The following is a 57,671-nucleotide window of genomic DNA, read 5'->3' as shown; positions in this document are numbered from 1 at the left end:
AGCTGGCGCCGTGACCCTGCAGGAATTGGAAAAAGTCATAGCTGATCTGTAGGAGAGGTGGTTTATTTGGATCAAAACGTAACCATGGTTACGGCATTTCTGGCTGGAATGATTTCATTTCTGTCACCATGCGTTTTGCCGATGCTGCCGACCTATAGCGCCATGCTGGCCGGCAGCGGCGGCAAAGGGGAGAAAAGCCGGTTTTGGGTCAATGCGATTTCTTTTTTACTGGGATTCACACTGGTTTTTGTGTTCATGGGGGCTACCGCTTCCTATTTCGGCGCCTTGCTTTTAGAAAATCAGCAAATAGTCCGGAAAGTTGCCGGCATCTTCATGACTGCTATGGGGATCCATTTGGCCGGATTTATCAAAATCCGTTTCTTGGCGCGAGAGTATCGACCGTTTTTGGAGCAGGCATTTAGCGGCCCTTTTGGCGCTTTTCTGCTGGGCATGGCGTTTACGGCAGGGTGGACGCCTTGCACCGGGCCAATCCTGGCTACCATTCTGATGTATGCGGGGGCACTTCCCACTTTAAGTCAGGGAGCCTTACTTTTATTTGTTTATGCCATGGGCTTTAGTCTGCCCTTTTTGCTGCTGGCTGCCGCTCTGCAGTATTGTGTGTTTTCATTAGCGGGCTTGTATCATGCATTGCCCTTGATCCAGCGGCTTGCGGGAATTGTTTTGATATTGGCAGGCTTGGCCGTCTGTTTTGATATAATGCCGGCAGAACTGAACAGTCTTTGGTATTAATCAGGGTAAAATGAAGCCACCTGTGTGCAGTAGATGCAGCAGGTGGCTTTTGGTTTTTGGCAATTAAGGCCCTGGCATTATCGAGGCTACTTTAAAAAAGTAATGAGTTGTTTTACAATCTGCTCCACTTTTTGTTTGTCTTCCGGCTTGGCTTGAATATCTGAGCACAAACATTCCACAGCATTGTTTTCTAAAATATGCAGGCCGGTTTTTTCGATAGAAGCGCGAATGGCAGAAAGCTGGACCATGATGCTGCCGCAGGATTGTTCTTCTTCGACCATGCGTTCAATACCGGTAATGTGGCCCTTTATATTTTTGAGTCGGTTTAAGACTTCCGCTTGGATTTCTGGCTTGATCATATTTCCACTCCTTTACCCCCTGGGGTAGGGTCTGGTTGTATTATAAAAGATTTTTCCGTAAACTGCAATCCTGGCAGGAGTACAATGAAAAAATAAGCTGGTGCCGCTTAATGAACCGGGACGGAGCTCCCCTACTGTTCTTGTGGAAACCATTGACTTTTTGACTTGTTTTCTATAAAATAAAATCATAGCCCCCAGGGATGGGGGCGGGGTAATTATTTTGCGGCAAACAACACATACTATAAAAAAGGATCTGGAGGGATTCTCATGGGTATAACCAGCATTACCAATGCGAATGAATTTACCGAAAAAGTGCTTAACTCAGATAGACCGGCTCTTGTGGATTTTTGGGCGCCCTGGTGCGGACCGTGCAAAATGGTCGGGCCGGAAGTGGAGGCGATTGCGCAGGAATACGCCGATAGGGCGGTGATCTGCAAGGTCAATATAGATGAACAAGCCCAGTTAGCCGGTCAGTATAATGTGATGAGCATTCCCACCCTGGTTATTTTTAAAGACGGCAGGGAAGTTAAACGGATTGTCGGCTATCGCCCACGCAAAGAGTTAGGCGCCGCCCTGGCCGAAACAATGGCATAATTCCATGCAGAAGAAAGAGCTCCCGGCGGACCGGGAGCCTTTTTTTGAGTAAGTGCTGTTTTCACAATTAATTCACAATCCAACACTGAAATTTTCGGACGGGTTGTGGTATGCTGTAACTGAGCGATATTGAAGGATTAGGGAAGTGATGACAGTGTCGGGTCAAATTATTCTCATTGCTGATGATGAACCGCAGATTCGGGAACTATTATCTCTGTACTTTCAGAAGGAAGGATTTTCCGTCACAGAGGCTGCTGACGGAGCCGATGCTATTTTAAAAGTGCAGCAGCTGAAACCGGCGATGGTGATCCTGGACATCATGATGCCGGTGCTGGACGGTCTTGAGGCCTGCAAACAGATACGCCGGATATCGAAAGTCCCCATTATTATGCTGACTGCCAGGGCGGAGGATGAAGACCGGATTATGGGATTGGAACTGGGCGCTGACGATTACATCCCCAAACCGTTTAATCCGCGGGAAGTCGTGGCCAGAGTGAAGGCCGTCCTGCGGCGTATGCCAGACATCGCTTTTACCCAGGCCGATATTTTGCGGTTTCCTCACCTGGATATTAATATTGCTGAATATACGGTCACAACATACGGTTCGAGTGTCAACCTTACCGCTAAAGAAATGGAGCTATTGTGGCATTTGGCCACTCATCCCGGCCGGGTGTTTTCCCGGGATCAACTGCTGGAAAATGTATGGGGCTACACGTACTGCGGCGATACCCGGACGGTGGATACCCATATCAAACGAATCCGGCAAAAAATCGGCGCACGGGAAGATACTCCCTGGGATATCAAGACAGTGTGGGGGGTAGGTTATAAATTTGAGGTGAGACCGTGAAACATTCCCTGCAGCGTAAACTTCTATACAGTTATATGGCGGTTATCATCATCATGCTGATCATGGTATCTATCGGCGTTTCCTATTTGATCAGGGATTATTTTATTTTCTCCAAAAAACGGGAGCTGATGAATAAAGCCTATGAATTGTCGCGGGTTGTCGACGACTATTACCAGGGAACAATCAATCTGCATCAACTGGGGATTTTTATCAATAGTGTAGACAGTTTTCTCGATGCCCGCATTTGGGTGGTGGATGGATCACGGAGGGTGATCGCTATGTCCACTCCCCAACGGCGGTACGGGCCCGGCGGCCCCTGGCACAGACCCGGCATGAGGCCGGGCGGAATGGGAATACCGCTGGAGGCCAATGCCCGAGGCATGATCCGGAAATGTTTGGAGGAATTAAATCAGGTCTTTGAAGGCCGGGAATGGTCTACTACGCTGCGACATCCTTTTTATGACGAGGAAATGCTGATGGTGTCCATTCCGGTGATCCAGGCCAATGGCGGCATGAATGGCATCATTCTGTTAAATTCACCGGTCCGTTCCATCAACGAGTATATGCAGCGGATCTATTACTATATTGCCGCCATCGGACTAGTGGCCGTGCTGCTGACCATCGTGATCGTGAATTGGCTGTCCCGGGGTATCGTGCGTCCACTGCGGGAAATGCAGCTGGCTGCTCAGGCTATGGCTTGCGGCGATTATAATCGTCGGACCGGAATTCGTACAGACGACGAGGTCGGTGAACTTGGCAAATCTCTTAATTCCCTGGCCCAGGATCTGGAGCGTTTTGTCAGTGAAACAGAAAAAGTCGACAAACTGCGCCGGGATTTTGTCGCCAATGTATCTCATGAATTGCGCACTCCTCTGACGATTATCCGGGGATACACCGAAGCATTGACAGACGGTACGGCGGCTGATCCGGCGCTGCAGGCAAAGTATCTCGGCATGATGCGGGATGAAACCGAGAGACTGGAACGGTTAATTAAGGATTTATTAGATTTAAGCCGGCTGCAATCCCAAAATACTAATGCGGAAATGGAGCCGATTCCCTTAGCCGCAGTGGCTGAGGGCGTAGTTTCTATTTTTCGGCGCGGGGCCGAGCAAAAAGGTGTGCAGCTGCAAGCCGAAAAGCTGGAGGAAAATACGGTTATCAGCGGCAATGGCGACCGTTTAACGCAATTGCTGTTGATTTTATTGGATAACGCCCTGAAATTTACTCCTGCCGGCGGCAAAATCACCGTGGGGGTTGAGCGGGATAAAAATCTGATTCTGCTAGCTGTTTCCGACACTGGCAGCGGTATTGCATCGGAAGATCTGCCGTTTATCTGGGAGAGGTTTTATAAAGCGGACAAAGCCCACTCCCGGCTCTCAGTAGGAACCGGACTGGGCTTGGCTATCGCCAGAGAAATCATCGAACTGCACGGAGGAACGGTGGAAGTGGCCAGCGCCCCGGCGAAGGGGACCAAGTTTATCATCCGTTTCCCCAGCTTAGAGAAAGAATTGAAACCCGTCTAGAGGTTGCCATGTTCCGGCGGCCGGAAGTCATTCAAGATCAAATCAAAGGCAGTGTGAAAATATGTCGGGTATTGTTTTTATCGCTCCCAATGCGGAAATCGGGAGAATAGCGGAAAATCTGAAAGTGGATCCCGATGAGTATAATGTCATATACGCCCGGCTGGAAGAAGGCGTCAAAGCCGCCGGCCGGGCGCTGCAAAAAGGCGCCCGGGTTTTGATAAGCCGGGGATTTACTTGCCACCTCATTGAAGAGGCGTTTCCGGATGCATCAGTCATTGATGTGCGATATACTGCCTTCGATTTATTGCGGGCCTATCTGCAGGCTGCCACCTGTTCCCAGTCGATCGCCATTGTGGACATTCAGCCGGTGATCGACGGAATGAACAGCGTGGAGGCAATCCTGAACCTGAATGTGGGAACTAAAACTGTCAAGCTGGTGATCCCCGATTATCACAGTTACATGGACGGCATTGACCAGGCAGTGGCAAAGGGGTATGACTGTGTCATCGGCAATCAGGCGATAGTCAACGCGGCTGCTGCCCGGGGCCTGACAGGAGTGTTGCTGCGTTCTGGACGCGAAGGGATTGAACTGGCGGTAGCCGCTGCCCGTCAGATTTTAGCGATTCACCGCATTCGGGATGCTAACGCCTTACAAACCGAAATTATTATCAATTCCGTGGATTATGGCATCATAGCCATTGACAGTGATGGTTCTCTCATTGCCTTCAACCGGCAGGCCAGATATCTGCTGCGCTTGGATATATCCAACTCCCGCCTGGACGCTTTTCTTGTTGTCATGCGCAAACTCATGCTGGAACAGGAAAAAGTGATTGGTCGGGTTGAAAAAGTGGACGGTCATGGAGAAGTAGTTGTCAACTATTTACCGATTATTGTTGACGGGGAACCAACCGGTATGGTGGCAACGATCCAGGCTTTGCAGCAGTTACAGGATATTGAGCAAAAAACCCGTGAGGAATTGGCCCGCCGGGGCAGGGTGGCGCGTTACAGCTTCGCTGATATTGAGTCGAAATCGCCGGTTATGCGCCGGGTCATTCAGGATGCCAAACGCTTTGCGGCGTATGATGCCACCGTTTTGATTCTGGGAGAAACAGGCGTAGGCAAGGAATACTTTGCGCATGCGATTCACCAGGCGAGCCCCAGGCAAAGGGGCCCTTTTGTCGTCGTGAATTGTGCGGCGATCCCGGAAAATATTTTAGAAAGCGAACTGTTCGGTTATGTGGAAGGGGCGTTTACCGGCGCTAAAAAGGGCGGCAAGGTGGGGCTGTTTGAACAGGCCCACAAGGGCACTATCTTTCTGGATGAGATCGGAGAAATTTCGGAAAATTTACAGGTGCGGCTGCTGCGGGTATTGCAGGAACATGAAGTGTACCGGCTGGGGGATGACCGGATTATGCCGGTGGATATCCGGGTCATTGCCGCTACCAATCGTGATTTATCGGCATTGGTCCATGAAAAGAAGTTTCGTGAGGATTTGTATTACCGGCTGGATGTGCTGACGCTGGAGATTCCTCCGATCCGGGAACGGAAAGAGGACCTGGAGCAATTGATTCACCACTTTATCCTGGAGTATAATGAGAAATATCATTCTCACGTGGAATCAATCGAGCCTGGGGGCCTGGAAATTCTACTGAACCACGACTGGCCCGGCAATATTCGTGAATTGCATAACTTTCTTGGCCGGGTAACGGCTTTGACACAGGGAAAGGTTATTCAGGAAAAAGAGGTCCTGCATTGTTTGCGACGGCGTTATCAGCCTCAGAGAGAAGGCGCGGCCGGGTTAAAAGAGATAGAGAAGACGGCGATTCTGGAAGCCTTGAGAAAATCCGGCGGCAGTAAGCAAATGGCGGCTGACATGTTGGGAATTGGGCGGGCTACTTTGTGGCGGCGGTTAAAAGAGCTTGCCGATCCAATAGAATGAGTTTCAATAAGAGACGAGAGTGTTTCATTATGAAACACTCTCGTCTCTTATTTGTTTTAAGTTGGGTTGATTTAACAACTCTGCCGGTCTTGGCATAGAACTTGCTATATATAATCGTTGAACGTTCGCGAAATCACATTTGGAGGGTAGAACATGAACTCAACACAACTGGGAAAATTGAGAAAGATTGCAGGTCACGATCGTATCCACACCGAGGAGTCAGCTTTGCTTTGCTATGCCTATGATTCTTCCCTTGAATCCCAAATCCGGAGTTACATGCCGGAAGCGGTTTTTGTGCCGCAGGCGGCGGCGGAAATTCCGGAGGTTATTCAATATTGCGCCGCGGAACGTATTCCCATCATCCCGCGGGGAGCAGGCACCGGTCAGGCAGGAGGCTCTCTGGCGGTCAAGGGCGGCTTGGTCATTGACCTGTCAAGGCTGAACCGCATCCTGGAGATTGATACCGATAACCTGCAGGTTATTGTAGAACCAGGTGTCGTCCATGCTGAGCTCAATCAGGCACTGGCTCCTTTGGGCTTTTCCTTTCCGCCTGATCCGGGCAGCACCAAAATGGCGACTGTTGGCGGGATGATTTCCTACAATGCCAGCGGTATGCGCGCCATGAAATACGGTACGACCCGGGAGTATGTCCTGGGACTGGAGGTCATAATGGCCAGTGGTCAGGTCATAACCACGGGGGGAGTGGAATGTCGTTCGCTCAAAACCGTTTCAGGCTATGACCTAACCAAACTATTTGTCGGAACTGAAGGAACCTTGGGTATCATCACCAAGGCGAGGTTGAAGATTATGCCGCTTCCTGAGAAAAAAGGACTTGCCGTAGCTTCTTTTGCCCAGCTGGGCGACGCAGGAAAGGCAGTAGGCGAGGTGTTCCGCAATAAGATTGTCCCGGCTGCCATCGAAGTATTAGATAAGTCCGCCATCAAAGCGGCGTGCATGTATAAGCCGAGTATTAAGCTGCCGGAGGATGCGGCAGCGGTATTATTCTTTGAGGTGGACGGTCCGCCGCCGGGAGTTGTGTATCAGGCGCAGAAAATCGCCGAGGTCTGCAAATCCATTGCAACGCATGTGGATTGGACCGATGATCCTGACAAGGTGAAGCAATTGTGGGAAGCCCGCAGTGTTGTCGGCGCCGCCAGCGGCCGGGTGCGTCCGGGCGCTACCCGGGTTTATATCGGGGAGGATATCTGCGTTCCCATTATGAATGTGGGCGCCGCCCTGGAAGGCATCCAGAAAATCGGCCAAAAGTACGGTACCGTCATTGTGACCTACGGACATGTAGCTGACGGCAATTTCCACTCGGCGCCGGTGATTGACATGGAAAGCGAAGAAGAATTGAGAAAAGTGCAATTGGTTGCCGATGAGATCCAGGAATTGGCTCTTGACCTGAAAGGGACCGTAACCGGCGAACATGGGATCGGAGTGGTCCGGGCCAAGTACATGGACCGGGAGCATGGACCGGCGGTTGAGGTCATGCGCGTAATAAAATCGGCGCTGGACCCCTTGAATATTATGAATCCTGGAAAGATGGGTCTAGATAGGTCAGGTGAGAAATAATGGAAAAGACGAAAAATGTAAATGAATTGATTCGCAAAGTGAATCAATGCGTCCGCTGTGGTCAGTGCCGTTCCGTCTGTCCGATCTTTCGCGAACTGGGCGTTGAGTCTTCCGTTGCCAGGGGAAAACTGGCTTTATTGCGAGACTATCTGAGCGGGAAAGACGTTTCTGCCGGCGCTGTGAATGAACTGCTGTCCAAATGCCTATTGTGCAAGACCTGCGGCGCTCAGTGCCCCAGCGGCGTCCACGCCGACGAACTTGTGCTGGCCGGACGCGAGGTGATGGTGGAGCGTCAGGGACTGCCGCTGATCAAAAAAGCGGTTTTTGCGGTGCTAAAAAGACGTGCCTTGTTTGATCTTGGTTTGACTATGGCTGCACTGGGCCAGGATATCGGCTTGAAACGGAATCCAGGAAGCCGCCTGGGCGCAGTGTCCCGTTTTCCCATGCCCGGTCTTGCCAAAAGGCGGGTTATCGCCCCTTTTGCCGCCAAGCCTCTTCGCAAGCAGTTTCCGGAAACGGTCAGAGTCACAGCTCCCCAAGCGAGAGTCGCTTTGTTCGCAGGCTGCATGGCCAACTATATCTATGCTGACGCCGGTAAGGCAGCCATTGAAGTATTAACGGCCCACAACATTGAGGTTGTATTGCCTAAATGGCAGCATTGCTGCGGTTTCCCCCTCATCACCTCCGGCGATGCTGAAAGCGGCCGCCTGATGGGCCGCCACAATATCCAGGTTTTTTCCGAGTTACAGGTAGATGCGGTCATTACCCTGTGCGGTTCCTGCGGCAGTGCCTGGCGTCACGAGTATCCCAGACTTTTTGCGGCCGAGCCTGAGTATTTGGCAAAGGCGGAAGCTATAGCAGAAAAGACCTATGATATTTTGGAATATCTGGCCGATATATTCCCGCTGAATCAAGACCTGCTCGGCCCTGTGAATATGAAGATCACCATTCATGATCCCTGCCATCTGGTGCGGGGGATGGGAGTGGCCAGGCAGGTCCGCAAGGTCGTCAAGGTCATCCCGGGCGTGCAGCTGGTGGAAATGAAGGAAGCGGACCGCTGCTGCGGCTCCGGGGGCAGTTTCAATCTGTCCTATTATGAATTATCGCGGGAAATTAATGACCGCAAGATCGATAACATTGCGGCGACTAAGGCCGACACGGTTGTTGCCGGCTGCGGTTCCTGCCGCATGCATCTGATTGACGGCTTGTGTCAAAAAGGGCAGCTCCAAAATGTGATCCATACCATCCAGTTGGTTGCCCAATCCATTGAGGCCAAACGGGCTGCTCTCTTGTCACATTTGCCCAGTCTAGATAAAACATTATAGGAGGTTTTGTTTATGAGCGTCGCAGTACTTTCCTTGATCGCCCTAATCATCGCTATTGTTATCAGCTGCATCTCTCCAAAAAACATCGGCATTCTGGCGATCGGACTGTCCTTTATTGTCGGCGGAATTATCGGCAATGTGAAAGTCAGTCAGATTATCGGCGGTTTTCCTCTCAGCCTGTTTCTGATGCTGGCCGGAGTTACCTATCTTTTCGGCATTGCCCAAGTGAACGGCACCATTGAAAAAATCACCCAATATGCGGTTAAAGCGGTTCGTGGCAATGTGGCGCTGCTGCCCATTGTGTTGTTCTTCGTCGCCTTTGCCCTGTCGGCCATCGGCCCGGGTCATATTTCCATTATTGCCCTGATGGCTCCGGCCGCGATGATTCTGGCGGAGAAAGTGGGCATTCCTCCGCTTCTAATGGCCCTTATGGTTGGCAACGGCGGTCAGGCCGGCGCTGTTTCGCCGATTGCGCCTACCGGCGTTATTGCCAATAGCCTTGCTGCTAAATTAGGTTATACCGGGCTGGAGTTCCCGTTCTTTTTTAACACCTTTATCGGCCACTTGGCGGTATCAGTGCTGGCCTATGTACTCTTTGGCGGCCTGAAGCTGTGGAAACAGCAAAAAGAAGGAACTGCGTCAGCGATTGCCTCCATCCTGAACGTAAAAGTAGAGCCCTTCAACCGGCAGCAGTCTATGACTGTTGCCGGCATAGTGGTGCTCATCATTTTAGCCCTTGGCTTTAAACTTGACGTAGGACTGACCGCCTTTACCATCGGCGCTATCCTTACCCTGCTCAATGCCGCCGATGAAAACCAGGCCATCAAAAGCATGCCCTGGGGCACCATTATGATGGTCTGCGGCGTAACCGTCCTGGTCGGCCTGATGAAAAATGTAGGCGGAATGGACCTCTTCTCCGGGATTATCGCCCAATTCTCCACTCCCTATACAGCTACCTTGGTTGTTGGTTTTATCGCCGCCATCATTTCGGCATACGCCAGCACCTCCGGCGTTATTTTGCCCGCCTTCATGCCTCTGGTGCCTGATTTAATCGCGAAAATGGGCGGCGGTGACCCGCTGGCCCTGATGTATACCATTTTAGTAGCCGGTCACCTGGTTGATGTCAGCCCGCTTTCTACTACCGGCGCTTTGATGATTGGCGCAGCCGGCCCTAAGTCAGACAAATCGAAACTATTCCGCGACATGCTTTTATGGGGATTTGCCATGTCGGTGGTAGGGGCAGGCCTCAGCTGGCTGTTTTTTACCGTGCTGAAATTCTAAGCCGGATTTTAAAATCAGAGCAAGCCGCAGGCTTGCTCTGATGCATGAAAACTCCGATTTATTAAAAATGGGGGGAGACGAAATGAAGCTTATCATCAGTTCGGTTCTCTGGGAAAAACAGCTAAAAGAGGGGCTCCATCAGATAAAGTTACTGGAAAAAATCCCGGAAACCCGCTGTGCGGGTATAGAATTCCGGCCTTTTTGGCATAATCTGGATCAGGAAGTAGCCGAAATAAAACCAATTTTAGCGAGTAAGAAATATGCATGCGTATATGCCTGCAATGACGGGGTTTTAGCCGATACCCGGGAAAATACCATTCAGGCGATTGCTGCTCTTATGACCAGCATTCATCTGGCCGATCAGCTGGGAGCGAAAATCTTGCGGCTGAATGTAGCTGTGGACAGCTACAGCCCGGAGTTTATCAAGGCTACCTGGTGGAAAGCCGAAATGGAAAAAGCTATCGCTCTGGCGGCAAAATATCAGATCATCCTGGCGGTGGAAAATGGACCCAATAAGGAAAAAGGCGATGCCCGGATTCTGCATGAAATGCTGTCAACCATGAATTCTCTCTGGTTCAGGCTTACCTTTGATACGGCCAACTGGATTTACGCCGGCTATCAGCCGGAGGAAGCCTTTGAACTGTTGAGCTCATACATCGGTTATGTTCACTTGAAAGACTTGGTCGCTGACGGAACAGGGTATAAGCACAGCTATCCGGGGAGCGGCAATGTGGATGTAAAAGGACTGGCAGCGCGTCTGAAACTCCGGGGCTACAACGGACTGGCGGCCTTAGAGTTCCCGGGCGGCGAGGACCCTATGAGGAGGATTCAGGACAGTCTGTGCTATCTAGGAGACCGTTGAACAGCATACGGACCTTTTTGCACGTTCTTGGTTGCTGGGAATAAGGTGAGTTATAGATTTTATTTTATTAAGTATGCCTTTGCCCTCTAGACAAAATATAAAAGTATGGTATAGTATACCTATAAACAATTGAAATATTATTCGAGTCAATGACGACTCTCCGGTTATATCCGGGGAGTTGTATCTTTTTTAGACAGTTTAACATTGATCCGGGTAATATTCCACATTCTACGGCAACACACTATATTAAAATACTGAAGAAAAGAGGGTGCGGTTCATGACAAGTGATTTATTGTATGTGGTTCCCGCGGGAAAGTACACGCCGGAGGCCATAGTGGCTTTGCTGGAGAATCATCCTGAAATCAAGTTTGTGTCTCTGGTCGGCATTGACTTGGCCGGCAACGATACAGATGAAAAAATCCCGGTCGAATTGTTCAAGAAAGATGTAATGGATTTTTACAGCGGTGCCGCTGTTCAGACAGACGGCTCCTCGGTGGTCTTAACCGGTCTTGTCACCCTCAATAACGCCAAGGTTGATATGTTGGCAGACCCAGATGTAAACTGGTTTGTTGACTACAATTTTGAGTATCTGGATGAAGAAACCGGCAAACCTGTCGGCACCCTGCGGATTCCTTCCTTTCTGGTGCACGACGGACAGCGGGTTGACTCCCGTTCTATTTTGGCTCAGAGCATGGAATATATCACTGATGAACTGAAAGCTCTGTTCAAGAAATATCCCAAAGTGGCCGGACTGGAACATGTCAATGGCGAGGAAATTGAGGATATCCTCTTTACTGCCGGCACTGAACTGGAATTTTGGGTAAAAACTCCGGCGGAGCAAGCTCAGTTGGAAGAACTGTCCACTACCCAGACCATGCAGGAAAACTATTGGGCCCGCACCCGGGGCGCCGCCCGCACTGCTTTGGAACAGGCTGTGATGATGCTCGCGAATTATGGATTGGAGCCGGAAATGGGTCACAAGGAAGTGGGCGGTTTAAAAGCTCAGATCGACGAATCCGGCGCCTTGTCACATGTTCTGGAACAAATGGAGATCGACTGGCGTTTCACCACCAATGCGCTCCAGACCGCGGACAATGAGCTGCAGGCCAGAATCGTCGTTAAAGAAGTATTCCGGGAAAACGGCCTGGAAGTCTCATTTAAAGCCAAACCCATCATCGGTGTTGCCGGCAACGGCGAGCACGTCCACGTGGGTATTGCCGCCAGGCTGAAATCCGGTAAGACCGTGAACCTGTTCTCGCCATCGGATATGAAAAAAGATTTTCTGAGCGCGGTGGGCTACGGTGCGATCATGGGTCTCTTAAAAAATTACGAGGTTATTAACCCCTTCATTTCTGCCACTAATGACTCCCTCAACCGGCTGAAACCCGGTTTTGAAGCTCCGGTATGCATCGTAACCTCTCTGGGACATACACCGGAAGTGCCTTCCCGCAACCGGACCATCCTGGCCGGCTTAGTCCGGGATGTGAATAACTCTCGGGCCACTCGCTTCGAGGTACGGTCCCCGAATCCCTTTACCAATACCTACATTGCCCTCAGCGCTTTCTATTTGTCCATGCTGGACGGAATCAAAGCAGCGGTATCTGCCGGCAGAACAACCAAAGAATTGGATGCCGAACTTTCCAAAGACGCAGGAACTCCGGGATTCTATCTGGAAAAAGACCGGGCATATCGCAGCGAGCATGATGTGTTTGATGACTACGGCGCCGAGGAGCGGGACCGTCTGTTCGGTAAACCGCCGGCTACTGTATGGCAAAACATGCAGGCGATTGGGACTTATCCCGAAAAGGTCAAAGTTCTTATTGCCGGTAACGCTTTCCGCAAGGAATTAATCGACGCTTTTGTAGCTGGCGCCTTATTGCGTTGGAAAATTGAACTGAATAACCGCATCATCGGTGAAAACCTGGACGTTGTCCGGGCGTGTCAGTGCCTGCACAGCAGCGCCAGCGCCTCAGATATCGATGAAGAAATCTGGGCAAGAATCAATGACCTCCGTTTCTATCTGGCGAAAGACAAAAAGGATCAGAGGTGCCTTTTCAGCCGCATTAAAGCCGCTTTGGCCGCTGGTGAATTTGAGCAGGCATCCGACATGCAGATAGAAATGGCGGAAAAAGTCGGTCAGTTAAAAGTGCTTTATGCCGAGTACAAAAAGAATATCATTGACGATTGCTGCTGCCTCGAATAATCTGACCGATAACAGCCGTAAGTCTTCCAATATCACTTCACCGCCCGGAATCGGGCGGTGTTTTTGTGTATTCACTGCAAAAGTTTGCCGGGTTATAAAAATAGGTACTGTTGGGCACTGTCAATAAAAAAGGAATTCAATATTTTGGCGATAATAAGTAAAGGAGAGAGGAAAAGGAGACAGGAATGAACAAACAATCGCGGGAACTGCTGTGGGAATTTATGACGCGGTATTGGCGGCAATATTTAGTCGGTATGGCGATGCTGATCGTAGTGGACGTTCTGCAAACCTTTGTCCCCCGCTTTGTCGGCAGGGCAGTGGACCGAATCGCCGGACAGCAAGGACATATCTGGACCGAGATAGGCTGGATATTGGGCATTGCCGTAGCAGTCGCCATATTGCGCTACTTCTACCGCATTTTTATTATGGGTACTACCCGGCACCTGGAGTACTATTTGCGCCGGCAAATCTTTGCCCATGCCCTGCGCCTGCCCCTGTCATACTATGAGCAGGCAGGGCCAGGAGGGGTCATGGCCCTGATGACCAATGACGTGACAGCCATCCGCGTGGCCTTTGGCCTGGGCGCTATTCTGCTGATTGACGCAGTGGTTATGGGTTTTGCCGCCTTCTTTTTAATGGCCCGTACTATCGACCTTGAGCTGACCTGCTGGTCGCTTTTGCCATTGCCGTTTATTATGCTGGGCGTCATGGGAATGGGGGAAAAGGTCCATATAGCATTCCGCCAGGTGCAGGAAAAGTTCAGCCGGCTTACTGAATTTTCGCAGCAGACTTTTGCCGGATTGCGGGTGGTCAAAGGGTTTGCTGCCGAACACACCATGCTGGAACGTTTTGAAAAGATTAGCCGGCAGAGTGTGGAGGCCAGCATGAAATTGGCCGGAATCCAGGCTGTTTATCTTCCGGTTACTCATTCTCTGCCTTTTTTGACGTATGCTATTGCTTTGTATCTGGGCGGGCGAAAAATGATGGATGGACAGATGACGGCAGGTGATTTGACCGCATTGATCGGCTATTTGGGTGTCATTATCTGGCCGCTGATGGGGCTGGGTTACCTTTGGAATGTACTGGAGAAGGGGGCAGCCTCCCTGCAGCGGATTGTACAGGTACTGGCCGAGCCGGTACAGGAGCCGCAAATCGAAACGAAAGACAAACCGGACCCTTTACCGGGGCATCATCTTGAATTTCGCGATTTGACATTTTACTATCCCGGTTCCGGGCAGCCTGCCCTTCAGTCAGTTTCCTTCCAGGTCCCTCCCGGGGCAATGGTGGGGATTGTTGGCCGGACAGGCGCCGGCAAATCCACACTTTTGAAACTGGTGCTGCGCTTATATCATCCGCCGGCGGCCGCTATCTTCATCGGCGGGCAGGATATACATGAACTGAATGTTGAAAGCCTGCGGCATCATATTGGTTATGTGCCTCAGGAAACCCTTCTGTTTTCCCGGACCATCGCCGAGAATATCGCCTTTGACCGTTTCTATCCGGAGGATTCGGTAAAAGAGGCAGCCAGGCTGGCGGCGGTCACTGAAGATATTCATGCCAAAACCCAGGGAATGGAAACCGTATTAGGGGAAAAAGGCAAGAAACTTTCCGGCGGTCAGCAGCAGAGGGTGGCTATTGCCAGGGCTCTGGTGAAAGAACCTTCCATTCTGCTCTTAGACGACGTGTTTTCAGCTCTGGACTATCGCACGCAGCAGGTGCTGCTGTCGAATATGCGAAAATTTCTGGAAGGTAAGACCTCGGTTATTGTGTCCCAGCGAGTGGCGGCGGTGAAACAAGCGGACATGATTTATGTCATGGACCGGGGCAGAATCGTCGAGCAGGGAAATCACCGGGAGCTTGTCACCGGGCGAGGACTGTATTATCAGCTGTATGAACAGCAGCTGGCCGGTGAGGTAAAAGAGACGTTCTGCGTCTCGGAACAGTGAAGAATTTAAGCGATTTTTCGGCCTTAGCACATTAGCTGGTACTGCTGCTATCTGCCGAAAAGTCGTAAATTCTGATATGGAGGACTAATGGCGCGTTATTTTGGAGTAAAACGGTATGATGATCAAACCGGCCTGTTAACTGACCGGCATATGCTGGTGCGATTGTGGGGATTTGCCAGGCCTTTTCGGATGAAGCTGTTTTTTGTCTTGCTGATCATGCTGGCAGCGGCCGGAGTTGAACTGCTGCGGCCGTATCTCATGAAGCTGACGATTGACGTATTGGTTGCAGCCGGGGATGTGGCAGGACTGGGCCGTATTACTGTCATCTATGGGTTGAGCGTCCTCTTGTCAGGGGTGTTGTCTTACTGGCAGGCTATCCAGCTGCAATATATCGGTCAACAGATCATTCATCAGGTGCGGCGGCAGGTGTTCCGCCATATTTTGTTTCAACCATACCGGGAGCTGGAGGGTCAGCCGGTGGGCCGCCTGGTTACCAGGGTAACCAATGATACCGACGCGGTGAAAGATCTGTATACCGATGTTCTGGTGGCTTTGGCCAGCGACTTTTTTATGCTGGCCGGCATTATCGCGGTGATGCTTGCGATCCATTGGCAGCTGGCGCTGGTATCCTTTACCGTGCTGCCTGTCATGATCCTGGTGGCAGCCCTGTATCAAAAGTATGCCCGTCGTGCCTTCCGGCTGGTGCGGGAAAAGACAGCCGGTCTAAATACGTATGTCCAGGAAAGTTTGAACGGCATTCTTACCGTCAAGGCTTTCGCCCGCTTTGATCGCAGTGAAGGAGAATTCCGCTCGGTCAGCGACGAATATTTGGCAGCTGGGTTGCAGGAAATGCGTACCTATGCTATTTTTCGTCCTTTAGTAGATTTTATCTATGTGATGGCTGTATTGCTTTTGTTGTGGTACAGTGATGCCACCAGCCGCATTGGCGGGCTGGAGATCGGTATCGTGGCAGCATTTTTGCGCTATGTAGAAAAGTTTTTCTGGCCGATTAAAGACCTGGCGGAAAAATATAACCTGCTGCAGTCGGCCTTGGCCGCCGCCGAGCGCCTTTATGATCTGCTGGCGGCATCCGGACAAAGTGAAGAACCTGAGACTAAGATGGTTGACCGTCATTTCGCCGGTAAAATCATCTTTGACAATGTCTGGTTTGCTTATCAGGAGCCGGATTGGGTTCTGCAGGGCGTGACTTTTGAAATACAGCCCGGACAATTTATCGGTGTGGCAGGATTGTCAGGGTCGGGAAAAACCACCCTCATTGCCCTGCTGCTGCGATTTTATGAGCCGCAGCAAGGCCGGATATTGCTGGATGACATCGATATTCGCCAGATTCCCCCGGCTATTCTGCGCCGGCGTATTGGCGTGGTTTTTCAGGACGTGCACCTGTTCCCCGGGACTGTGGCGGAAAATATCAGTATGTTTGACCCGGCGGTTCCCGGAGCTTTAGTTCAAGACGCAGCCCGGACAGCCAATCTTTCAGCCTTTATACAGGCTATGCCGGATGGATACGATACTCCGGTGGGTTACCAGGGAGCCTGGTTGTCGGTAGGGCAGAGGCAGCTCTTGTCTTTGGCGCGGGTATTAGCCGTTCAGGCCGATGTACTCGTGCTGGATGAGGCCACCTCCAACATCGACAGCGAGACGGAAGGATTGATTCAGCAGGCTTTAGAAAACGCATCCGCCAAGCGGACCACCCTGGTGGTGGCCCATCGTCTGTCCACTGTGCAAACTGCTGACCGGATTATCGTACTGTCTCGCGGGCAGCTTGTCGAAGCAGGAACTCATGAGGAACTGCTGGCGTTGCGGGGAGTCTATCATCATCTATATATCAGCCAGTAAAGCTGATTGAATTTTGCATTAAATAACAGCAGGAAGTAATTGTCTGGTTAGAGAAAGAATAGTCAGGAATTGTAATACCTTTATTTACGAGGGGAGGACTTCATATGGCCAAAGGAATGGGGAAACGCTCCTATCATAAGCAGGAAACAGCTGCAGTTAACCGCTGGGCGTTGTTAATCGCCGGAGGTGCGGCAGCCGTTATCCTGCTGGTTATGGCAGTCTCTTTTCTCTGGTAGTGTTGACTAAAATCCGGCGATCCGGTAAACAATGAAACCATGGAACCCGACCAATAAGCTTTGGGAGGTCACATGGCGGATAGAGAAGAGCAGGGGTTGACGGAAACTTCAGCAAAAAAAAATGATCAAACTGCTGACCGACGAGTTAGACTGATGACGACGACTACTATGGTATTAGCGGTTTGCAGTACATTGGCATCGTTTAGAGCGGCAAATTGCGGGCACAACATGCTGATGGCCCAAAGCCAGTTAGCCAATCAGTGGGCCTATTATCAGGCAAAAAGCATTAAAGAAACAGCCTATCAGGCGCAGAAACAGGCCCTGGAGATCTGGCTGCGGCATTCCGAGCGGCCGGAATATTATCAGGAGACCATCACACAGTTTGCCGCTGAGACCGAGCGCTATGCCAGAGAAAAGCAAGAAATAGCCGAGAAAGCCGCGCGTTGGGAGGAAATGCGGGCAGACGCGGAGAATTTTTTTGCTGTATACGGGAAGGCGCTGATTTTTTTACAAATGGGCGTTCTCCTGTCCTCGTTGGCTTCCGTCAACAAAGCGGCTTATTTTAGCTACACCGCTTTTATTTGCGGCGGCATTGGCGTCATTATCTTTTTGTACGGATTGGTAAAGTCAGGCTGATCCGTTTATAGATGGAGGAGGCAGAAAATGGACAGTAAATGGATTATGGACACAATTGAAGCTATTGCGCAGTACGGCAAAGGGCAACAGGGAATGGACCGCCAGGCTTTTACCGAAGCTGACCGGCAGGCGCGTCAGTATGTGACGGATCTTATGGGGGAAATTGGCCTGACAGTACGGGAGGATGCTTTTGGCAATCTGATCGGCCGCCTGCCGGGGAAAAATCCGGAGGCGGCTGCAGTGGTCACAGGTTCCCATATCGATACAGTGCCCGAGGGGGGTAAATATGACGGAATCGTGGGTGTTGCGGGCGGTCTGTACGCTCTTAAAGAATTAAAAGGACGGGGCCCGTTAACCCATCCGCTGGAAGTGATTGTCTTCATGGCGGAAGAATCCAGCCGTTTCGGATTCGCCACTATGGGCAGCAAAGTAATGGCCGGACAGATGAATCTGTTATCTTGGTCAAAAGCCAAAGATCAGGACGGAGTGAAGCTCTCAGAAGCACTGGCTGGCTGGGGACTTGACATGAATAAGCTGGCGTCCGCCAAGCGTGCTCCCAAGGAAATGAAGGCTTTTGTGGAAATGCATATCGAGCAGGGCCCCGTCCTGGAACGGATTGGCAAGAAGGTTGGCGTTGTGACCGCTATTGCCGCACCTACCAGAATGAAAATCACGGTGGAAGGCTTTGCTGCCCATTCCGGCACTACTCCCATGGACGAAAGGCAAGATGCTTTAGTCAGTGCGGCGCGGATCGTTCTGGCGGTGAGGGAAAGCGCCATGGACCAAGTTCATCGGGGGACAGTAGGCACGGTAGGCGTTCTGAAAGTTCATCCCGGCGCCATGAATGTGGTGCCGGGCATGGTGGAAATGTGGGTGGATATCCGGGGTGTGGATCATGACAGTATTATTGAGTGCCTGCAGGATATAAAAGATCAGGTCAGCACCATTGCCGATGAACAGGAGACGCCTGTTTCGATCGCAGTGATGGCTTCAGATAAACCGGTGATTCTCGCCGAGGAAATCATTGATACCATTGAAGATGCCTGTGACACTTTGAATATTGCCTATCACCGGATGCACAGCGGCGCCGGGCATGATGCCATGAATATCGCCGCCTTGACACCTACCGGCATGATTTTCGTTCCCAGTCATAAAGGAATCAGCCATAATCCGGACGAGTACACCTCTGAAGAAGATATCGCAGCAGGAGTGCAGGTGCTTACCGAGACGTTATATCAATTAGCCAAGTAATTTAAGAGGCTTATTTGTCAGTCCTGTTCGGGGCTGATTTTTCTTTGCCGGATTGAATTCCCAGTAATATCAGACTACACATTATGTAAACTTTATGATACACTGTGAGGTGAACCGGAATCAGCAGCAAAAGGAGGAACAGCTTTGAAAAAAATAATTGTAACTATGATGACAGTTACAGCTATCCACATATTATCTCCGCTGCCATCTTACGCCGCTTCTCTTCAGGATACGCTCACATCGGTCATTACGCAGAATCCGCAAATCTTAACTCAAATGGTGAATCTGAAGAAGGAGTGGGACGAGGGAAACCGTGATGCGGTCTGGAGTATGCTTGCCGGCCAGATGCAGGAAAGAATGGGTATCGAAAATGCGGCTCTGCTTGGCGAGGGGGATTGGAAACAAGCCATGGAAGCCCAGCTTACCGACAGAGTGAAAGCTGAAATTGGGGACAGGGTCAGCACCCGCATTGCTCCCTATCAGGATCAAATTCAACTGGTAGCTAAAGCGCTGAATATTAACAGTAATATTTTACCTCAATCCGGCCAGGACCAGGAAATAACAGACTCGTACGAACAAGTAATGGATCTGACTGCTACCGGTTATGCCTCCGGCATCGAAAACAATGGTTACTCGGGGGATAAAACTGTTACAGGCACAGATGTACGCAAAGGCATTGTGGCAGTCGATCCGCAGGTCATTCCTATGGGAACCCGGGTGTGGGTAGAAGGTTATGGTGAGGCTGTTGCCGAAGATCAGGGCAGCGCCATTAAGGGCGACCGCATTGGACTGGCGTTTGACTCCAAGGAAGAAGCCCTGGAGTATGGCATGCAAAAAGTAAAAGTATATATTTTGGAATAATATCACTTCAACCGGCTTAGCCGGTTATTTTTTTGCAAACTTCCCGCTGGAAATTGTAAAAATGCCGGGCAGGAATCGGGAAAAGAAACGAGAATGATTAAATTTATTGTCGTGGCTATTTGATATAGGGAGGCTAACACTTGAAACAATACATAAGCCGTATCATTGCTGCTTTAATCATGGTGATGAGCTTGTCAACATTTGCTGTTGCGGCGCCTGCTGCACCCGCTGCATCGGATGAATATATCAAAGGCGAGGTTCTGGATGTCCGGGCAGTAGATGCTCAGACCCAGAAGCAGTTTTTCAGCGGTCAGGGGGAGATGGTCACTGTCCGGTTGAAGTCCGGACCTGAGGCAGGCAAGATCGTTGATATTTTCAATTTTGTGTCAGGCAAGTCTGTTTTTGAGATCAAAGTCAATCCCGGAGATAAAATCATCGTCGCCGTTTCTCACGATTTAGGGAAAACATCTTATTATATCAGCGATTTCGACCGATTGAATTATGTTTATCTTCTGTTGGGAGTGTTTGCGTTCTGTCTGATTCTGTTTGGCAGGATGATCGGTTTGAAGTCTTTGATTGTGATTGCAGTTTCGATCTGTTTGATTTATCTGTTGTTCATCAAGCAGGTATTGACCAATCAAATCAACATAGCCTTCCTGACACTGGGGTTAAGTGCCGTTATTGCCGTCATCACCCATGTGCCCATCAGCGGCTGGTCGCGCAAATCTTTGGCGGCTATTGGGGGGACCGTGGGCGGGGTAGTGGTTGCCGCGATACTATCCTACACTGCCATCCAGTTGATGCATCTGACCGGTCTTGATTCAGAAGAAGCCATGATGCTCAAGGCATCGGTTTTGAAATCGGTTGATTTCCAGGGAATTCTGTTTTCCGGCATGGTTTTAGGCTCATTGGGAGCGGTGATGGATGTAACCATTTCCATTGCGTCTGCACTGCAGGAAATTAAACAGATACAGCCTGACATCACGGCGAAAGAATTATTTCTTACCGGCATGAATGTGGGCAAGGATATTATGGGGACCATGTCCAATACCCTGATTTTGGCTTATGTGGGCAGTTCGTTGCCCTTAATGCTGCTGATTGCAGCCCAGCCTGATATGTCGATGGTAAAGGTTATGAATCTAAATCTGATTGTCACTGAAATTGCCCGGGCTCTGACTGGCAGTATCGGGCTGGTTTGCGCCATTCCGCTGACCGCATTGGTCAGTACGCTGCTGTATCATAAATAAAGGGCTGGCTGACTCGTACTTTTTTCTCCATTGTCGGGATATCTCCCCTGGCTGCGTCATATATTTGACATGAGATATGTGACGCCAAGAGGTGAGAATATGAAAAAAATGCAATTTTGGAGCCGGCATCAGCGGTACTTTTTATGGTCCGGACTCGTTCTGGTAGGACTGACATTTGGCTTAATCGGATTTGAATACAGCGATGAACTGGAAACGGCCGCTGTCTCAAGAGCTGAGGAGCCAGCGAATCCTCCCGCTGGCAAGATCAGTTTAGTGATTAAAGAGAGAGAACGGCTGTTGGAGGTTTATCAGGACGGGCAGTTTTATAAACAATACCGTGTGGCAGTGGGTAAAGGTGAAACGCCTACTCCGATTGGCGAGTGGAACGTAGTCTGGAAAGATTATAATTGGGGCACCGGTTTTGGTACCCGTTGGATGGGGCTAAATGTTCCCTGGGGCATTTATGGTATTCATGGCACCAACAAACCATGGTCGATCGGCCAATTCGCCAGTCATGGCTGCATCCGTCTGCGCAATAAAGATGTGGAAGAATTGTTTGAATGGGTACCGATCGGCACACCGGTGAGAATTGACGGTCGGCGGACTAAAGTGGAAAGGGTTCTGAAGTTTCAGATTGCCGGTCCGGATGTAGTGATTCTGCAGATGAAACTGAAAGAACTAGGCTTTTTAGCTGGCCGCGCCGATGGGATTTTTGGCAAGGATACGGAACAGGCCGTAAAAAATCTTCAATTGGAAAAGGGTTTGCCGCAGGACGGGATAGTGAATAAACAGCTGATAGAATTAATGGAACTTTAAAAACACGGATTCTCACCGTGTTTTTTTATTTGCTTTATACTGATGAATGGAAGTTGTTTGGCGAATAAGGAGGGGTTTTGTCTGTTTATGGCGTATAATTTACAAGAAGTATTTTCATAGCAATCAAGAATAAGGTTCTTGCCGATCATCGCATCTTGCGTCACCTGAAATATGTCTGATATGCGCGGCTTCTCTGCTCTGCCATGCAGAAAAGTCCCGGCAAACTTATCCCATGTTTCAAATGACACAAAGTGCTTGAAACCAGTTGGAACTAGTCTGGAGGCGTTTGGTGGAAGACAGGATGCAAACAATCAAAAGCTATTTGACAAAAATTTATGATGCAAACCCTTTTGTTCGCTTACTGAAGATTACAGTCGAGGACATGACCGAAGGCGTGGTTAAGCTGATGATGCCGGTAGACTTGAAAACCCATACGAATTTATATGGGGTGGCTCATGGCGGCGCCCTTGCTTCCCTGGCTGATACTGCGATGGGGATGGCTTGCGCAACGGTCAATAAGCGCGTTGTTACTATTGAAATGAATATAAACTGTATACGCAGCGCTCAACCGCAGCCCTTAATTCACTGCGTCGCCCGTATAGTACATAATGGCCGGCAAACGGTTGTTGTGGAGGCGGATATCGTCGACGGCAATAAGGATGGGCTGCTGGCTAAAGCCAGAGGCACATTTTTTGTCATTGGCTCGTTTGAAGGAGGGGCGCATGCGCGAACTTAGCATTACAACTCCGAAGGGCGTTTTATCGGCGGTGCTGCATGAGGCGGCGGGGTCAAAACACCTGTTGATTGTCTGCCATGGATTCCGCGGATCCAAAGATGGCAGCGGTCGCAGCATGGTGCTTTCTGATCTGGCTGTAGCCAACGGATTCTCGGTATTGCGTTTTGATTTTACGCCGCAGGCCACTCTATCCCGGCAAATAGAAGATTTGGGATATGTAGTGGAATTCTGTCAGGAAATTATCGGGGGCTCGATTATACTGCTGGGGCGCAGCATGGGCGGCAGTGCTGCCTTGGCTTTTGCGGCACGGGATCAGGGGATTGCCGGACTTTGTTTGTGGGCTACACCCTGGAATCTGGCGGAAACCTTTCAATTGGCTCTGGGTGAGCGGTATCAGAATTTAAGCCAAGGTGAAAGCGTTACCGTTGAAGATGAATATGGCAGAGTCCGTTTTACCCCTCAGTTTATTGAAGATTTTACCCGTTATGACTTACTGTCTTGCGCCAGATCTTTGGGGAGAATTCCGCTCTTGATTATTCACGGGCAAAAAGACGGCATTGTCCCTTTAGCTCAGGCTCATGATCTTTTTTTGGCCGCCGAAGGCCCCAAAAAGATGGTGGTTATTCCCGAAGAAGACCATCAATTTACCTATAAGTATGATGAAACGACGAGGGAATTGCTGGCTTGGCTGCGAGAAACATTCGGGGACTGTTGAAAAAGGCCATCTGCGTCACTTTAACCTCTTTCGGACGCTCGAGGCTGACGACGGTTCCGGTATATTTCGCCTGAAACCGCGCACACTATGAAAGTATATTTTGCAGCATGGAGAGTGTGCGGATTGAATTTATCGGGAAATCTATGGGCATTGATATTGGCTGCAGTATCCGGCCTGCTGATGGCAGTTCAAGGTGCCTTGAATGCTGCTTTAAGCAAGGTGATTGGACTGCTGGAGACGACATTTGTTGTTCATGTTACTGGTACGATTGTCTTGGCGATCGCTCTTTACGGGCTGAAAATGGGCAAAGGCAATATGTCTCTTATTAATCAGGCTCCGTGGTATACTTATCTGGGCGGTATTGTCGGGGTATTTATAGTATATCTCGTGGCGTCAAGCATTCCTAAAGTAGGCGCAGGAAATGCTACGACAGCCATTATCGTGGGCCAAGTGCTTACCGCAGTGGCAATTGACTGTTGCGGGGCATTCGGACTGAAACAATATGTATTTGGTTGGCAGAAACTGGTCGGCATTGCTTTTTTAGCCATTGGCGCCAAACTGTTAATCCGTTAATTGCCCATTTCTACAGCCTGTGTGATGACCACAGGCGTTTTTTTATTACTAGTATCTAATCCTCCGTTGTCGAATCGTCACGAATTTATAGATTAGGTGTTAACAAACGGAAAAATTTCAGGTATACTTAACAATAGGGCATTTTTCTTTTATCGCATGAACGCCCTTATAAGGTATAAGCTATTACTACCAATTGAAAATAGGAGGAGAAGTATGGATTTTAATTTTACTCCCGATCAACTGGCTCTGAAAAAGATGACCCAAGAGTTTGTTGCGAAGGAAATTACGCCTTATGCACTGCAAATGGACCACGAAGGGCATATGAGGCCCGGTTTGGTTAAAAAAATGTTCGAGGCAGGCATCCTGGACATCACCGTGCCGGAAGAATATGGCGGTCCTGGCGTTGATGCTCTTTCTATCGCTTTCGTTTATGAAGAACTGGGCAAGGGTTGCGCCGGCGTTGCCACCTCAGCCGCCGCCAATGCGCTGGCATCGTATCCTCTGGTAGTAGCCGGCACTCATGAGCAAAAAGAATTGTTCTATAGCTATATTACCGACGGCAAACTGGCGGCATTTGCCCTGACCGAGCCTGGAGCGGGTTCTGACGCCGGTGCGGTGGCTACTACCGCGACCAAAGACGGTGACCATTACATATTAAACGGAACCAAGTGCTTTATTACCAATGGCGGCATCGCTGATGTATATGTTATTTTCGCCAATACCCGCAAATCGGCCGGTATCCGCGGCCTGACCGCCTTTATTGTTGAACGCACTACCCCAGGCTTCTCGATCGGCAAAGAAGAAGAAAAAATGGGCATTCGTGCCTCTAATACCTGTGAATTGGTCCTTGACAATGTCCGTATTCCGGCAACCAACCGTATCGGCCGTGAAGGTGAAGGCTTCAAAATTGCCATGAAAACCTTGGACGCCGCCCGCCCTTTCGTAGGTGCCGTATCGCTTGGTCTCACCCAGGCTGCTTTCGATATTGCCGTGAAATATTCCAAAGAGCGCCAGCAATTCGGCAAACCCATCGCCTCGTTCCAACTAGTACAAGGCATGATCGCCGATATGGCCATGCAGCTTGAAGCGGCCCGCCTTTTGGTTTATAAAGCTTGCTGGCTGAAAGACCAAAACGTGGAGTATTCCAAAGAATCCGCTATCGCCAAATGTTTCGCAGCTGACACCGCTATGAAAGTAACTACCGATGCAGTGCAGGTCCTTGGCGGTTACGGCTATTCCAAAGAATACCCCGCCGAGAAATACATGCGCGACGCCAAGATTATGCAGATTTACGAAGGCACCAATCAAATTCAGCGTCTAGTTATCGCCAATAATATCTTATATTAGTTGTTTGTAACTAGTTGCTTGACTTTTTTACTGTAGTATAATATAATATTTTTTGTGCAAAGGGGTTATAGCTCAGTTGGTTAGAGCGCTTCGTTGACATCGAAGAGGCCAGCGGTTCGAGTCCGTTTAACCCCACCAGTAAATTCAAGGTTCCGCAGGAATGCGGGACCTTTTTTATGTCAGATTTTGCCCGCCCTTGACCAACAGACCGATTTTGGCGTTATCTCCGGGGTGAAAGCCCTGAACGGGGACTGGCGAGCGCCTACTGTTAGCCGACAGCAAGAGTGTCCGTCGCAAGATGGAATCTGAATGTAAAATAAAAAACGAGGACGGATTTCCCCGCGCCTCGTTTTCGTTATTTACTGTATGCTTGCAAAAAGTCTGTTCCAAGCTGTTCATACATTTCAAGGTGTTCAATAAGTTTAAGTTGGGTAGTTGGACTTATTGCTTCCAGGTTATCAGTGAACACAATTTCTTTAATAATAGAAGTGATTGTGAACGAACCATAACCTAAAAAAGACAGCTTTTTAATTAGCCTGCTAATCTGCTGATTCACTTTTTATCCTCCATCTGTTCAATTTGGTAATTACAACATAAAGTTGTCAGCCGCATTACCTTCGACTTTATACCAATGAAATCATATGGAAGGAGATTGACTACTCATTCTTAATAATATAACTGGTACGTTATCTTATTAAGTATAGCATGATATTTAATAAAAGGCAATAAGTATTTATCCATTGAAGGCCCAGGATTTTAGCCGCAAGCCTTTTATAGTTATTTGCCTTAAAAAAATCAATAGCATGAAAATTCTTACTTTAAGGCTATCAATAGGAACTTCTTTAAGGAATAGTAATATTTTATTAACAGCAGGAATATCTTGATTATGCCTTAGTTTTTATGCTCTAACTCCTGAGAGGCACATCGCAATGTCTCACTAGGTAAGGCAGCCAACCGGCAGTTCTATCCTTATGTGTGAGTTGGCGTAGTTGAAAGGCAATATTAGCGGTCGGCAGTCTCTGATAGAGTGCTGCGCCAGACAAAAGGAGATGGAGGAATCGCCATGGATCAGCAAATGAAGCGGCTTTTAAAAAGATTGACTTTTTTAGGCTATTGTTCATTCCAAATTCAAAGTATTGTTACCGAAGCTATCGGAAACAACAGCTTCTCTGAAATCACCTCTTCACAGCGTGCCGAAGTAATCCGGCGCCTGGAGATGTATGAGCAGCTCGGCTCAAATTATCTGGAAGCCTATAGCAAGTAGAATGAGAGAAAAACGAGACTGAAGCGGGACTGCAAGCTGTATGTCCCGCTTTGCTTTGCCGGCGGGATTTGCTATAATGAAAAGGATTTAGAGCCCTGAGGAGGTTTTTTTATGGCCAATACAAAACATGAAGGCGCTATGGTGGTATTCAGCGGCGGCCAGGACAGCACTACCTGTTTATTCTGGGCGATGGAGCGGTTTCAGCCGGTGACAGCCATTACCTTTAACTATAATCAGCGTCACAAGGCTGAAATAGAGTGCGCTCAAGAGATTTGCCGCGATTTAGGGGTAGAACAGACCATTCTGGATATGGCTTTATTAAACCAGTTAACGGCTAACGCTCTCACTCGCAGCGAAATTGAGGTCAAAGCCGGGGCAGGGGGGACGCTGCCGTCTACCTTTGTTGACGGCAGGAATCTGCTGTTTCTGTCCTTTGCCGCTATAGCCGCCAAACAAAAAGGATTGCGGCATATCATTACCGGGGTGTGCGAGACAGATTTCAGCGGCTATCCGGATTGCCGCGATATGTTTGTAAAGTCCCTGAATGTGACCTTAAATCTGGCGATGGATTATCAGTTTGTCCTGCATACGCCTTTGATGTGGATCAATAAAGCTCAGACCTGGGCTATGGCCGACCAGTTAGGCAGGCTAGAGTATGTACGCAAGAACACTCTGACTTGCTATAATGGAATCATGGGTGACGGCTGCGGTGAGTGTCCTGCCTGCCAATTGCGAAATAAGGGATTAGTACAATACTTGGAACAGAAAGGCAAGTAGAAAATGAAGAAGATTTCGATTCGAGCTACCAAAATATTTACCTTTGATGCAGCCCATTGTCTGCCGGGGCATAAAGGAAAATGCGCCAATATGCACGGACATACATACCGGCTGGAAGTAACAGTGGCCCGTAATGATGACGGCGTTCTCACCGACGATTCGGGAAACGGTATGGTTATAGATTTTGGCGATTTAAAACAGATCGTCCAGGAAGAGATTATTGACAAGGTGGACCATAAACTTCTCAACGAAGTATTCTCCTTTCGCACCACCTCGGAAAATATGGCCAGGCACTTTTACGACCTGCTGGCGCGGCGGCTGTTGGCTCAGGGCGTTTCAGTGGAGAAAATCACCCTCTGGGAATCTCCCACTTCCTGCGTGGAGGTGGGCAGATGGAACTCATAACCTATCCTTTTGTGGAGACTTTTGCAGGTATTCAGGGCGAAGGGACCTTCATGGGCATGGGAGCAACGTTCATCCGGCTGGCCGGATGCAATCTTCGCTGCGCCTGGTGCGATACGACCCATTCCTTTGATGTGGACAGGGCCCGCCGGCTCACAGTGAATGAATTGCTGCAGGAATGTTCCCTGACGCAGCCTTTGGTTGTTATAACCGGCGGGGAACCGACGTTATATAACCTGCAGCCTTTAGTGACGGCGATTCATAAGCTGGATAAGCGGGTGGCTATCGAAACCAATGGAACGAATCCGATTCCGGCGGAATGGGATATTGACTGGGTTACGGCATCTCCGAAGCCTGGCAGCAATTACGCTATAAACTGCCGTCCCAATGAGTTGAAGTATGTTGTGGATGACAGGCTGTCAGTAACCGATATCGCGGCGGACCGGGTCCCTCCGGGACATGTTTATTTGCAGATCGAAAGCTGCCGCCCGGAATCAGCCCGTAAGGCATATAAGATGGTTGTGGAATATCCTGAATTAAAGCTGCGTGTCGGTATACAGCTACATAAAATCTTGGGCGTAGAATAATAAGATGCGCTCTTGTGGGAGAGGCGGAATCAGTTTTGAGTGGACGCTGTGTCTGGAAAGTGGCTCCTCTGCAGGATGAGTTGCGGAAAGAGCTGACGGGAAAACTGGATATACCGGAGATCATCGCTCAGATACTCATTAATCGTGGGGTCAGTACGGTTGAGGATGCCGTTTATTTTTTAGAAGCCGGATGGGACCGACTGGTCGACCCCGGGCTCATGAAGGATATGGACCGGGCCTTGGATCGGGTGGTCCGGGCCGTTCAACAACAGGAGAAAATTACAATTTATGGGGATTACGATGTGGACGGTATTACTGCCACGTCGCTTTTATATCTGGTGCTGACATCTCTCGGGGCACAGGTGGCTTACTATATCCCTGAACGGTTTGGCGAAGGGTATGGCTTAAATGACATTGCCCTGGAGAAACTTCGTGGGGACGGTACGCAGCTTGTTATTACGGTGGATTGCGGCATTTCGGCTATTGCTGAAGTGGAAAAGGCGCGAAATTTCTATGATATCATCATCACAGATCACCATGAGCCGGGGGAGGCGCTGCCGACGGCGCATTCCATTCTGAACCCCAAGCAGCGGGACTGTCCTTTTCCCCATAAGCAACTGGCAGGAGTCGGGGTAGCGTTTAAACTCTGCCAGGGCCTGTGGCAGCGTTTGGGCAAGCCCAACGCTGAATTGTATACATACCTGGACTTAGTTGCCGTTGGCACGGTAGCGGATGTAGTGCCGCTTTTGGGTGAAAACAGGGTTTTGGTGAAAGAAGGATTAAAGCAGATTGCCGCTACCGCCAACACCGGCTTAAAAGCTTTATTGCAGGTCAGCGGGATCAAGGGGAAAGTAAATGCCGGCAACATCGGCTTTGGCATTGGTCCCAGGATCAATGCCGCGGGAAGGTTAAGTCACGCCCTGTCGGCGGTGGAGCTTTTGACCACTAAAGATGCGGAACGGGCCGCCTTTTTGGCACAGCAGCTGGAGACCGAAAATCTGGCCCGGCGCCAGATCGAGGAAAATATCCGTTTGCAGGCTGATGCTGTCGTGGCTCAAATGGATCTGGCGGCAGAGAAGGTTCTGGTCATTGCCGGTGAACACTGGCATCACGGCGTGATTGGCATTGCCGCATCCCGCATTCTGGATAAATACTACCGGCCTACGGTTATGATCAGTGTGGAGGATGGTATGGGGCGGGGATCCTGCCGCAGTATTAAAGGATTCAATATGTTTGAAGCCCTGGATAGCTGCCGTGATATTCTGGTCAAATTCGGCGGACATGCCGCCGCTGCCGGATTCTCCATCCTGCCGGAAAACATAGGCGAATTGCGCCGTCGGTTGAATGCACGCGCCAATCAGTTATTGACCGAAGCAGACTACCTGCCTGTGGTTGCTATTGATATCCCCGTCCAGCTTAACGATATCAGCCTTGCCTTTATCGAAAAGCTGAACATACTGGCGCCGTTCGGGCCGGGAAATCCGGCTCCGGTACTAGCCTGCCGCGATATGGTCATTACGGATGTGCGAGTTTTGGGAAAGGACCGCAAGCATCTGAAGCTGAAGGTGCTTCACAATAAATGCGCCGGCGAGATTGTATTTTGGAACCAAGGGGAACTGGCTGCTTCATTGCCGGTCAACAGTTTCATTGCCGCTACTTTTTTCCCGGAAATCAATGAGTGGCAAGGTCAATCCCTGGTGCAGCTGCATGCATCAGATATTAAACGCCAAGGGAACCGTTGAAAAAGGCCCATCTGAGTCGTTTCTCCTGCGGGCGCGCTCGTTCAGAAAACATCCCTTTTCTGTTTCGAATGCAGTAGTTTATTTTGCTGTGACTACACCGAAAAGTGATTTGTTTTCTGCCTGATCTCACAATGCTCCGCATCTTTCTCGTATCGGCGTACCCTGCAAATGCACAGTCTCACCACTGTATCAGAATGTATGACTTTTCGGGAGATAGCTAGTAGCGGCCGATTTCTCATAAGCCGAAAAACCACCTAAATTCTTCACTGGTACGGCAACGCAGGCGTTGCTCTTACCAAGCATCTGATCTTTTTGAACGGTTCCAGATTCGATGCCGTACACAAGTTCATAAAAGAAGCTGAAAGTTTTTGCGTTTTCGGCTTCTTTTATTTTTTTGCTCGTGCGGCTTTCAGCATGAATAGCAAATGGAGCATTGTGGCAGAATAAATCATAGCATGTCTGTCTTTACGGTACGCCATGGACAAGGAATTACCGGTTTGTCTTTTCTGCTACAAAATAATGCTGTATTTATGGACTGGTTTACCTTGTATGCGACATTGCTGTCACACATATAATAGCAGCAAGAGAGGTGAAGACAATGAAATTGCTTTCTCTGGGCATGACGGGCACAACCGAGGAGATTCGACAAAAGTTGCAGCAGGATTGTAATATATTCGCCCGTGAAGGGTGCAAACTGTCCGTGGATGAACTGCAATTGGGCGGTTATACGTTTTTATCGTGCAACATACCGGACGGAGAGATTTCTTACCGCAGTTATGAGCGGGTCAAGAACCTGTTAAAGGTATATATAGCGCAGATTTTATCAGACATGATTATTATTCGCGAAGAAAAGAATATCGTGCACGATATTCTCCGCCAGGATTATGAATATTTTAGCGGTGAAGAGCAGAATCAGATCATTACGAAGGTCTTTGACATTCTACATAATGATCGTATTATGACGGAGTATAGTCTGACGGTTCGTCGCAGCCGCATCTTTACAAAAATGCTGGACTATCTGAACGGTCATAACGAGATGGTATTAGATGGATTTATCCGGTTCCGGCTGAAAGAGTACCGGCAGTTGCTGGCTTCGGCGGTGGAACAGGCAGTGGATGAATTTATGTCAGATGTGGAATATCAGGAATTTATCCGCATTCTGCGCTATTTTGTCAGTATGCAGGAACCGCGTTTTGGCGAAGTGCATGTGGTAGTGGATAAAAATAATGTGGTGTATATTTTTGATGCAGACGGAGAAATACTTAACGATCAGGACGGAGAACAATTCACGGTGAACACCCAGGACGGAACCCATGACCAGGACTTGTTGATGAGCGCTCTGATTACCGTGGCCCCGCAGATGATTATTTTTCACTTTGCTAGTAAAGTGAAAAATAAGGAATTGGTTGCCACTGTCCAGGAGGTCTTTACCGAACGCGTTTTTGTCTGCGACGGGTGCCGGATTTGTAATGTTGATTTGACCCCTAACCGGAAGAGTGGATCTAATCCTGTTGACACATGACAGAAACAAAGATATAATGTGAATAATATATAACATGTATTAAATATACAAATAGTGATGCAGAGGACATGACAGTTGCAACATACATTACAGAGAGAGCCCGTCGCTGGCTGTAAGCGGGTTTATGCATCTCAACTGTTACCGCCTCCAAACTGCCCGGTCGAACTGACAGTAGGCCGTGCCGGTGTGATTGCCGTTAGCGAAATCATTAAGATGATTCTTATGAATTAATCAGGGTGGAACCGCGGGTAACTCTCGTCCTTGGGATGAGGGTTTTTTTATTTTTCAAATGTATCTCACCAGTTTGAGGAGGATGTTATCCATGGGTAAAGTACAGGTTATTTTGAAAGACGGATCTGTCCGGGAGGCAGATGGGGGAACGAAATTGTTCAACGTGGCGGAAGCGATTGGCAGAGGTTTGGCCAAAAGCGCTTTGATCGCCAGGGTAAACGGGCGTTTGGTTGATTTGGCCGCGTCTCTGGTGGAAGATGCCAAAGTGGAGTTTTTGACTTTTGAAAATCCGGAAGGCAAAGATGCCTTACGTCACAGCGCCTCCCACATTATGGCCCAGGCGGTGAAACGTCTGTATCCGGGATCTAAACTGGCCATTGGTCCGGCTATTGCCAATGGATTTTACTATGATATTGATTCGGCTCATACCTTTACGCCGGAGGACCTGGAGAAAATTCAGGCCGAAATGGAAGAAATCGTGAAGGAAGATCTGCCGATTGAGCGGATGGAAGTCAGCCGCGAAGAGGCCTTGCGCCTGTTTGGCGAACAGCAGGAAAGCTACAAAGAAGAATTGATTCGAGATCTGCCGGGGGATTCGGTCATTTCTCTGTATCGCCAGGGAGAATTCGTTGACTTGTGCGCCGGACCTCATGTTCCTTCTACCGGTAAAGTGAAGGCTCTGAAACTTCAGAATCTGGCCGGAGCCTACTGGCGAGGCGATCAAAAAAATAAAATGCTGCAGCGGATCTATGGGACGGCTTTTGAAAAGAAAGCGGAACTGGGTGAATATCTGAATATGCTGGAAGAAGCGGCGAAACGGGACCATCGCAAGCTGGGCCGTGAATTGGACCTATTCAGTATTCAGGAGGAAGGCCCGGGATTCCCTTTTTTCCATCCCAAGGGAATGGTGATCCGCAATGAACTGGAAAATTTTTGGCGTAAACTACACACTCATTACGGCTATCACGAAATCAAAACCCCGATTATCCTGCATCAAAAACTGTGGCAACAGTCCGGTCACTGGGATCATTACCGGGAAAACATGTATTTTACCACCATTGATGAAGAAGGCTATGCGGTGAAGCCAATGAACTGTCCCGGCGGCATGTTGGTCTACCGCACGCAGCATCATAGTTATCGGGACCTGCCTTTGCGAATCGCCGAACTAGGGTTGGTGCACCGTCACGAGATATCCGGCGCTCTGCACGGCCTGATGCGGGTAAGGAGCTTTACGCAGGATGATGCTCATATTTTCATGCTGCCGTCCCAGGTCAAAGATGAAATTCAGGGCGTTATTAAGCTGTTTGATACCGTTTATGGCGTCTTTGGCTTATCTTATCACGCCGAATTGAGTACAAAGCCGGAAAAGGCCATGGGGTCGGATGAAACCTGGGAGATCGCCACCAACGCTTTGAAAGAAGCTATGGAGGACTTTGGCCTGCCCTATAAGATTAATGAAGGAGACGGCGCTTTCTATGGCCCGAAAATTGATTTTCATTTGAAAGACTCTATCGGTCGTACCTGGCAGTGTGGAACCATACAGCTGGATATGCAGATGCCGGAAAAATTCGACCTTACCTATGTGGGTGAAGATGGACAAAAACACAGGCCGGTCATGATTCACCGGGTGGCTTACGGCAGTATAGAACGCTTCATCGGTATTCTCATTGAACACTTTGCCGGAGCTTTTCCCGCCTGGCTGGCACCGGTTCAGGTCAAAATCCTGCCAATTTCCGACCGTCATCTGGATTATGCCTTGAAGTTGGCAGGGAAAATGCAGGAAAAAGAAATCCGGGCAGAGGTTGACGCCCGTAATGAGAAAATCGGTTATAAAATTCGTGAAGGCCAGGTAGAGAAAGTGCCTTATTTGTTGGTGGTTGGTGACAAGGAGGCCGAAACCGGCCAGGTTGCCGTGAGAAAACGCAGTCAGGGAGAGCTGGGAGCTATGGAAGTCGACCGGTTCATTGAGCAGCTCCTGAACGAAATCAAAACAAAACAGCAATGAAATGAAACTGGAATGAGATAATAAAAATAAATAGAGATCAGACCTTGCATTTTCTTCCGGTTGGTGTTAATATATAACAGTACTCATCATAGTGTAAGCAGAAGCCATCCGCTTCTCACCCTACAACGCCGTTCAAGGCAGTTCGTAAGGTTTCGGATTAGCATGTACAGTGCTATTTTTTGCGGGTGGCGTATGCCATCCGCTTTTTGTTGTGTCTGAATCTGTTGGAGGTGAATAGCAATTAGCAAAGAGCAATTAAAGGTGAACGAAGAAATCCGGGCGAGGGAAGTTCGTCTAGTCAGCAGCACGAATGAACAATTAGGGGTTATGACCCTAAGGGATGCATTGCGTCTGGCCGGCGAACAACAGCTGGATTTGGTCGAGGTAGCCCCTACTGCCAAACCGCCGGTTTGCCGTATTATGGATTTTGGCAAGTTTAGGTTTGAGCAGCAGAAACGTGAAAAAGAAGTCAAGAAGAAACAAAAGGTAGTTTCCGTTAAAGAGGTAAAATTACGGCCTAACATCGAAGATCATGATTTCCATGTCAAACTGAAGAACGCGCAGCGCTTTATTGCCGACGGCGATAAAGTAAAAGTGACGATCATGTTCCGCGGCCGCGAACTGACCCATCCGGAACTGGGCAGAGAGGTTCTGCTCCGGATGGCCGAGGAATTAAAAGATGCGGTGACCGTTGAGCGCGAACCGAAGCTTGAAGGGAAAAATATGATTATGATAGTAGCACCGAAAGCACATAATTAACGCACTTTAAGGAGGAAATCGCAATGCCGAAGATTAAAACCCGTCGTTCCGCTGCTAAGCGGTTCACAAAAACCGGCGCCGGTGAATTCAAACGTTCCAAAGCTTTCAAAAGGCACATTCTGGAGAAAAAATCCCCCGGTCGTAAACGCAATCTGCGCAAAGCCGGCTTAGTCAGTAAATCCGACTATGAACGCGTATCCAAAATGTTACCTTACGCTTAAAATACAGTCATAGATCAAGAGGGAGGAATCGTCCATGCCAAGAGTAAAAAAAGGCGTGACTGCACATAGACGTCATAAGAAAATTTTAAAACTGGCCAAGGGGTATAGAGGTTCTAAGAGCACTTTGTTCAAAAAGGCCAATGAAACGGTTATGAAGGCGCTTTACTATGCGCGTCGTGACCGCCGGGCCAAAAAACGCGATTTCCGTAAGCTCTGGATTGCCCGTATCAATGCGGCTGCCAGAATGAATCAGATCTCCTACAGTCAATTTATGAACGGTCTCAAAAAAGCCGGTATTGAAGTAAACCGTAAAATGCTGGCGGATATGGCTGTGAATGATATGAAGGCATTTGCACAATTGGTTGCCACTGCCAAGCAACAATTACATTAATTTTTTATAAGGAAGCTTCCCTCTGGCAGGGAGGCTTCTTTTAATTTAGAATTTTTGTATAGTCCAGTGAAATTTGGAAATAATCTGGACAAAGGATTGAAAAATAATGCAGAATTTTTTATCAATTAAGAAATTTGACAATATTTTTTCGCTTTTTCGCAGGTTTTTATTAAGCTAGCGCGAATAGTATATAACATGAGACTGAGATGTATGAGGTAGAAATGGGAAGGAAAAAATAATAAAGGAGGAGATACCCTTGGCCTTGGTTACAATGCGGGAAGTGCTTCAAAATGCGCGGAAGCGTAAGTACGCAGTCGGTGGATTTAACGTCTTTAACCTCGAGACACTGGGGGCAGTGGTCGAAGTGGCTGAAGAATTAAAATCCCCCCTGGTGCTTGGTATTCCGGAGAGACTGCTAAAATTTGTTGATGCTGACACGCTGGCAGCAGCTATGGTAAAGGCGGCTCAAAAATCCTCTGTGCCCATTGCTCTGCACTTAGACCATGGATACAGCTATGAAGGCATGATGAAGGCGATTCGGTGGGGTTTTACTTCTATCATGTATGACGGGTCCTCCCTGGCATATGCCGAAAATCTAAAAAGAACAAAAGAAATCACACGTATAGCCCATTCTCTTGATATGTCAGTTGAGGGAGAATTGGGCTTTATTGATTCTTTTGAGGGACCAAACGCCTCTCATCCCGATTCGATGGTTACACCGGAAATGGCTGCTGAATTTGCCCATAAAACCCAAATTGACGCCTTGGCTATCGCTGTAAGCAATAATCATGGCTCCAGTCGCGGCAACGGCAACGTTAATATTCAGCGTCTCAGCGAGTTGTCCGGTGCAGTGGCGGTGCCTTTGGTGATGCACGGTGGGGCAAAATTGACCAGGGATGAATACAGGCAATCGATTCAGACCGGTATAACCAAGATTAACGTTGCGACCGATGCATCATCCGTCGCAGCGGACACCTTAAAGACCGTATTGGAGAAAAGCCCCGGCACAAATTATATTAGCTTAATGGGGATTGTAAAAAAGGCAGTTAAGGATTCAGTCAGAAAATATATGCTGTCATTCGACTGCATTTCGAAAGCGATATAGTCGGGAAAAAAAATCTACCCGCTGCCGCTTGGGCAGCGGGTAGATTTTTTTTCAGGAAGCATACGGTTTCCTGAGAAAATTCTATAAGACTGGACGTATATTATATTCAGGATTATAATGGTACTGATTTAGACTTGATCTTTAAACTGGTAATGGAGTAGTGATACCGATGAAATTGCCAACGCAACAGGCGTTGCTTCGTTCTCTAATCGACACGTCAGAATGGAAACTTACGCCGTATCAGATATTGGTCCTTGGTTTCGCCGTTCTGATTTTTTTGGGAACTTTTTTATTGATGACGCCGCTGGCATCCGCCAGCGGCCAATCGCTTTCTTTCATAGATGCCTTGTTTACGGCAACCTCGGCTGTTTGCGTCACCGGACTGGTTGTAGTTGATACAGGAACTTATTTCACCCTGTTTGGCCAGATGGTGATCATCTTTCTCATTCAGGTGGGGGGATTAGGGATCATGACTATGACAACTCTGATGGCGTTATTAACGGGGAAAAAGATCCGACTGCGCGAGAGATTAGTGATACAAGAAGCGTTAAACCAGCTATCTCTGGCCGGTGTGGTCAAGCTCACTTCATACATTATAAAGGTTACCCTTTGTATCGAATTTATCGGAGGAACGATATTGGCCTTACGATGGTATGATGAGTATAGCCTCATGGGTATTTATATGGGCTACTGGCATGCAGTATCGTCCTTTTGCAATGCGGGTTTCGATTTATTTGGGCATTTTTCCAGCCTAACCCATTATGTCGGAGACTTCACCGTGAACATGACGGTTTGTTCCCTAATCATCCTTGGTGGTATCGGCTTCACTGTAATTTCTGATGTTCGGGACGCCAGCAGCTTCCGCCGCTGCTCACTGCACACCAGGATCGTCTTGATGACTACGGCGGTTTTCTTGGTCGCCGGCACGATCGGTATATTTTTTCTTGAATTATTAAATGTGAAAACATTGGGGAGTTTATCCTGGGTTGACAAGTTACTTGCCAGTTTCTTTCAGTCTGTAACAACCCGTACGGCAGGGTATAATACACTTGATATTAGTCAGATGAATCAGGCAACTTGGCTGTATATGATTTTCTTAATGTTTATCGGAGCTTCTCCCGCCTCTACCGGCGGCGGTATTAAAACATCGACGTTTGCCGTTATTGTTATGGCTATCGGTGCCTTTACCCGGGGAAAAACTGAGGCGGAAATATTTGAAAGAAGAATTTCTCATGTTACTACATATAAGGCGTTTACGGTTTTTTTCATGGCAGCAGGTTTGGTTGTTTTGGCTTGTATGGTATTGTCGATTACGGAACAGACCCCGTTTATCAACATTTTATTTGAGGTAGTTTCAGCGTTTGGCACAGTGGGGTTGTCTACCGGGATTACGCCGGGACTATCCCCTGTTGGTAAAATAGGAATCATAATCACCATGTTTGCCGGCCGGGTTGGGCTTATGACAATCATACTGGCTTTGGTGCTAAGGGAACGCAAAAAAAGCGTAGTTCAGTATCCAGAAGGAAAAATAATCATTGGATAACTGCGTACTGTGGAACAGTCCTAATTAAGCTTTGGACGGAAAGCCCGTGAAATTCTTTTGCGAAGCTGGACGTATACTATATTGGGGATTATAATGATACTGTCTGATTTCGCTGGTAATGGAGTGGTACCGATGAATTCCTCAAAACAGAGGAGGTTGATTTCATTTTTCATCGATATGCCTGATTGGAAATTCACCCCGTATCAGGTATTAGTCCTCAGCTTCGCCGGCCTCATTGCCTTAGGCACTCTTTTATTGATGACGCCGCAGGCATTGGCCGGCGGGAATTCTATTTCCATTGTTGACGCCCTGTTCACCGCCACCTCAGCTGTTTGCATCACCGGATTAAGCGTAGTTGATACGGGTACCCAGTTTAGTTTGTTTGGGCAGACGGTTATTATTTTTCTCGTTCAGGTGGGCGGATTAGGGCTTATGACTATGACCACTCTCATGGCGTTGTTAATAGGAAAAAAAATTCGCCTGCGGGAACGGGTCATCATCCAGCAAGCTTTAAATCAATTATCCATGTCGGGTCTGGTCAAACTGACGCTGTACATAGTGAAAATTACCCTGTTGATTGAATTCGTCGGGGGAACCATATTAGCCTTACGATTGTATCACGATTATGGTATCATGGGGATATATATGGGTTACTGGCATGCAATATCGGCTTTCTGCAATGCGGGATTTGATCTGTTTGGCAATTTTACCAGCTTAACTCGCTATGTGGGAGACTTTATCGTAAATATGACGGTCGGGGTCCTGATTCTGCTGGGCGGAGTCGGTTTCACCGTTATCTCCGATGTCTGGGAAAGCAGACAATTCAGCCGTTGCTCTCTGCACACCAAGATTGTCCTGGTAACCACAGCTATTCTCACTGTCATCGGTACGTTAGGCGTGTTTATGCTGGAATTCACAAATGAAAATACTCTGGGCGGCTTAGCCTGGTTTGATAAGATCATGGCCAGTCTGTTCCAATCGCTGACGGTTCGCAGTGCAGGCTATGCTACGATTGATATCGAACAGTTGCATGAGGCGACTTGGCTGTATTTTTGCGTGCTGATGTTTATCGGGGCATCTCCTGCCTCGACCGGCGGCGGTATAAAAACAACTACTTTTGCCGTGATTGTCATGGCTGTCAGCGCCTTCATTCAGGGCAAAGCCGATGTGGAGATATTTCAGCGAAAAATCCCCTATGTGGTTATCTATAAATCCTTTGCGATTTTTTCCATAGCGGTTGGTTTAGTAGTTTCGTTTTGTATCATTCTGTCTCTGACGGAAGAAGCCCCCTTTATTCTCATCTTATTTGAAGTTGTCTCGGCGCTGGGGACGACAGGCCTGTCTACCGGCCTCACCCCAGAATTGACCAATACCGGTAAGATCAGTATTATGATCGCCATGTTCGCCGGGCGGGTCGGACCGATGACCCTGGTACTGGCGTTGGCGCTGAAAAAGCAAAAAAGCAGTCCGGTTCAGTATCCGGAGGGGAAAATAATCATTGGATAAATCAGTAGGAAAGCTGGAAGAGGGGGATTGTGAAGTAAGATGGCGAAAGATAAGCAATTTGCCGTAATCGGACTGGGCCGGTTCGGTTCAAGTGTTGCCAAAACGTTGCATCAGCTGGGCTACGAAGTGCTGGCCATTGATTCCAACGAAGAGACTGTACAAAAATTTGCCGATGAAGTAACCCATGTGGCTATTGCTGATACGACTGATGCCAACAGTTTAAAGGCGCTGGGAATCCGTAATTTTGACGTGGTGGTAGTGGCTATAGGGGAAGACGTTCAGGCTAATGTATTGACCACCTTGGTTGTAAAGGAACTGGGGGTGCACTATATTATCGCCAAAGCCCGCAACGAACTGCATGGGAAGATGCTGGAGAAAATTGGAGCGGACAAGATTGTGTATCCGGAACGGGATATGGGGCAGCGGGTGGCGCATAATCTGGTTTCGACGAATGTACTTGATTATGTGGAATTATCACCGAATCTTGGACTGGTGGAGGTTCGGATCCCCCGCAAGTTTATCGGACAAAGCCTAGCGGAGGTCAATCTCCGGGCGACATACGGCGTGAATGTGGTAGCGATCAAACGAGGTCAGCAACTCATTGTCTCGCCGCGGCCGGATGAGAAAATGAATGATAATGATATTCTGATTGTGGTTGGCGATACTTCCGGAATTCAAAGATTGGAAAGTAATGTATGACAGAAATTATTACCAGTCCTCATAATCCCTTGATTAAGATGGTCAGTTGTCTGACGCAAAAAAAATATCGCCAGCAAACCGGATTGTTTGTGGCGGAAGGAATTCGTCTGGCGGAAGAACTGGCGGCAGCTGGCTGGCCTGTGGAGGCTTGCATTCTTTCCGCTTCTGCCGAACAGAATCCCCGGGCGCAAGATTTGGTCCGGTCCGTGAGCAGCCGGACCCGAGTCGTTAAGGTATCAGATGACATTTTTCAAAAGATGGCTGATACGGAACAGCCTCAGGGGATACTTTTGGTGGCCAGAAGCAGGCAATATCAATTGACTGATTTGATAACCCGGACAAAAGCGTTTTTGCTGGTGTTGGATAATGTTCAGGATCCTGGCAATATTGGCGCCTTGATTCGAACCGGCGATGCGGCCGGGTGCTCCGGTGTCATTTTGACTGTCGGCTGTGCGGATATCTACTCGACTAAAGTGGTCCGGGCCAGTATGGGGTCCATCTTTCATTTGCCGGTGCTGCAGGGAATCACCCCTGAAGACGTTATTCAATATTGCCGCCAGCAGGATATTTTGCTGGCAGCCACATCGCTGGAACAATCCACCGTGTACTGGAATACTGATTTGTCCGGTTCCCTGGCGTTAGTGTTCGGTAATGAAGGAAACGGAGTCAGCCAAAGGCTGTTGGACGAAAGTCTCTTAAAAGTGCATATCCCTCTCTTAGGCAAGGCGGAATCTCTTAATGTATCCTCGGCGGCGGCGGTCATCCTTTATGATGCTGTGCGGCAGCGCTACGCCGGCTTGTAATTTGTTATTTGTTATGCTATACTAATTTTAACGATGTTCCGCAACCAAAATGTGGGCAGAGGGGTGTGGTCTTAGTGCTGACCGCCGATTTCGTTTGGAGAATGTTTGAGGCTACCGGATCTGTTGCCGTCTATTTATTATACCGTCGTCTGACGGTTCAATAAAGAATGGTACGATGACGGAGAGAGTATGTTGGAGCCCTGTTTTCACAGGAAGGATTTGCCGTTGACTGAGAGCAGTCCAAAGCAGTCTGACAGAAGTTCACTCCTGAGTATTCATGCTGAAGGGATTCCTGTGTAGGCGTGGCGTTTTACCGGCGATAATGGTATCAATGAGCATGTGGCGCCAAAATTGGGTGGTACCGCGAAAGTAGACTTTCGCCCCTTGGGGATGAAGGTCTTTTATTTTTAGAGCGATGCTTGCATTGCGGGGTTAGGAGGAAAACAAATCACTTTTCGGGTACTCAAGCAAAGATACGAATAAAAGGAATCCGAAAAGTAATGTCTTCCGAGTCTACAATATAGGAGGTAGCTATGAGACAGGAATTAGAAGAGCTGCGAAAAGCTTCGGCGGCCGAGTTTCGGACGGCTGCTGATTTGGATGAGCTGTATGAACTTAAGGTCAAATATCTAGGAAAAAAAGGAAGCTTGACCAATGTTTTGCGCGGAGTGGGCGCGCTCAGTCCCCAGGAGCGTCCGGTAATAGGACAAATTGTCAATGAAATCCGGGTCGAGTTGGAGCAAATCATCAATCAGCGCAGTGATGAATTAAAAGAAATCGAACTGGAAAGGCGGTTGGCTTCCGAGCGTATTGACGTCACATTGCCGGGCCGGAAAACCCAGTTAGGGAATCGACATCCGATCACATTGACGTTAAATCACATGAAGAGTATTTTTATGCGGATGGGCTTTCAGATTGCGGAAGGACCGGAAGTGGAAACGGATTATTATAATTTTGAGGCATTGAACCTGCCCAAGGACCATCCGGCACGGGACATGCAGGATTCTTTTTACATAACCGAGGATATATTGCTCAGAACCCATACTTCACCGGTTCAGGCCAGGAGCATGCAGGCTGCCGAGCCGAATCAGCCGATCCGAATTATTGCCCCGGGGAAGGTCTATCGTCGGGATTATGATGCGACTCATTCTCCGATGTTTCATCAGGTGGAAGGATTGTACATAGATAAAGGCGTGCGCTTTTCCGATCTAAAAGGAATTTTGCAGTTATTTGTGCAGGAAATGTTCGGAAAAAATGCTAAAGTGAGACTGCGCCCTAGTTTTTTTCCTTTTACAGAGCCTAGCGCCGAAGTCGATGTGTCTTGTACTTCCTGCGGCGGCAAGGGATGCCGCGGCTGCGCCGGCACCGGTTGGCTGGAGATACTGGGATCAGGCATGGTTCATCCCCATGTTCTGGAGATGAGCGGTTTCGATCCAAGGCAGGTCAGCGGCTTCGCTTTTGGCATGGGGGTTGAACGGATTGCCATGCTGGTGTATGGCATTGATGACCTGAGATTGTTTTATGATAATGATATACGGTTCCTGCGCCAGTTCTAGCAGATAATTTTGAAAGGGGGATGAACATGCGCGCATCAATTCAATGGCTGAAAGATTATGTGGATTTTGAACAAACGCCGCAAGAATTGGCGGATATGCTGACTATGGCCGGCGTGCCAGTTGAACATATTGAGTATTTGGGAGAAGGGATCAGCCAGGTTGTAACCGGAAAGATACTACAGGTGGCCCCGCATCCCAATGCGGATAAACTGGTGGTAGTCAAAGTGGATACCGGAACTCAAACGCTCACTATTTGTACCGGAGCCACCAACGTCCGTCAGGGACAGGTGGTGCCGGTGGCTTTGGTTGGCGCGAAGCTGCCGGGCGGCAAGGAAATAGGGCATACAAACCTTCGCGGCATAGATTCTGCAGGAATGCTGTGTTCGGCTGAGGAATTGAAGCTGGACAAGAAGACCTTGTCACCGGATGCCAAGGATGGCATCCTAACCTTGCCGGGCGACACCCCGGTGGGGAAAGATATCAGGGAAGTATTGGGTCTGGATGATGTGGTCTTGGAGTTTGAGCTGACAGCTAACCGGGCGGATTGTTTCAGTGTGCTGGGGCTGGCGCGGGAAGTGGCGGTTTTAACGAAAGGTTCACTGAAAAAACCGATTCTCAACCTGCGGGAAGCAGGCCGGGATAAGACTGTGAATTTGGCTAGTGTAACTATTGAAGAGCCAGGTCTGTGCTCCCGTTTTGTCGCCAGGCTCCTGCAGGATGTTAAAATCGGCCCTTCCCCGGTCTGGATGCAGCAGCGGATTCGGGCGGCCGGCATGCGTCCCATTAACAATATCGTCGATGTTACCAACTTTGTGATGCTGGAGTTGGGGCAGCCTATGCACGCCTATGATTACAACCTGCTGGCCAAACATTCTATTATTGTCCGCAAAGCTCAGCCCGGCGAAAAAATCACGACCCTGGACGGAACCAAGCGGGAATTGGCACCGGACATGCTGGTTATCGCCGATGCCTTTCAGGCGGTAGGAGTAGCTGGAGTGATGGGTGGTTTGGCTACAGAGGTAACCGCTAACACTCAAACCGTTCTATTGGAAGCGGCTTCTTTTCATCCGGTCAGCATTCGCCGTGCATCTCGGGCGCTGGGACTGCGTTCCGAGGCTTCCGGACGGTTTGAACGGGGTACGGATACTGTCAATACGATCCGGGCAGTTGACAGGGCGGCAAAACTCCTCGAGGAGATGGGGGCCTGTAAAGTCTGCCCCACGGTTATTGATCAGTATCCCAGTTTGGCGTTGCCGAAACAGGTGGAGTTTACGCCACAACAGGTTAACGAGTACCTGGGAACTGACATTGACAGAAATACCATGCTGGGGATCCTGCAGCGCCTGGAATTTGAAGTGGATACAAAAGGTGATTCCATTCTGGTTACGGTACCAAGCTGGCGTGGGGACGTAACCGGTCTGGCTGATATCTGCGAGGAGGTTGCCCGGATTACCGGCTATGACAACATTGCGGCCACAACGCCGGCGGGCAATGTAAAACGTGGCGAGCAAAGTTATCGCCAGCAGATCATTGATGTGATTCAGGATGTTTTAGCCGGACAGGGGTTTCATGAAGTGATATCCTTCAGCTTTACGCATCCGGCAATTCTTGATAAATTGCAAATTCCGGAATACAGTGAGCTTCGGAGGTTTATTCCGGTTTTAAATCCGATTACTGAAGAATTGCCGGTGCTGAGAACCACCCTGATGGGGGGGATCTTGGAGACCATTAGCCGCAATGTATCCCGTAAAAATGAAGATTTAAAAATTTACGAAATTGGTGCGGTGTATTTGCCGCCGTCCCTGCCGCTCAAAAATCAGCCTCAGGAACCGGTCATGCTATGCGGTGCGCTGATGGGACGCCGCTATGGTTCGGAGTGGAGTCAGGCCAAGGATTTAGTAGATTTTTATGACGCCAAGGGAACCTTGGAAATCATGCTGGACCGGCTTGGTATTACAGACTATCAGGTGGATGTGACAGAACATTATGGCATGCATCCCGGCAAGACCGCTGTTTTGCGTAAAAATGGCGTTGATCTTGCCTTTGTCGGGGAAGTGCATCCGAAGGTGCTGCAGGCGTTCGATCTCAATCGCAAAGTCTATATGTTTGAGTGCAATATCAGCGCTATTGTCAATACGTCCCGCCTAATCGGAAGGTACCAGGCTCTCCCACGTTTTCCGGCTATCGCCAGGGATTTGGCCATTGTTCTGCCGGATACGGTAGAAGCCCTGGATGTGGCAAGAAAGATTCAGGAAAGCGGTGGTGACTTATTGCAATCGGTCCGTTTATTTGATGTATATACCGGCGGGCAGATCCAGTCCGGATTCCGCAGTTTGGCGTTCTCCCTGACCTTTCGGGCTCCTGACCGCACCCTGACCGATGAAGAAATTGAGCAGCACTATCGTTCGGTTATTGACCAGTTGGAAGCCTCCTTTGGCGCTAAATTGCGCGTATAATCCATAAAAGCCTTGTATAGTCTCGAATCAGGGGCCTTTTCAACGGCCCCTTTCCATTTTTTCGGCAGGAATAATTCTGGGCAAGTGGAATATATAAGTTAGATTCTGTCGTGGAAGTCAGGTGGATTCATGGACGGGAAAAACAAAGTGAGTGTGGAGATTTTAGGGGAAACCTATACAATAAAAGGCGATGCAGAGCCGGAACGGATTTTGCAGGTAGCGGCTTGGCTCAATGAGAGAATGAAAAAAATTTCTCAGGCCAATTCCCGTTTGTCAACCCCCCAAGTAGCCGTATTGGCTGCTTTAAATATTGCTGATGAATATTTACGGCTGGAACAGGATTACCAACAGCTGATGAAGATGGTGAGGGATCAGAAGAAGAATCTATAAGGAGGGGGAGGAGCATTACAAAGCCCGCAGTATATCACTTTTCCGATTGGCCAATAATACAACGGGGAGTTGATATTATGTTGGGCTATGAACATGCAGGGCAAGTGCTGTTAAGAATGGCAGGCATATTTGCGATTGCCCTGATTGTGGTCCGGATAATGGGGAATCGAACTGTTGGGCAGTTTTCCCCTTTTGATTTTGTTTTAATGGTGGGTGTTGGCGATATTGTAGGGAATATAGCGATGGATCAACGAATCCATGTGCTGGTTGGAGTGGAAGCATTAATCGGGTTACTCATATTGCAGCAAGTGCTCTCGTATCTTTCACTGAAAAATAATACACTGCGCAAGTGGTTCGAAGGCGTTCCGGTAGAGCTTATCGAAGACGGTCGGATTATCCGGGAAAATTTTGTGAAAAGCCGGTTTAATTTCGATGATTTACGGCAGGAACTGCATAAGCAAGGCTTGGATTTCACGAATATTAAAGATATTAAGCTGGCCAGGCTGGAAAGCTGCGGTGACCTCACCGTGATTCGGTCACCTGAAATCGAACCCTTGACCAAACGAGAGTTTGACGAGTATCTTCGGAATATATATGACAATCCCCTGAGTCCCTTGGGAGAGAAATGGGTTCAAATGGAACAACTCGCACAGGATGTACGGTATTTGACGGAATATATCCGGCGAAAGGAGCAAATAGAGACTCTGGATACCGACAGCAGCCAATCCAAAGAGAATTTGCAATGACAAACAGAAGGGAAACCCCTTCTTCTTTCTTTAATAAGAGTCTTAAAAAAGCAAAAAGAAAAGGTGTCAAATGCGTGTTTTACTGGTTTTTATCGATGGATTGGGGTTAGGAGAAGCGAATCCTGAGAAAAATCCCCTATTCCGTTTTCAAAGTTCCTTTTTTAGAACCGATATGCCGCCAGCGGTCGGGCAGGTGGTTTGCCGAAAATGGCAAGGGAAAAGTTATTTTTTGATCCCGACCGATGCCGCGTTGGATGTGCCTGGATTACCTCAGAGCGCTACCGGTCAGACTGCTATCTTTACCGGCGTCAATGCAGCCAAGGCGGTCGGACACCACGTCCAGGCCTTTCCGGGACCACAGTTAATCAAGATCATTACTGAACAAGGGATTCTCACCCAACTACGGCAAAAAGGATTTCAGGTTACGTCAGCCAATGTGTACACTTCCAATTACTTGGAATTGGTCGCTCAAAGAAAACGACGTCATTCGGTTACGACTCAGGTCATTCTCACCGGGGGGCTTCCCCTGCGCTCTCTGCCTGAAATATTGTGCGGCCGGGCGGTGTCTCAGGATCTGACCAATGAAATGCTGCCTCAGTTTGGCGTCCGGGGAGTGCCGGTTATTTCAGCGGCCAAAGCGGCGGCGAGATTGATCCGCATAGCCTCTGAGCAGCATTTTACCATGTTTGAATACTTTCAAACTGACTTTTGCGGTCATGCCCGGGATTGGATGAGAGCTGAGCAAATCGCGGGGCTGTTGGAGGAGTTTATCGGCGCTTTGTTCTCGCTGGCGGCTGAAGATATGTTGATCCTGGTAACCAATGACCATGGCAACTTCGAAGATTTCAGCGTCAAGACTCATACTTTGAATCTTGTCCCAACTCTTGCATTTGGCAGCCAGGCGGAGGAAGCCAGCCGGCGTATCCGGAGTCTAACTGATATTACTCCGGTTATAGTGTCCATATTGGAAAGGAATGAACCAGGTGACTCAAGATAAACCAGAACTGTTAGCTCCGGCCGGCAGCCGGGAAGCCTTTATCGCCGCTGTCCAGGCGGGAGCCGACGCCGTATATCTTGGCGGTAAAGCCTTCGGTGCCCGCCATTATGCCCCGAATTTTCAAGATGAAGAACTGGCATGGGCGGTACGTTATGCCCATCTGCGGGATGTGAAGGTCTATGTGACGGTCAACATATTGGTCGATGACAGCGAAGCAATCTCTTTGGTTGAATATTTGCGGCAATTGTACATGATGGGAGTAGACGCCATCATCGTTCAGGATGCGGGAGTCATCGCTATCGCTCAAAAAGCAGCGCCCAATTTCCCCTTACATGCCAGTACCCAAATGACCATCTATAACCTGGCTGGGGTTGAATTTCTGGCCAAAGCCGGCTTGGAGCGGGTGGTCCTGGCCCGCGAAGTATCTCTGGCGGATATACAATATATTTGCCGGCATTCGCCGGTCGAAATTGAAACCTTTACCCACGGCGCTCTCTGTATTTGTTATTCCGGCCAGTGCCTGATGAGCAGTATGATCGGGGGGCGCAGCGGCAACCGGGGCCGCTGCGCCCAGCCTTGCCGCCTGCCCTATCAGCTGGTGGACAGAAAAGGCCAGCCAGCTTTGGATAATGATGCCGCCGGGGAGTATTTATTAAGTCCCAAGGATTTATGCACTCTGGAATTGCTGCCGCAATTTATTCAGGCCGGCATCGCGTCTTTTAAACTGGAAGGCCGCATGAAACGAGCCGAGTATGTATCGGTGGTGGTGGATACTTACCGCCAAGCCATTGACCGTTACTTTTCAGGAAAAGAATTTGTGGTAAGCCCTCATGAATTAAAAAATCTGGCTCAGAGCTTTAACCGTGGATTTACTACGGCTTATTTGCTCCGTAAAGAAGGCCGGGAGATGATGAGCGACCGTCGCCCCAATAACCGTGGGACCTATGTGGGGCGGATCAGCGGCTATGATGCCACAAACAGGATGGCAACCGTCAAATTGGAAGAACCGCTGGGCACCGGCGATATTATCGAGTGTTGGGTGAAAGTAGGCGGCAGAGTGAATATTACCGTCTCTTCCATGCAGCTGGAGGGCCGGCCGGCGGCCTACGCTCCTGCCGGCAGTGAAGTCACGATTCCGGTAACCGGGCCGGTAAAAATCAGCGACCGGGTATTTCGCACCTTTGACGCCAAATTGACCGAACGGGCCCGCTCTTTTTTCAGCGGCGATGAGATTCAGCCTATGGGTGTTACTGTTACTGTGCAGGCAGAGGCAGGAAAGCCTTTGGAAATTATCATGGAAGATGAAGTCGGCAACCAGGGCAGAGCCGCTACGGATTTTTTGGCCGAACCAGCTAGAAAGCATCCTTTGACTTCCGAAGGGATTGCCAAGCAGGTAGGACGTCTGGGCAACACACCCTTTGTCCTGAGGGAGCTTGCCTGCCACTTTCAAGGCGAACTGATGGTACCGGTGAGCGAAATCAATGAGGCTCGCCGCAAAGCGGTGGAAGCACTGGAAGAGGCCCGGCTGACTAAATTTCACCGGCCTGCCCTGCCGCCTCTGCCCCCATCGCAGTTTGAACCAGCCTTAAAGAAGACTGCTGCCTACCAAAAGAAACCTCTATTGATTGTAAATACGGATACCCCTGCCAAAGCAAAAACTGCCTGGGAAAACGGCGCGGACGTCGTTATGTTCGGCGGCGAATCCTTTACCCATACTGATTTCAGGCCGGAAGATTACCGAGAAGCCGTTTGCATGGCGCGAGCTTTTCAACGCCAGATTATTCTGAGTACGCCGCGTATCACGAAAGAGTGGCAGACCCATAAGGTGCGCCAGGACATCTCCCTGTTTCAGGAATTGCAGCCGGATGCGATAGCTGTCAGTAATCTGGGAACGCTGGAACTGGTCCGGAGATTATCGACTTGTCCCATTCATGGCGACTTTCCCTTAAACACCTATAATAGTTTTGCCATAGATTTTTATCAGAGTCATGGCATCAGCAGCCTGACTCTGTCACCGGAACTGAATTTCAGTCAGATAGAGAAAATCGTTGGCTGCGGATATCCCGTGGAATTAGAATGTCTGGTACATGGGTATGTGCCATTGATGGTTTCTGAACACTGCGTTATTGGCAGCCATCTGGGCAATTTGCAGGGTGAAAGGTGCGAACGCCCCTGTTGTCAAAAAGACTTTTGGCTGAAAGACCGGATGAACGAGCTGTTTCCCTTGGCAACCGACCAATTTTGCCGGATGCATGTCCTCAATGCCAAGGAACTGAGCATGTTGCCTCACGTCGGACAATTTGGTCGGTTAGGACTGGGGCGGATTCGCATTGAAGCCAAAAAAGGCAGTGTGGCTTTTGTCAGTAAAATAACTTCGCTATACCGCCAGCTGTTGGATCAGAGCAATACTGTTTCTCAGGAGGAAATTCAGACCGCAGAGCACGAAAATATAACCAGAGGACACTACTTCCGCGGAGTATTGTAGCTTAAGGGAACCGTTGAAAAAGACTCATCTGTGTTGTTGCTCCTACGGGTGCGCGCTCACCGTATCCTTCCGAACGTGCAGCTTTCGCGCGCGCGTCCTCGTCGTGTTATCAGAATTTGTGACTTTTCGGAGATAGGTAATAGCGGATGTTTTCTCATAGCCGAAAAGTCACCTGAATTCTTCAGTATGGCAACGCACGCCTTGCTCTTACCTAGCATCTGGACTTTTGAACGGTTCCGGATTTGAGGCCGAGATACGGATTGTAATGGGGGGATAATGTATTGGATTCATTAGTACTTTCCGTACTGGAATATCCAAAAGTTCTACAGTTATTGATTAGCCGGACTAGTTCGGCTTTGGGACGGGAATTAGCCGAGGCGCTCCTGCCCGCAACGGAGATGGAGGAAGTACAGTTCCGGCTGTCTGAGACACGGGAGGCCTTGGGTATTCTTTGTTCTGTTCCTAACGTACCTTTGGGCGGTATCAGAGATATCAGGGAAGGGATCAAACGGGCGGCAATTGGGGGCATTCTGGACACCGGTGAGCTTATGGCGGTAGGCGGTGTATTGTATGCGATCCGCCGCATGAAGAGCTTCTTTCAGGATATTCCCGATCTGGGGCCGATCCTCACTGACTACAGCGGGGGGATAACCCCAGTGCGAAATTTGGAACAGGCCATTGAAAACGCTATTAGTGAGCAGGGGCAGATCAGAGATGACGCCAGTCCGGAATTATCCCGGCTGCGGCGGGAAATTCGTACCACCCGGCAGCGAATCAGGGAGAAAGTGGATAGTATTCTGCACTCATCGGAATATCAGAAATATTTTCAGGATGTCCTGGTCACGGTTCGCGGTGACCGCTATTGCATTCCGGTTAAGCAAGAACACCGCCATCAGTTTCCCGGCATCATTCACGACCAATCGGCCAGCGGGGCTACGGTTTTTATTGAACCCATGGCGGTTGTTCAGCTTAACAATGATTTAAAACAGGCAATGGCGGCGGAGAAGAATGAAATTGAGCGGATATTAACGCTGCTGAGCCTTCAGGTTGCCAAATCAGCCTCTCTTCTGACTCAAAGCTGCGAAACTATGGCCCACATTGATTTCGCCTTTGCCAAAGCCCGACTGGCGCTAGACTTAAAAGCTCATGAGCCGCTGTTCAACCAAACCGGACAGGTAGAACTGCGGCAGGCCCGGCATCCGTTGATACCATCCGAAGATGTAGTGCCGATTGACGTTCGCATTGGCAATGATTTTCATATCTTGGTGATTACCGGTCCCAATACCGGCGGTAAAACCGTGGCTCTGAAAACGGTCGGAATTTTTGCATTAATGGCTCAGGCTGGTTTATTTATCCCGGCTGCCAACGAGTGCCAACTGACGGTGTTTCACAACATTTTTGCTGATATTGGTGATGAACAGAGCATCGAACAGAGCCTCAGCACCTTTTCGGCTCACATGACTAACCTGGTGCGTATTTTAAACCAGGTTACGGGCAAAGACTTGGTCTTGCTGGATGAAATCGGCATTGGCACCGATCCGGATGAAGGGGCGGCACTGGCTATGGCTATTTTAGAGTACCTGCATTCCATCGGCGCCAGAACTATTGCCACCACTCACTATAGCGAACTGAAAACCTTTGCCTATAGCCGCTCCGGCATAGAAAACGCCTGCGTTGAATTTGACCAACAGACGCTGCGGCCCACCTATCGCCTGTTGATTGGCGTACCCGGCAGCAGCAACGCTTTTCAAATCAGCAAACGTCTTGGACTTCCGGTCAAGATTATCGACAGAGCCCGGCAACTTTTGGACAAGGGACACGTGGAGATGGAATCTGTCCTGTCGTCCCTGGAAGAAGAAAAGACGAGCTACATTCGACGCAACGCCGCCATTGAACAGCAGGAGAGGCAGATCACCGAACTCAGAAAGAAGCTGGAATTGGAGCAGGAGACTCTGACGGAGAAAAAAGCCGAAACCATCAATAAGGCTAAAAACGAAGCCGCCGGGATTCTGCGACAGGCCCGTCGCGATGCGGAAGAGGTCATCAAGGAATTAAAAGAACAATTTCAGGTAAAAGACGGTCAGGAACGGCAGTATGCAATCCATGCCGCCCGCAAGCGGCTCCGGGACAACCTGTCCCAGGCCCACCACCTGGAAGACCAAAGAGAGAGTCTTCCGACTGTTTCAGCGGAAGATCTGCGGCCTGGGATGAAGGTATGGGTTGTTACCTTGCGGCAGAATGGGACGGTAATATCTGTCGATTCCGGTGAAGCAACCGTGCAATTAGGTATCATGAAGGTCAATGTGGCTTTGAAAGACTGCCGGCTGGCTGAAGGAGCGGATGAACCGAGAGAAAGGGCGCCTCAGTCGAAAAAAACAGTGGATACCTTAAAAACCCAAACCGTTTCTCGCCAGATTGATATCCGGGGAATTACGGTGGAAGAAGCGGAACTTCAGCTGGATAAATACCTGGATGATGCGGTGCTCTCCGGCCTTTCAGAGGCACTGGTCATTCATGGTAAAGGCACCGGAGCTCTGCGCAAAGGAGTGCGAAGCTATCTAAAACAGCATCGGCATGTGAGAAGTATAGAAATTGCCGGGTTCAATGAGGGCGGCGATGGCGCTACCCTGGTAAAACTGTAAGCCGCATAATAAAAACAGGCGTCATATTGGCGCCTGTTTTTATTACGCGGTTCTTTTAAAAACTGCTCTTCCAGTTGAGGTACCGTCCTCCCCCTCTTTTTTCGGAATCGACTGGGACTGCCTGTTCTAGGTCCGATTCAGTGGCAGCAAGGGGTGGATCTTGCTTCGTTGGTTCGTGTTTTACAGTTTCCTGCTTTTCACCGCTGGCGCCGGCAGTATTCAACAGGCTGAATACTGCCGCCAATGTGGCGGGATTTAATTTTGATTTTACCTGGGGACTATTCAGCAGGGGCAGGAGAGACATAAGCGCGTCGGGAGAAGGGCCGCCTCCCTCACCCTTGGTCAATTCGCCGATTAATTTTTGCAATCCGCCTCCGACCGCCTGCTGAACAGGCGCTGTGGCTTGTGCGCCGGTATTGCGCTGCAAAATGGATAATAAACAAAATAAAGCTAAAACATTAATCAGGACATCATAACCGGTCCCTTCTGCGATGGTTTTTTCAATGAGCCGATTGATGGAACTCCATAGAGACCGATCCGATATATCGTTGGTCATGGGGGTGCCCCTCCTCTTAAAACAGACCTGGTATTTTAGGCAAATTCATGGCACCAGCCAATTGGTCCATGGCTTTTTGTCTCATTTCGCGGGATTTGGTATAAGCGCTGTTCACTGTATTGACGATTAGATTTTGTAAAAGCAAACTGTTATCAGCTGACAGATATTTTGCATTGATTTCTATATCGATCACCTCTTGCTGGCCGTTCATAATAACCCGTACGGCATCGCCGCTTGAGACTTCGACTTGTTCATGTTTTAGCTGATCCTCCATATCGGCGACGTTCTGCTGTAATTTTTTGATCATTTCCATGGCATTACCGAATTGTTCTAACAATTTTATTCCCCTCCCTTATGCAAATTCGGGTGTTTTATCTGAATCCAATAGTCCCTTTCGAGGCTGGTACCTCATATATTAGTATAGACAGCCAAAACGTAAGGGGTGAATCAGAATGCGTTTGCGGAAAAATTTCCGGCGTCATAGATCCCATACTAACCGTACTCCTGAAACCCAGACCCAAGAAAAAAAGCAAAATATTAAAATTGTACCGGAACAGTCAAGAGTAGGGCAGTTAGTACGACAAGTGGTCGGGAATCCCAATTTCCAATACCAGCTTATGATGATGTTGCTGACCTTTGCACCGGAAAAGGTCAATATGGACAGACGAATTGACACTATGACCAGTACTGTCAATAATATACGAAATGTCAGTGAGCTGATTAATAATACCATGCAGTCTTTAAGAGCCGCTGCCGAGGCGCCTAAGCAAATCCGGCGCCTGTTGAAATAGGACTACAGAGTAACACTTTGCGAAAGAACCCCATATATTGAAGTAGAAAGGTGGTGGCACTCTATAGAGTTGCCGCAGCACACTACAACCGCCTTTAACAATATACTTGAAGGAGGTAGCAATTCATGTCCAGAGGAGGTTGCTTTGGTGGCTTTGGGGGCAGTAGTGTAATTTGGATTATCATCATTATCTTACTGTTATTCTTCTTTGACGACGATACCACTCTATAGCGGGGATTCATAAAGGAATAAGACGAAGGAGGTTTACTAAATGGGTAGAGGATTTTTTGGCTGTGGGGGAAACAATTCATCGGCGATTATTATCATTATCATCATTCTGCTGTTATTCTGCTTCACTGACGGCGACAGCACGATTTGTTAATTTGTTTCTTTACTTACGGGGAACACGTCTATAAACGTGTTCCTGCAATTTGTTCATAGAATGAACTAACCGGTTTGGAGGAATAGAGTCTGCATTTGGTATGTATTAATGTATATGCTGAAAAATAAAAAACACGCGTAATTACGCGTGTTTTTTATTTAAAAATTTTTAGGATACCGGTTTTCTGCTATCCGGTTTGGGTGGAGGCGGGGGAGGAATTAAATCTCTGTCAGTATTAGACGGTATAGCTATTGTAGCTGCGGCTTCCTCGCCAGGGGCTGTATTGTTATCCCGTTCCGGGTCTTCTGCTGCATTGGAGCTAAATGGAATAGATGATTTGGGCGGTTTCTTCTTATCCGTTTTTGCCTTATCATCTTTCAGCATAGCTGCAGTAGAAGGCTTAGTGGGCTGGGTGCCTTGAATGAATATTTCACTGCGGGAATCCCTGATTTTGGGATCAAGCACCAACAAACCATCCTTGGTGGAGATCATTGCAGTGACAATGCCGTCAGGGCGGGGAAAATCCTTAGGAGGTACTTCCGCCAGCGCCTGGGTCATAAACGATTTCCAAATTCTGGCAGGAATGGTTCCGCCGGTAATACCATCCAGCGCCTGAGCATTATCGTAGCCCATCCATACGGAGGCGGCCAAGTCAGGTGTAAAGCCGATAAACCAGGCATCATGATAATCGTTGGTGGTTCCGGTTTTACCGGCAGCCGGCCGGCCAATATTTGCTCCTGCTCCGGTTCCGTGATCAATGACGCCTTTCATCATATCCGTCAGAAGGTAGGCGCTTCGTTCATTGATGACTGCTCTTTCGCTCAATTTATGCTGTTCAAGGACTTTTCCGCTCCGGTCCACTACTTTTAGGATGGAAACCGGGTCTACTTTTATACCATGATTGGCCAATACACCATAAGCGCTGGCGATCTCCAGCGGGGTTACTCCGCGTGTCAGACCGCCTAAAGAAACAGCCAGCTGCCGGTCATTGACCTTTCCCTGCATGACTAAAGTGGATATGCCCATTTGCTTAGCATAGTATAAAGGCTTGTCGATTCCTATCTGATTAGCCAGTTGTACGGTAACACCATTGAGAGAAAGCTCCAGGGCGTTTCGCAGAGAGACAGGTCCGCGAAATCTACGGTCGTAGTTTACCGGTGAATACTTGCCGTAAGTCATGGGCTTATCGTCGATAATCGTTGCTGCAGTCATGCCGCTTTCAATAGCGGCTAAATATACGAAAGGTTTAAAAGCCGAGCCTGGCTGACGCTCGGCCAGAACTGCCCGGTTAAACTGGTCGTCGCCCCGGCCTCCAATCATAGCCTTTATGTAACCGGTGCGGGGCTCAAGGGCTACCAGAGCCCCCTGAGGTTGTTTAACCCCTTTGGAATCTTCCCCGGTAGTGGGGAGCTGCTGCATCGCCCTGGCTGCCATTTGCTGCATATCCAAATCCAGAGTGGTATAAATCCGTAACCCTTCTTTGTACACTGCATCAGCGCCATACTTATCAACTAATTGCTGCGTTACATAATCGATGAAGTAGGATATGGACCCCAGGCCCTGGTTAGAACGGAAGGCGAATTTCAATTCCGTTTTTGCGGCCTTCTGAGCAGTTTCCCCGTCAATGAATCCATAGCGCTCCATTTGTTCCAGGACGGTTATCTGACGCTCTTTGGCGATTTTTGGATTATTGAACGGCGAGTAGTAGTTGGGGCTTTTAGGAATGCCGGCCAGCATAGCTGACTCTGCCACACTAAGATTTTCAACATTTTTACCGAAGTAAACCTGAGCAGCGGCTTGCACACCGTAAGCGCCGGCACCAAAATAGATTTGATTCAGATACATCTCCATAATTTCACTTTTGGTGTAGTGACGTTCTATTTGCAGGGCCAAAATAGCTTCCTGCAGTTTTCGTTTTAAAGTCTGATCCTGTGTAAGCAAGGCGTTTTTGGCTAATTGCTGAGTGATGGTGCTGCCGCCTTCGGAAATGCCGCCTTCAGTTAAGTTAGACCAAACCGCCCGTATAATTCCTTTAGGATCGATGCCTACATGCTGATAAAACCGTACGTCCTCTGCAGCCAAAAAGGCATATTGCAGGTAATTGGGTATTTTGTTGATAGTTACAGGAAGCCGGTTTTCCACCGAATGAATGGTGGTCAGCAGGCGGTTATTCACATCGAAGATTTGGGAAGAGGCGGCAGGCCGCATTTCGCCCTGGAGACTGGGCATGGAATGAATACTGGCGGTAAGGAACCCTAATCCGGCGCCGGTGATCATGACAATAAATACGATGATGGTGATGGCCATAAACTGTGTAGTCTTTTTTTTGCCCGGTGAGCGGGACGGTGGGGTTTCACGCTGAGTCCTCATAGTGGCCTCCTTATTTAATCGAACATAATTATAGCACAATAAAGCATTGGGATACAGTATTACTTCTATTACTTCTTTATTACTTCTTTATTACTTTTCTACATATATACTGTCCAACCGCTGATTTAGAAGGATAGGAGACGGAATAATAGGGGGGGGATGGCGGCAGTCACATTGGACAGACAGTCCCCATATACTGATTACACAGTATTTTGGGGGAGAGGTCTATGCGGTTCAGAGTCAGAAAAAAGCGGCCTGTCAGCATATTGACAATAGTGCTGTTCTTCTTGCTGATTTTTCTCATGTATACTTTTTGGCGGGTGGAAACACATATGAAACCCACTCTGCTGGCGATGACTGAGGCAAAAGCTACGGTTCTGGCCACTCAGACGATTAATAGTGTCATTAATGAGAAGATCCGCACCACGATTGACCCTAATACTTTGGTCACTATAAAGCTGGATCATCGGGGACGGGTGGTTTTAATCCAGCCGAATGCCATGGAATTCAACAAACTGGCGGCTGAGACGACGATAAAAGTGCAAGAGAATCTGAAAGCCATCACTGAACAAAAAATTCAAATTCCTATTGGTCAGGTTTTGGGCAGTCAGCTTCTGGCCAGCTTAGGTCCCAGGGTTCCTGTGACTATTATTCCCATGGGGACGGTTCAGACTAAGGTTCTCGACAAATTTGAGCAAGCCGGTATCAATCAAACCCGACATATGGTCTACTTAGACGTCACCACTCAAATCAGAATTGTCGTTCCATTGGTCGGTAAAAGTATTTCCGTCAATACGAAAGTACCCATTGCCGAATATATCATTGTAGGAGAAGTACCCAATACCTATGTGCAAATACCCTACATGACTCCGCCTAATGATGTCAATGAATCTCGTTGAGCAGAAAAAAGCGACAGGATCTGAACGAATTTGATAATTTATTTATTCAACTATGTTGACACGGTAAACCGAGTGTGATATATTAATAAAGTCGCTGATGACAAACATACCAAAAAATGCATATTGACACAACTCAAAAAGTTGTGCTAACATATGTAACGTTGCTGATAGCGACAGAGCACCTTGAAAACTGAACAATGCAGGTAAGAATGAATTATGCCAGATGTGCGGGTCTGTTTTTCGGAACAGACAGTCAATAAATCATTTGATAGTTAAGAGCCATCAAGGCTCCATAAATATAACTTTTATGGAGAGGCTTTATATCAAACTCTCAAGGGAGTTTTTTATATGGCTTCGCTCTAAAAC

Annotated in this window: 52 protein-coding genes and 1 tRNA gene (1 of these 53 running past the window's edge); 48 read left to right on the top strand and 5 right to left on the bottom strand. The window is 48.8% G+C overall.

Going from position 1 to position 57,671, the window contains the following annotated elements:
• Window positions 1–52, top strand: partial view of a TlpA family protein disulfide reductase gene (locus ALO_RS17410; protein WP_004098715.1) — the final stretch only. The gene continues 521 nt to the left of window position 1, outside the view; 52 of the gene's 573 nt are visible here — the last part of the coding sequence; the start codon falls outside the window, past its left edge; it ends in the stop codon at window positions 50–52.
• A 14-nt stretch (window positions 53–66) separates the two neighbouring features.
• The gene (locus tag ALO_RS17405) at window positions 67–750 is read left to right on the top strand and encodes a cytochrome c biogenesis CcdA family protein (RefSeq protein WP_004098713.1); all 684 of its coding nucleotides are present in this window, start codon (window positions 67–69) and stop codon (window positions 748–750) included.
• 86 nt (window positions 751–836) lie between these two features.
• On the opposite strand, the gene ALO_RS17400 is transcribed toward ALO_RS17405, so the two are convergent.
• Entirely contained in the window at window positions 837–1,109 is a 273-nt protein-coding gene (locus ALO_RS17400; RefSeq protein ID WP_004098712.1) for a metal-sensitive transcriptional regulator, read from the bottom strand.
• 267 nt (window positions 1,110–1,376) lie between these two features.
• On the opposite strand from ALO_RS17400, the gene trxA reads away from it, so the two are divergent.
• The 22 genes from trxA to ALO_RS17295 all read left to right on the top strand — a co-directional run bounded on the left by trxA (window position 1,377) and on the right by ALO_RS17295 (window position 25,617).
• Window positions 1,377–1,703, top strand: coding sequence for a thioredoxin (trxA, locus tag ALO_RS17395; protein WP_004098710.1), 327 nt, complete (start codon window positions 1,377–1,379; stop codon window positions 1,701–1,703).
• 148 nt (window positions 1,704–1,851) lie between these two features.
• A complete protein-coding gene (locus ALO_RS17390; protein ID WP_004098706.1) occupies window positions 1,852–2,550 on the top strand; it encodes a response regulator transcription factor in 699 nt (232 codons plus the stop codon).
• Window positions 2,547–4,073: a sensor histidine kinase gene (locus tag ALO_RS17385; RefSeq protein WP_004098704.1), complete on the top strand. Its 1,527-nt coding sequence runs from the start codon at window positions 2,547–2,549 to the stop codon at window positions 4,071–4,073. The genes ALO_RS17390 and ALO_RS17385 overlap by 4 nt, the downstream gene beginning before the upstream one ends.
• A 61-nt stretch (window positions 4,074–4,134) precedes the next feature.
• Window positions 4,135–6,012, top strand: a complete 1,878-nt coding sequence (locus tag ALO_RS17380; RefSeq protein WP_004098703.1) for a sigma 54-interacting transcriptional regulator — start codon at window positions 4,135–4,137, stop codon at window positions 6,010–6,012.
• A gap of 153 nt (window positions 6,013–6,165) precedes the next feature.
• The gene (locus ALO_RS17375; protein WP_004098699.1) at window positions 6,166–7,587 is read left to right on the top strand and encodes an FAD-binding oxidoreductase; all 1,422 of its coding nucleotides are present in this window, start codon (window positions 6,166–6,168) and stop codon (window positions 7,585–7,587) included.
• Window positions 7,587–8,912, top strand: coding sequence for a (Fe-S)-binding protein (locus ALO_RS21935; RefSeq protein WP_004098697.1), 1,326 nt, complete (start codon window positions 7,587–7,589; stop codon window positions 8,910–8,912). Before ALO_RS17375 ends, ALO_RS21935 begins: the two co-directional genes overlap by 1 nt.
• Window positions 8,913–8,924: 12 nt before the next feature.
• Window positions 8,925–10,193 carry an SLC13 family permease gene (locus tag ALO_RS21930; protein ID WP_004098696.1) on the top strand — a complete coding sequence of 423 codons (1,269 nt, stop codon included), beginning with the start codon at window positions 8,925–8,927 and terminating at the stop codon, window positions 10,191–10,193.
• A gap of 82 nt (window positions 10,194–10,275) precedes the next feature.
• Window positions 10,276–11,055, top strand: a complete 780-nt coding sequence (locus tag ALO_RS17360) for a sugar phosphate isomerase/epimerase family protein (protein ID WP_169313154.1) — start codon at window positions 10,276–10,278, stop codon at window positions 11,053–11,055.
• Window positions 11,056–11,332: 277 nt separating this feature from the next.
• A complete protein-coding gene (locus ALO_RS17355; protein WP_004098687.1) occupies window positions 11,333–13,258 on the top strand; it encodes a type I glutamate--ammonia ligase in 1,926 nt (641 codons plus the stop codon).
• 185 nt (window positions 13,259–13,443) lie between these two features.
• The gene (locus ALO_RS17350) at window positions 13,444–15,204 is read left to right on the top strand and encodes an ABC transporter ATP-binding protein (RefSeq protein ID WP_004098686.1); all 1,761 of its coding nucleotides are present in this window, start codon (window positions 13,444–13,446) and stop codon (window positions 15,202–15,204) included.
• An 87-nt stretch (window positions 15,205–15,291) separates the two neighbouring features.
• On the top strand, window positions 15,292–17,061 hold the full coding sequence (locus tag ALO_RS17345) for an ABC transporter ATP-binding protein (RefSeq protein WP_004098684.1): 1,770 nt from the start codon (window positions 15,292–15,294) through the stop codon (window positions 17,059–17,061).
• Window positions 17,062–17,165: 104 nt separating this feature from the next.
• Complete coding sequence (locus ALO_RS23600) at window positions 17,166–17,297, top strand: hypothetical protein (protein WP_004098682.1); 132 nt, start codon at window positions 17,166–17,168, stop codon at window positions 17,295–17,297.
• A gap of 72 nt (window positions 17,298–17,369) precedes the next feature.
• A complete protein-coding gene (locus ALO_RS17340; protein WP_004098681.1) occupies window positions 17,370–17,933 on the top strand; it encodes a DUF4337 domain-containing protein in 564 nt (187 codons plus the stop codon).
• A 27-nt stretch (window positions 17,934–17,960) separates the two neighbouring features.
• Window positions 17,961–19,184 (top strand): Zn-dependent hydrolase, encoded by a 1,224-nt coding sequence (locus ALO_RS17335; RefSeq protein ID WP_004098679.1) that lies wholly within the window; start codon window positions 17,961–17,963, stop codon window positions 19,182–19,184.
• A gap of 144 nt (window positions 19,185–19,328) precedes the next feature.
• A complete protein-coding gene (locus ALO_RS17330) occupies window positions 19,329–20,045 on the top strand; it encodes a 3D domain-containing protein (RefSeq protein WP_004098678.1) in 717 nt (238 codons plus the stop codon).
• A gap of 140 nt (window positions 20,046–20,185) precedes the next feature.
• The gene (locus tag ALO_RS17325; RefSeq protein WP_004098676.1) at window positions 20,186–21,292 is read left to right on the top strand and encodes a YibE/F family protein; all 1,107 of its coding nucleotides are present in this window, start codon (window positions 20,186–20,188) and stop codon (window positions 21,290–21,292) included.
• 99 nt (window positions 21,293–21,391) lie between these two features.
• On the top strand, window positions 21,392–22,108 hold the full coding sequence (locus ALO_RS17320; protein WP_004098674.1) for a L,D-transpeptidase family protein: 717 nt from the start codon (window positions 21,392–21,394) through the stop codon (window positions 22,106–22,108).
• Window positions 22,109–22,397: 289 nt separating this feature from the next.
• The gene (locus ALO_RS17315) at window positions 22,398–22,844 is read left to right on the top strand and encodes a PaaI family thioesterase (protein ID WP_004098670.1); all 447 of its coding nucleotides are present in this window, start codon (window positions 22,398–22,400) and stop codon (window positions 22,842–22,844) included.
• Entirely contained in the window at window positions 22,831–23,559 is a 729-nt protein-coding gene (locus ALO_RS17310) for an alpha/beta hydrolase (RefSeq protein ID WP_004098659.1), read from the top strand. The genes ALO_RS17315 and ALO_RS17310 overlap by 14 nt, the downstream gene beginning before the upstream one ends.
• 123 nt (window positions 23,560–23,682) lie before the next feature.
• Window positions 23,683–24,132, top strand: a complete 450-nt coding sequence (locus ALO_RS17305) for a DMT family transporter (RefSeq protein ID WP_004098657.1) — start codon at window positions 23,683–23,685, stop codon at window positions 24,130–24,132.
• 213 nt (window positions 24,133–24,345) lie between these two features.
• Entirely contained in the window at window positions 24,346–25,479 is a 1,134-nt protein-coding gene (locus tag ALO_RS17300) for an acyl-CoA dehydrogenase family protein (RefSeq protein ID WP_004098655.1), read from the top strand.
• 61 nt (window positions 25,480–25,540) lie between these two features.
• Window positions 25,541–25,617 (top strand) — tRNA-Val (locus ALO_RS17295).
• A gap of 217 nt (window positions 25,618–25,834) precedes the next feature.
• Here the strand turns inward: ALO_RS17295 and ALO_RS17290 are convergent.
• The gene (locus tag ALO_RS17290; RefSeq protein WP_004098654.1) at window positions 25,835–26,035 is read right to left on the bottom strand and encodes a hypothetical protein; all 201 of its coding nucleotides are present in this window, start codon (window positions 26,033–26,035) and stop codon (window positions 25,835–25,837) included.
• Between the two features lie 507 nt (window positions 26,036–26,542).
• Between ALO_RS17290 and ALO_RS17285 the strand changes: the two genes are divergently transcribed.
• From ALO_RS17285 to ALO_RS17180, 22 genes are all read left to right on the top strand, one after another.
• On the top strand, window positions 26,543–26,743 hold the full coding sequence (locus tag ALO_RS17285; protein ID WP_004098651.1) for a hypothetical protein: 201 nt from the start codon (window positions 26,543–26,545) through the stop codon (window positions 26,741–26,743).
• Between the two features lie 111 nt (window positions 26,744–26,854).
• Complete coding sequence (gene queC, locus ALO_RS17280) at window positions 26,855–27,520, top strand: 7-cyano-7-deazaguanine synthase QueC (protein WP_004098649.1); 666 nt, start codon at window positions 26,855–26,857, stop codon at window positions 27,518–27,520.
• An 18-nt stretch (window positions 27,521–27,538) separates the two neighbouring features.
• The gene (gene queD / locus ALO_RS17275; protein ID WP_040293778.1) at window positions 27,539–27,925 is read left to right on the top strand and encodes a 6-carboxytetrahydropterin synthase QueD; all 387 of its coding nucleotides are present in this window, start codon (window positions 27,539–27,541) and stop codon (window positions 27,923–27,925) included.
• The gene (locus ALO_RS17270) at window positions 27,913–28,509 is read left to right on the top strand and encodes a 7-carboxy-7-deazaguanine synthase QueE (protein ID WP_004098645.1); all 597 of its coding nucleotides are present in this window, start codon (window positions 27,913–27,915) and stop codon (window positions 28,507–28,509) included. The genes queD and ALO_RS17270 overlap by 13 nt, the downstream gene beginning before the upstream one ends.
• Window positions 28,510–28,544: 35 nt before the next feature.
• Window positions 28,545–30,251 (top strand): single-stranded-DNA-specific exonuclease RecJ, encoded by a 1,707-nt coding sequence (gene recJ, locus ALO_RS17265; protein WP_004098643.1) that lies wholly within the window; start codon window positions 28,545–28,547, stop codon window positions 30,249–30,251.
• Window positions 30,252–30,849: 598 nt separating this feature from the next.
• On the top strand, window positions 30,850–31,773 hold the full coding sequence (ytxC, locus tag ALO_RS17260; protein ID WP_004098641.1) for a putative sporulation protein YtxC: 924 nt from the start codon (window positions 30,850–30,852) through the stop codon (window positions 31,771–31,773).
• Between the two features lie 322 nt (window positions 31,774–32,095).
• Window positions 32,096–34,009, top strand: coding sequence for a threonine--tRNA ligase (thrS, locus tag ALO_RS17255; RefSeq protein ID WP_004098639.1), 1,914 nt, complete (start codon window positions 32,096–32,098; stop codon window positions 34,007–34,009).
• Between the two features lie 234 nt (window positions 34,010–34,243).
• Window positions 34,244–34,768 carry a translation initiation factor IF-3 gene (infC, locus tag ALO_RS17250; RefSeq protein ID WP_040293771.1) on the top strand — a complete coding sequence of 175 codons (525 nt, stop codon included), beginning with the start codon at window positions 34,244–34,246 and terminating at the stop codon, window positions 34,766–34,768.
• Window positions 34,769–34,791: 23 nt separating this feature from the next.
• The gene (gene rpmI / locus ALO_RS17245) at window positions 34,792–34,989 is read left to right on the top strand and encodes a 50S ribosomal protein L35 (protein WP_004098633.1); all 198 of its coding nucleotides are present in this window, start codon (window positions 34,792–34,794) and stop codon (window positions 34,987–34,989) included.
• A 34-nt stretch (window positions 34,990–35,023) separates the two neighbouring features.
• Window positions 35,024–35,380, top strand: a complete 357-nt coding sequence (gene rplT, locus ALO_RS17240) for a 50S ribosomal protein L20 (protein WP_004098625.1) — start codon at window positions 35,024–35,026, stop codon at window positions 35,378–35,380.
• Window positions 35,381–35,636: 256 nt separating this feature from the next.
• Window positions 35,637–36,485 (top strand): class II fructose-bisphosphate aldolase, encoded by an 849-nt coding sequence (locus ALO_RS17235; RefSeq protein ID WP_004098624.1) that lies wholly within the window; start codon window positions 35,637–35,639, stop codon window positions 36,483–36,485.
• 169 nt (window positions 36,486–36,654) lie between these two features.
• Complete coding sequence (locus ALO_RS17230) at window positions 36,655–38,028, top strand: TrkH family potassium uptake protein (RefSeq protein WP_004098623.1); 1,374 nt, start codon at window positions 36,655–36,657, stop codon at window positions 38,026–38,028.
• A gap of 132 nt (window positions 38,029–38,160) precedes the next feature.
• Entirely contained in the window at window positions 38,161–39,534 is a 1,374-nt protein-coding gene (locus ALO_RS17225; RefSeq protein WP_040293770.1) for a TrkH family potassium uptake protein, read from the top strand.
• Window positions 39,535–39,573: 39 nt separating this feature from the next.
• On the top strand, window positions 39,574–40,233 hold the full coding sequence (locus ALO_RS17220; RefSeq protein ID WP_004098620.1) for a potassium channel family protein: 660 nt from the start codon (window positions 39,574–39,576) through the stop codon (window positions 40,231–40,233).
• Window positions 40,230–41,036: a TrmH family RNA methyltransferase gene (locus tag ALO_RS17215; protein ID WP_004098618.1), complete on the top strand. Its 807-nt coding sequence runs from the start codon at window positions 40,230–40,232 to the stop codon at window positions 41,034–41,036. The genes ALO_RS17220 and ALO_RS17215 overlap by 4 nt, the downstream gene beginning before the upstream one ends.
• A gap of 533 nt (window positions 41,037–41,569) precedes the next feature.
• Entirely contained in the window at window positions 41,570–42,592 is a 1,023-nt protein-coding gene (pheS, locus tag ALO_RS17210; protein WP_004098616.1) for a phenylalanine--tRNA ligase subunit alpha, read from the top strand.
• Window positions 42,593–42,618: 26 nt separating this feature from the next.
• Window positions 42,619–45,048, top strand: coding sequence for a phenylalanine--tRNA ligase subunit beta (gene pheT / locus ALO_RS17205; protein ID WP_004098614.1), 2,430 nt, complete (start codon window positions 42,619–42,621; stop codon window positions 45,046–45,048).
• A 129-nt stretch (window positions 45,049–45,177) separates the two neighbouring features.
• Window positions 45,178–45,438 carry a cell division protein ZapA gene (locus tag ALO_RS17200; protein ID WP_004098613.1) on the top strand — a complete coding sequence of 87 codons (261 nt, stop codon included), beginning with the start codon at window positions 45,178–45,180 and terminating at the stop codon, window positions 45,436–45,438.
• Between the two features lie 77 nt (window positions 45,439–45,515).
• Window positions 45,516–46,184 (top strand): DUF421 domain-containing protein, encoded by a 669-nt coding sequence (locus ALO_RS17195; protein ID WP_004098612.1) that lies wholly within the window; start codon window positions 45,516–45,518, stop codon window positions 46,182–46,184.
• A gap of 70 nt (window positions 46,185–46,254) precedes the next feature.
• Window positions 46,255–47,181 carry an alkaline phosphatase family protein gene (locus tag ALO_RS17190; protein WP_004098611.1) on the top strand — a complete coding sequence of 309 codons (927 nt, stop codon included), beginning with the start codon at window positions 46,255–46,257 and terminating at the stop codon, window positions 47,179–47,181.
• The gene (locus ALO_RS17185) at window positions 47,168–49,666 is read left to right on the top strand and encodes a DUF3656 domain-containing U32 family peptidase (protein ID WP_004098608.1); all 2,499 of its coding nucleotides are present in this window, start codon (window positions 47,168–47,170) and stop codon (window positions 49,664–49,666) included. The genes ALO_RS17190 and ALO_RS17185 overlap by 14 nt, the downstream gene beginning before the upstream one ends.
• Before the next feature lie 281 nt (window positions 49,667–49,947).
• Entirely contained in the window at window positions 49,948–52,308 is a 2,361-nt protein-coding gene (locus ALO_RS17180) for an endonuclease MutS2 (protein WP_004098606.1), read from the top strand.
• A gap of 55 nt (window positions 52,309–52,363) precedes the next feature.
• Here the strand turns inward: ALO_RS17180 and ALO_RS17175 are convergent, their stop codons facing one another.
• Together ALO_RS17175 and ALO_RS17170 are read right to left on the bottom strand one after the other, a co-directional pair.
• Window positions 52,364–52,864, bottom strand: a complete 501-nt coding sequence (locus ALO_RS17175) for a hypothetical protein (protein ID WP_004098604.1) — start codon at window positions 52,862–52,864, stop codon at window positions 52,364–52,366.
• A gap of 16 nt (window positions 52,865–52,880) precedes the next feature.
• The gene (locus ALO_RS17170) at window positions 52,881–53,201 is read right to left on the bottom strand and encodes a YbaB/EbfC family nucleoid-associated protein (RefSeq protein ID WP_004098602.1); all 321 of its coding nucleotides are present in this window, start codon (window positions 53,199–53,201) and stop codon (window positions 52,881–52,883) included.
• Window positions 53,202–53,316: 115 nt separating this feature from the next.
• Between ALO_RS17170 and ALO_RS21055 the strand changes: the two genes are divergently transcribed.
• On the top strand, window positions 53,317–53,655 hold the full coding sequence (locus ALO_RS21055; RefSeq protein WP_004098600.1) for a hypothetical protein: 339 nt from the start codon (window positions 53,317–53,319) through the stop codon (window positions 53,653–53,655).
• Window positions 53,656–54,204: 549 nt separating this feature from the next.
• On the opposite strand, the gene ALO_RS17160 is transcribed toward ALO_RS21055, so the two are convergent.
• Window positions 54,205–56,406 carry a transglycosylase domain-containing protein gene (locus tag ALO_RS17160; protein ID WP_004098595.1) on the bottom strand — a complete coding sequence of 734 codons (2,202 nt, stop codon included), beginning with the start codon at window positions 56,404–56,406 and terminating at the stop codon, window positions 54,205–54,207.
• Window positions 56,407–56,633: 227 nt separating this feature from the next.
• On the opposite strand from ALO_RS17160, the gene yunB reads away from it, so the two are divergent.
• On the top strand, window positions 56,634–57,305 hold the full coding sequence (gene yunB / locus ALO_RS17155; RefSeq protein ID WP_004098593.1) for a sporulation protein YunB: 672 nt from the start codon (window positions 56,634–56,636) through the stop codon (window positions 57,303–57,305).
• Window positions 57,306–57,671: the final 366 nt, after the last annotated feature.

Source organism: Acetonema longum DSM 6540, assembly GCF_000219125.1.
Classification (GTDB): Bacteria; Bacillota; Negativicutes; order Sporomusales; family Acetonemataceae; genus Acetonema; species Acetonema longum.
Note: the sequence above shows the minus strand (reverse complement) of the source record. Positions and strands in the feature narration are given on the sequence as shown.

Coding starts and splice junctions, on each gene's coding strand:
- ALO_RS17400 (WP_004098712.1), bottom strand. CDS start 1,109: ATGATCAAGCCAGAAATCCAAGCGGAAGTCTTAAACCGACTCAAAAAT.
- trxA (WP_004098710.1), top strand. CDS start 1,377: ATGGGTATAACCAGCATTACCAATGCGAATGAATTTACCGAAAAAGTG.
- ALO_RS17390 (WP_004098706.1), top strand. CDS start 1,852: ATGACAGTGTCGGGTCAAATTATTCTCATTGCTGATGATGAACCGCAG.
- ALO_RS17380 (WP_004098703.1), top strand. CDS start 4,135: ATGTCGGGTATTGTTTTTATCGCTCCCAATGCGGAAATCGGGAGAATA.
- ALO_RS17375 (WP_004098699.1), top strand. CDS start 6,166: ATGAACTCAACACAACTGGGAAAATTGAGAAAGATTGCAGGTCACGAT.
- ALO_RS21935 (WP_004098697.1), top strand. CDS start 7,587: ATGGAAAAGACGAAAAATGTAAATGAATTGATTCGCAAAGTGAATCAA.
- ALO_RS21930 (WP_004098696.1), top strand. CDS start 8,925: ATGAGCGTCGCAGTACTTTCCTTGATCGCCCTAATCATCGCTATTGTT.
- ALO_RS17360 (WP_169313154.1), top strand. CDS start 10,276: ATGAAGCTTATCATCAGTTCGGTTCTCTGGGAAAAACAGCTAAAAGAG.
- ALO_RS17355 (WP_004098687.1), top strand. CDS start 11,333: ATGACAAGTGATTTATTGTATGTGGTTCCCGCGGGAAAGTACACGCCG.
- ALO_RS17350 (WP_004098686.1), top strand. CDS start 13,444: ATGAACAAACAATCGCGGGAACTGCTGTGGGAATTTATGACGCGGTAT.
- ALO_RS17345 (WP_004098684.1), top strand. CDS start 15,292: ATGGCGCGTTATTTTGGAGTAAAACGGTATGATGATCAAACCGGCCTG.
- ALO_RS23600 (WP_004098682.1), top strand. CDS start 17,166: ATGGCCAAAGGAATGGGGAAACGCTCCTATCATAAGCAGGAAACAGCT.
- ALO_RS17340 (WP_004098681.1), top strand. CDS start 17,370: ATGGCGGATAGAGAAGAGCAGGGGTTGACGGAAACTTCAGCAAAAAAA.
- ALO_RS17335 (WP_004098679.1), top strand. CDS start 17,961: ATGGACAGTAAATGGATTATGGACACAATTGAAGCTATTGCGCAGTAC.
- ALO_RS17320 (WP_004098674.1), top strand. CDS start 21,392: ATGAAAAAAATGCAATTTTGGAGCCGGCATCAGCGGTACTTTTTATGG.
- ALO_RS17310 (WP_004098659.1), top strand. CDS start 22,831: ATGCGCGAACTTAGCATTACAACTCCGAAGGGCGTTTTATCGGCGGTG.
- ALO_RS17300 (WP_004098655.1), top strand. CDS start 24,346: ATGGATTTTAATTTTACTCCCGATCAACTGGCTCTGAAAAAGATGACC.
- ALO_RS17285 (WP_004098651.1), top strand. CDS start 26,543: ATGGATCAGCAAATGAAGCGGCTTTTAAAAAGATTGACTTTTTTAGGC.
- queC (WP_004098649.1), top strand. CDS start 26,855: ATGGCCAATACAAAACATGAAGGCGCTATGGTGGTATTCAGCGGCGGC.
- ALO_RS17270 (WP_004098645.1), top strand. CDS start 27,913: ATGGAACTCATAACCTATCCTTTTGTGGAGACTTTTGCAGGTATTCAG.
- ytxC (WP_004098641.1), top strand. CDS start 30,850: ATGAAATTGCTTTCTCTGGGCATGACGGGCACAACCGAGGAGATTCGA.
- thrS (WP_004098639.1), top strand. CDS start 32,096: ATGGGTAAAGTACAGGTTATTTTGAAAGACGGATCTGTCCGGGAGGCA.
- rpmI (WP_004098633.1), top strand. CDS start 34,792: ATGCCGAAGATTAAAACCCGTCGTTCCGCTGCTAAGCGGTTCACAAAA.
- rplT (WP_004098625.1), top strand. CDS start 35,024: ATGCCAAGAGTAAAAAAAGGCGTGACTGCACATAGACGTCATAAGAAA.
- ALO_RS17230 (WP_004098623.1), top strand. CDS start 36,655: ATGAAATTGCCAACGCAACAGGCGTTGCTTCGTTCTCTAATCGACACG.
- ALO_RS17225 (WP_040293770.1), top strand. CDS start 38,161: ATGAATTCCTCAAAACAGAGGAGGTTGATTTCATTTTTCATCGATATG.
- ALO_RS17220 (WP_004098620.1), top strand. CDS start 39,574: ATGGCGAAAGATAAGCAATTTGCCGTAATCGGACTGGGCCGGTTCGGT.
- ALO_RS17215 (WP_004098618.1), top strand. CDS start 40,230: ATGACAGAAATTATTACCAGTCCTCATAATCCCTTGATTAAGATGGTC.
- pheS (WP_004098616.1), top strand. CDS start 41,570: ATGAGACAGGAATTAGAAGAGCTGCGAAAAGCTTCGGCGGCCGAGTTT.
- pheT (WP_004098614.1), top strand. CDS start 42,619: ATGCGCGCATCAATTCAATGGCTGAAAGATTATGTGGATTTTGAACAA.
- ALO_RS17200 (WP_004098613.1), top strand. CDS start 45,178: ATGGACGGGAAAAACAAAGTGAGTGTGGAGATTTTAGGGGAAACCTAT.
- ALO_RS17195 (WP_004098612.1), top strand. CDS start 45,516: ATGTTGGGCTATGAACATGCAGGGCAAGTGCTGTTAAGAATGGCAGGC.
- ALO_RS17190 (WP_004098611.1), top strand. CDS start 46,255: ATGCGTGTTTTACTGGTTTTTATCGATGGATTGGGGTTAGGAGAAGCG.
- ALO_RS17175 (WP_004098604.1), bottom strand. CDS start 52,864: ATGACCAACGATATATCGGATCGGTCTCTATGGAGTTCCATCAATCGG.
- ALO_RS21055 (WP_004098600.1), top strand. CDS start 53,317: ATGCGTTTGCGGAAAAATTTCCGGCGTCATAGATCCCATACTAACCGT.
- ALO_RS17160 (WP_004098595.1), bottom strand. CDS start 56,406: ATGAGGACTCAGCGTGAAACCCCACCGTCCCGCTCACCGGGCAAAAAA.
- yunB (WP_004098593.1), top strand. CDS start 56,634: ATGCGGTTCAGAGTCAGAAAAAAGCGGCCTGTCAGCATATTGACAATA.